Here is a 57,671-nt window from a genome sequence, read left to right on the forward strand (position 1 = left end):
AATAGAAGAAGTAGGCTTTTCATTTAGATAAGCCAATATTTTCCTGAAAGATTCAACCTCTATTTCAGCAAACCTTAACTTATAGTTAAAATGCTCAATCAATTCTTCTCTGCTTAATTTGCTGTTAACATGAGAAATAGCATCTTCAATATCATTCATATTTACAATGTTTATACAAATGTTGTAAATATTTATTTAAAATAAAAGCAATATTTAAAAATGTTGATAAATAATAAAGGCATCTAAATCAGATGCCTTTATTATTTTTTTTTTAAAAAATTAATTCCGCCAACAGGTTAATGTAGTTTATACAAGATAAAGATTTTAGTTGTAAGTAAGTTGGTAGTCTACTTTACTATTTGGCCAGAACAAGTTATGTTATTACTATGCTTATTTTTCCTTGCAGATTTTTAAGTACTTGGTGTATTCGTTTATAAATCGGTCGCGTTGTTTTTTATAGTCAATTACACTTTCAAAATTTCTATATTCCGGTTTCATATTGTTAAAGTAGAAATAAACCGTTACACCGTTTCCTGGAAACATAATAAATGTACCTAAGGTGCTGCCTGTTTCTATTGTTGCTCTGCTGAGTCCGTAAACCTTATAGCCATTAAACTCAAGTTCGATCAAATCTTTAGTTTCCATACCCGTTGTATGTGAGTTTAAAAATTTCAGATTATCAATCAGATTCTTTTTGTCCTGGTTATATGCTTTTTGTTCGGAAAGTTCAACTTTCAAGTTTACGAATGGAGCTTTCTTATTGTTATTGTACAAAATTCTATAACCATCTGTTCTGGTTACTTGAACTTGTCCAACAGCTGTTGGTATAATCTTTATCTTTTCTGAACCTTCTGGCAATCTGTTTGCACTGGCAGCAGTAAAGTTCGTTGCCGTTTTAAACGAAATATAACATTGTGTAATTTCATTTGTACTGGTAAAGCTAATTAAAAATGTTCCTAATAGAATGGCGGAAAGCAAAGTCAATTTTGATTTCATGTTTTTAAGATCTCGTATAATTTAGTGACAACAAGATAAATAATTTTTAAACTTTAGCTCAACTAAATCAAGAAGTGATGGCGCTATTGGCGTCAGTCTTGTGTAAAGGACATGTGAATCGGGGACTTATGCTTCCCGAAATTTAGCTAGATTCATTTAAGAGCTTCTTTTAAAACACAAGTCGGGCCTTTGCTTGGGCCGTGGCGCTAAGACTTGCGCTCAATGTCATTAAGTTAATGGATAAATCGCAAAAAGATGTCACCCTGAGCGTAGTCGAAGGACATTTATTTGCGACTTATCAATCTCAAGAAGTCTTCGACTACGCTCAGACTGACGACCGTGGTGCTTAACTTAATGACATTGGACTTGCGCTAGCATGCGTTGAGCGTTTGGAGTTTGGAGACCGATTCGTCATTGAGAACGGAAGCCTGTCAGCTTATATTTCCTTCTATGCCTTATATGGTCAAATGTCACTTTTAAGGTGTTTGGTTTGTTATACCCCTTAACAAAATCAACCGGGAACTTTCGTTATTCCCAGTTGATTAAGCGATTTCTAGCCTTTAGGTTTCGAAATATGAGCATTATTGCGATATGGGCAATTAATCTTTTACCAACCTTACTGCGGCACCTGTGGTTTTACTATAATCGGTTACACGCGGTTCGCTGTATTTGTTAAAATCAAGGTAGTAGGCAAAGCTGTCGCCGCTTGATTTGGTAGTGCTCGACCACCAATAACTTAACCATACGCCATAAAGGAAAGATTTTCCCCCGCCGTATTCATCGCCACCTGCACTACCATTGTGAAGTAAATTAAGGCCCGAAGAATTATCGCCATTGCCATGCGCAAATTTGTAAGGATCTTTTATGTCCCAGCCAGTGGTTGCCCTCATTTTTTTACCGGCCACTTTTTCGCCGCCTAAAGCCGCGATAAGGGTTACGAATTCATTGCTGCTGGGCACATGCCAACCAGCAGGCGCTAATCCACGACGATCGGTAACCGCATAAAAGTTGTACAGCTTTCCGTATTTCTTTTCATTACTGCTATCGAAATTAAGGTAACAAAAAGCAGGAATTTTTTCTCTGCTTACCTTTTCCCATTCTTTTTGGTTGGCCACGTAATAAATCTGCTCGCCGTTTCTATATGTACTCACGTTTAAATTGGTGCTTGTCCATACCTGGTTGCCAATTTTTACCGGACCTGTTATTTCTGGCGAGGCATTGTATATTTCTTTTAACTGTGCCGCTTGTGCTGCATTACAGCTCCAAACAAAGTTAGTAGGTTGTATGCCACCGCTTCTTTTTAAACATTCTTTCGTAGCTATTGCATCGGCCTCTTCTTTGGTTTTTGCTATGCCCCAGCCAAATGCAGTACCCACATTACCGTTTATGGTGCGGTAGGCTGCACAACCTGTACCCGAATAGGTGAGTACAATGCTACAAGATCCGCCACGTTTGTTGCATTCGTCAACCGCTCTTTTTTCGGCTTCTGCCCGATTTGGCTGATCGAACGAAAAACCATAATAAAAACCATTAGATCGGTCTATAGCCAATGCACCATATTTGGTTTTAACCGGAACAGCCGTTTTGGTCGCCGATTTTTTTACCTGCGCAATTAAATTGGATGTGGTAACCAATTGCACAAGCATTGCCATTAGTAGTAGTTTGTTTATTTTCATGCCTTTATTGTTTGTTTGTTATTGGCAAATCTCCCGATTGTATATGCGGCAATCAATACCGCTTAATGGGTATATTTTTACGATGAAAGTCCGAAGTCAGGGGTCGGGGGTCAGAAGTCGGGCTTTCTTAAAGAGATGAGGATTAGAGAGGTTTTTGGAGCGCAAAGACAGTAATCCTTAGGCTGGCTTCGGTCCTGCTGTCCGTTCCCCCCGAACAAACCTGTGAAACACGCAAGCACACAATAAAAAAGTAAAAACTAGTGCTTAAATCGGGATCCACTCCCATCAGGGCTATTTAACAATAGGCTGCAGCCCGAAAACACAATGAATGTATGAAGTAATCTATTTTGTTGGATTAGTCTGGGGTCGGAGGGGCGAAGTTTGAGTTTATAAAAGCGAAATTGTACGTCATTGTGAGCGGAAGGCCAGGGCTTGTGAGCTAGCGTGAAGCCTGTCTGCTGCAGGCAGGCAATCTATTTGATGATTTCAGCCGCATTACATCCACATCATGGATTAATCGCGGTTTTTATTTAACCTGTCCCAAAAGCTATTGTGATCTGATTTACTAACGAGGCCTTCGCTGAGATATATTTCAAGAAATTTTAGAATAGAAGTGGCCTGTACTGCCATTTCCTGAGTGCCATGATCGTCGTTTATAACTTCGTATTGACCTCCTTCCTGGAGTTGGATTAACCATTGGTCGCTGTAGATCATATATTCGGCAAAATGGAAAATATTGTTTGCTAATTCACTTTTATAATCAATTGCCTCATGTACTGGAATTACCCTGAATAACCAATCATCGGTGTTAAATCCATTACAAAATGTATAGAATTCAATAAGGTCTGGTGGAAGTGGGTGGTTAAGCTTTTGTTCAAGGTCTGCAAGATCTTCTGGGCTACAGGGAGCGTTAAAGGTAATGCTCAGTTGCTTTACTGCAAGTTGATGATCTTTGAAAAGTTGTTTGACCTTGTTCATGCGTTTAGTAATTCAAGATTTCACACGCGGCACGCGTGAACTAGCGATGAGATTATATCACTAAAGGCCAAAGCGATAATCTATTGTTTTTACATCATCGGATTTAATTGAAATTATCTTTGTGGCTATCTTACCGTTTATTTCTGCGACCGTCAAACTTGTCCTGCCCTTTGAGGTTATTATAACTTCGTAAAGTCCGGGTGATAACTTAACCGAATAGCTGCCATTTCCGTCAGCAGTAACAATCTTAGCAGTTTCATCCCTCTCAATTGAGTACATATCTTTAATTACAGCAGAGCTCAACTCATCAAAGCCTGCTTTGGTGTCGCCATTCATCTCTTTTAATTGACTGCTGTACTTTTCAACGTCAACTTTATTATCAACTAAATATTTTAATACTGCTGCTCGTTCATATTTGGCTGTTGGACTTTGTTTACGGCCGGTTGTATCAGTCTTTCTAACATAAATTTTTGCTCCAACGTCGGGCTTATCCCCATAGTTTTTATTGAAATAGTATGTTACTACTCCTTTTAATTCTCCATTTGATAGATTTTTGTTAGACGCAATTGTCTTTAGATCTTCTTTAACAAAGTCAATAGATTTTAACTCTGATTGCTTAATGTTGATGGGATTTCCTTTAAATGAAATTTTCAATATTCCATTTATTAAGGAGGTGACATTACCTTCGATTATTTCGCCACTCTTAAGAGTTATAACTGTTTGACCAAAAGCGGTGGTGACGAAAGATAATATCATCACGATTACGATTAATTTTAGTTTCATAGTCTACTTGGATATCTGTAACCAGATTTTATTGTTTCAATTTAATATTTTTATTAGAAATTAATGTATACTTTAATGAAAGCGTATATAGTATACGATGATTTCACACCTTCAGCGATGAGGCCTTTTAACGTATTGCATCTTTTATTATATCAATCAATTCTTTTTTATCTTGAGGATCTACATTTTTTAAGCTCACTACAAGCTGGTGTAAAAGAGTGGGACTTGCCTTTTGGTAAGCTTTAGCTCGTTGCTCCACCGTAATTAATCTGAATAATTCACAAAAAGTTATTGTTTCGCTTCCTTTTGATGTTTTTGCAACGAATACACATTCATTGATAATATCTATATGATCTGAGTAGTTGTCATAATGAGCGTGAATTATTTTGAAATTTTTTCCATTCTTAGGATAATTTACAATTGCTCTATTCAAAACTGGCTTAGTACTTTTCTTCGTATTGCAGGCAGGGCAGCTTAGTGCTAAATTCAGAGTTTTAAATGTAAAAACTTCATATTCCGACTTTGGAATAATATGTTCTATATCTACTTCCTTGATATCAAAACCAAGTTGATATTTACAATAGCAACACTCATTAAATTGCTGTATTCTTAAATGAGAAATGATATTCATTTTTATTGAATCAAATACAGCTTTTGTCCAGTCAGTATGGGTGCTAAAATGTTGCGTAATTATTAACGCTTCTTCTGCTGTAGGAGTATACGGAATTAAGATTCTATTACTCATTAGAATTCGCTTCAAATATTGCTTTAATAACAGATTTCATAGGATCTTTATCCAAGATTGAAGGGTAAAATTCTCTTAGTTTGTTTTGAATTTTAATTAGTTCTTGATTTGATCTTTCATTATTTGATAACAAAACTAGTGCTTTGGAAACATTTTCATAGAGATTAAAGTTGCGAGTAGATTGCATTTCAAACACATTTAATAAAATATCTTCAGCAGACCACCCATAGGTTGATTCATCAATTTTTTTTGCATATATTATACCTTTCGTGTTTTTTAAAGATATTACTGAAGAGTTATTTGGTTTTAAATCAGATGCTAAAAAAGGTGAATGAGAGGCTATTATTATATGACAACCTGAGACGTTCTCCAAAATTTTATTAATTAGATCTATATATTTTACTTGCCATTGGGGATGTAAGCTTATCTCTGGTTCATCAATTAAAATTAAGCTATCATTTTTTAGCAATGGAATAAGTGATAACAATGTTGATAATATATTAGCTTCTCCTGAACTAGCTTCTCGAAAATTAAAAGGTATTCCTCCTTTTTTAAATACCTGAATTTCGAATGTTCTGATAAAACCAATTTTTCTTAAAATACTTATTATTTCGTATTCGTAAACATTTTCGCTATAAAGTAAATTGTCTTTACGTATTCTACCGATATTCTTTTCTGAAAAGTTGATCGTCAATTCATTTTCACTGGTGCCGTATTGTAATTTATCTATAATAAAATCACATATTTCGGATGCTCTTGCTTTTATAATATTTGAAAAAGTCTCACTTCTATAGGAAAAGCGATTGGCATTGTATTTCTCTAAATAATCTATTAATGATTTTGGAGTAATATCTTGTACCGTATCAAAGAATGAATTCATAAACTTGTAACTCAATTTAATTATTGGCTCATAGTCTAAATAATCAAAAATGTGTCTATAATTTCTTGAAACATCAAGTTCTGAATAGCTTTCAAATACTATTTCAAGAGCTCTGTTCATTAAAGCTCTATTAGAAAAACTATTTACACTATTTCTAGTTCCTAAGTAGTTGTATTTAAAATCTTTATGATATATTTCGCGTATTAAATGTGACGAGGGTCTAAAGCTTTGGTCAACTGGAAATTTATCAGATATACTGTTTGTAATTGCAATTATTTTTGACGGAATTTTATTGAATTCAAAATGAGAATCTTTAAAGAGATACTGTTGATTTTCGTTACGGTTCAAGCTATTGAAAAATCTCGCAATTTCACTTAAAATTCTACTCTTTCCAGTTCCATTATTGCCTATGACAAGAGAAAAATAGTTTTCATTGATAGATTCAGAGTTATCAATTAGTGTAATTTTATCCGTACTAATTAATTTGTTGTCTATTTCTAAACTATAGAGTCTAAATCCATTCATGTTTTATTAACTAAGGTAGTAGTTTTAAATTTTGTATCTCGTTTTGTCAATTGGTAGAAGCTTGGGACTTTAGAATAGTCTTTAAGTGAAGAACTTCTGGACACCTAATCAAAACACTTATTATACCGTTTTATTCAGCTAGAATTTTAGCTAAAATGATTTCTAAGTCTGTAGAGCCATCAACTGGATATGCACTAGCTAGCCATTCTTCTTTGGTCATTTCGTCAAAAATGCTCATATTGTTTTTAGCTTTAAAGTTGATATTGAATGCTTGAATTATATGAGTTTTAATATCTTCTTTAATATCAGAATATTCTGTAATTTGAAATTCATGAGACAATATATTTGCATTTGTAATTAAGCGTTGAATAGCATTTCTTGAATAGTAGTTCTCGATTTCACGCTTTCTTAAAATATCAAAGCCGCCACCTAACTCTTGAACTTTATCTATGAGCAACTGTTTATTCGCTAATTTTGTATCATAGTCGGTAGCGCCTCTATCTGAATCAAGAATAAAAATAAATTTGCGATTTATTTTTCTGCACAGCTCAGCATTCACAAAAAACTCCACTTGATCACCGCCACAAGGAATTAATAAAATATCATCAGGTAAACCACCGATAATTTTTTGAAATGCTCTTTCCCAGAATTTAACATCTCCGCTACCCTCCACAAATACAGCTTTTCGATAATTTTCGTTTAGCAAATTATAGTTCGGCCTAATTCCTAGTTCTTTTATAACGACATCCAAAATGTCAGCTTCATTCTCATAATTGAAATAGTTTGATATTTCATTTTCTTTTTTTACAACTACAATATTTGAATTTTTTGTTGCGCCTGCAAATACTGGCGAATGCGTTGTTACGAAAAATTGGCTGTTTTCAGATAAAGTAATGATAGAATCTAATAAATCATTCTGCAATTCGGGGTGAAGAAATGTTTCAGGCTCTTCAATTCCAAATATTTGATATTTTTTTGTTGCCTTTTGTGCTAAATATTCAAAATATGCAACCATTAAGAGTCTTTTAAATCCTGTCCCTTTATTTGATATTGGGATTTCAAAAGTATCAGTTGAAAATTTAAGCGATAGATCAAACTTTACTAGATTGCCCCAATTACAGGCGACCGAGGGTTTTATCTTTTCTAAGTTAGGAACATTTCTTTTCATTAATTCAGTTATAATGCTGAATTCTGTTTCTAAATCGGTCTGAACATTCGTTTCTATTTGAGTTGTCAATGCAGAATTATTTTGCAAAGATTGAGTTGCAATTGGCTTAAATTGTGTTTGAAAAGCAGTTGAACCAATATTCAAATCTTGTTCTGCATCAAAAAGTGAGTAATCTGGCATTTCAAAGAATTCATATTGTTTTTTCAAATTCTTTAAATATTCATCGCCTGGATATTCCTTTTCAACTCTGCCTAAGTCTTGTGTGTTTGCGTCTATGAGTTCGATCTTTGAAATATTTGTTACACCTCGTCCTGAACGTGAATGTTCAACACTTAATGCACTTAAATATCCGTTTATATCAACTTCTTTTACGCCCCAACAATTAGAATATTGTTCATTACTTATGTCATAGCAAGAGTAAAATAGTTCTTTTACTAATTTACCTGCGCTTGAGAATGTAAAGACTTTCTTTAGTTTAATTTTGCCATCAACATCTAATGCTAATGAATTAATAGTTTCGTTCGTCTCAAAACGAATTGTAATTTCAGTTCGTTCGTTGTCAACAATGCCTTTAAAAACATCATTTGATGTGAATTTGTCATTAAAGAAAGCGTCGAGAGCTTTAAGTATATTAGATTTTCCTGAGTCATTTTTTCCTACGAAAGAATTAATTTCACCGACTTTAAGATTCTGTAGAGATTTAATTCCTCTAAAATTATTAATTGAGATGTCGTAAATTTTCATTATCTGTTTTTAGGATTGTAAAAGACGTATTAGCTGTTAAATACACACAATTATTATGTAGTGAGATGTTTGTCTCGAATAGACGAAAAAAACCATTAATCCGGTTGATTAGTATATTTCCTATTCGTATTTGAACCTATATAAATTTTTAAGTTTGGCGAGTTGAGAAAGAGCATTACGAGATATTTAATGTTTACTAATGTATAAAGAAAAAACGACAGCAAATACTGGAAACCGTAAATACTGATAAATAGGTATACGCTTATGTTCTGCGAATTGAGAAAATGTGTGAGAACGGGTAATTGCTTAATAATGAGGTTCGATCTATGTTTTAACACAAGCGACTAATTATTGTTGTTTTTCTCCTATATTTAATCCACCAGACTTCTTAGCTCAGTTGGTAGAGCAACAGACTCTTAATCTGTGGGTCCAGGGTTCGAACCCCTGAGGGGTCACAAAATCACTTATTGTATTTGAACGAAACATAAAATCAATCGTTATGAACGATATTTTGACAAAAGATCCTTCGGCTGATCTGCCGGGAGATACTGCTACTCGTTACGAGCAGTTTTTCGGCCCATTATTTTTTGAACCCTACGCTATAGAAGTTGCAAAACGAATTCATTCCATTCCAGTTTCTGTAGTGCTCGAAATTGCGGCAGGGACAGGTCGTGTTACCCGCCATATTCGGGAGCATATTCCATACTCAGCAAAGCTAATCGCTTCAGATATTAGCGAGGAGATGTTGGCCGTAGCCAAAAAGACACTGGGCCACCTTGATATCGACTGGCGAAATATTGATGCCCAGCAACTTCCTTTTAGCGATAATAGTATAGATTTGGTTATTTGTTGCTTCGGGTATATGTTTGTTCCTGATAAACCGAAAGCATTTGCAGAGGCCTATCGGGTTTTAAAACCGGGTGGTCTGTTTTTATTTACAACCTGGGATAAGCTGGAGAATAATGCGGCATCTTATTCTGCCAGGTCTATTGCAACGGAATATTTAGAAGAGCCCTTGCCCGAATCGCATAATCTTGCAACTTCGATGAATAATGAAGCGCTTATAACACCATTACTAAAGGATGCCGGCTTTGCAAAAATATCAATTGAAAAAATAAAACTTTTTTCCGTAAGTCCAACCGCAAAAGAAGCTGCATGCGGTCTGGTAGAGTGGGGGCCTGTTTATGAGGAGATCAAAAAACATAATCCTGCCAGTATAGACGAGATAAAAGTTAAGGTGGAAAAAGAACTTGCTGAAAAATTCGGGGCTGCTCCCATGATCGCTCCAATAAGTGCTGTATTCAGTCAGGCTTGGAAATAATAAGAACACAGCACAATTTATGTTCCTCAAATCCTTCCTCTCCGTAGTGTTCAGCGCAGCGTCACTACGGAGTAATACATAAGATAAGTTATGAACACGCAATTACGCTTCTAAAGTCCAAAGAACAGATCGGTATCTGGTTTTGCGTAGCCATTTGCTATGCATGCATTATAAAACTGTTATCTTTGCAGCTTTTATCAATTATTAGCATTCATTAACATATTCATGGGCAAAAACAGCATCGGCTCTACCATTTCGTATTTCTTTTTAGGTGAATACTTTTCTGATGCCCTGCGCACCACTATAACTGTGGTATTGCCCATTATTTTATTCTTTTACCTGGGCAACCCCGAGGCAGCAAAAGGAATAGGGGTCGGGGCGTTGCTGATCAGTCTGACTGACTTACCCGATAACCGCCTGAACAAACTGAAAACAGCGCTGTGGAGCATTATTGTTTTTTTTGCTACTACACTGGTGGTTTCGTCGGTTTTAGATCATGTTTATTTAACTGCGGTTGTAGTAGTTATTGCTGCTTTCAGCTTTTCGATGTTTGCCGTATATGGGCAGAAACTATCGCTGATTGGTACCATGGCGCTGATTGTGTGTACCTTTGTGATGGGGCTTCATCCAGAAAGACCGCTGTATTTTAGTAGCTATATTTTGATTGGTGGCGTTTGGTATTACGTGATCAGTTTAATCCAGATTTTAATTCGGCCTTATCGCTCGCTTCACCATGCCATTTTCGAGTGTTTGATGAGCAGTGCGGTGTTTTTAAATGCCAAGGCCAAAAATTACGATGTGGATGTTCCGCTCGATCTGCAACAAAAAGAAGCTATAAAACTGCACATTAAGGTTAACCAGAAACATGAGCTGATCCGCAATCTGTTGCTTACTGATAAATACGCCATGAACCCCGATAACCCCAAAGGTCAACTGTTGTTGGAGCGGGCGAGGCTATTGATCGATTTATATGAACAGTTGAATGCCGTGCATTACGATTATGCTTTGGTGCGCAAAACTTTGGCAACGGGCCCGAGTTTAAAACTGATTGCCACCTTGATTGAATTACTGGCCAAAGAGCTTGAACAACTGGGTAGGCACGTCCGGTCCGCCAAGGCTTATAAAGGTGAGGTGGCCACCAATATCGAATATTACCAGAAACGCGTGATGTTGTTGCAGGAGATGGAGCGTTTAAACGAGACCCAGCGTAAAATTGTGCTCAAAGTAGTTTCGAACATGAACGATATTGTGCGCATTATCGAAATGATCAGGGGCAATGAACGCACACCAGAGAAACACTTACAGGAACCGAGCGGATCGATTTCATATCCTTTGTTTATTACCGGCGATCGATTTTCGATTAAGGAGCACCTGACCTTAAAATCGCCCATTTTCAGGTTTTCGCTGCGGCTGGCCATCTGTTTCCTGTTTGGTTTTTTGCTGATCTGGCAATTAGAACCGAGTAAATACAGTTACTGGCTTTTTCTCACCCTGGTAATTGTGGCGCGGCCGAAGTTCTCGATTACCTGGAAGCGGAACTTACAGCGGTTAAAAGGAAGCCTCGGTGGGGTTGTAATCGGACTGATTTTGATCTATTTTGTGAAGAGTCCGGCAGTGCTGCTATCTTTTTCAGTTCTTTTTCTGCTGGGTTTTTATGCCTTTAACCGTTTAAATTATACCGTAAGCGTATTGTTTATTACCCCTGCGGTAATTTTAACATTGGGCAGTTATCAGGGCCATTTCGATCATATTGTACACGACCGGATTATCTTCACCGTGCTGGGCTGTGTAGTTGCCATTTTTGCCACCTATCTTTTCCCCATATGGGACAGTCGCCAGTTGAAAGAGAAAATAAGCAAAGCAACAAAAGATAGCTTACATTATTTGCAGGTAGCGATAGAAAGGAAGGAAAACCTGGGGGAGAATATTTCGCGGATGGCCAGGAAAAATGCCAACCTGAGTTTATCAGCATTAAGCGAAGCGATTGAGTCGGCAAGCCAGGAGCCGATGCGTAAACACATCGATTTTAATGGTTTGTATGGCGTACAATCGACCATTTACCAGATCAATGCGATTATTACTTCTATATACCTTTCACTTAACCATAAACCTGAACAGGCCGACCCGTTATTGGTTAGCCAGATTGTAAGTAACCTCAGTAATGAAGTGGTATTAAAAAGTAATGCTGTGCCTCATGTTGACGCAATAGATGTTGATCATGATGACCATTCTACCAAACAGAAACTGGCACATATTGCGGTGTTATCGTTCGATTTCAGGAGATTTAGTACTGGTTTTAGGGGCTAAATTTCGGTTGTTTGTCCGTCTGAGCGGAGTCGAAGACCCTGCCAATCGTCAACTTTTGCAGTGTATCTATCATAAAAGATCCTTCGACTCCGCTATCAATGACAGACTTCAATAGAATGGTCGTCATTCCCGCGCATGCGGGAATCTTAATGCAACCTACAAACCCTACCAAGGCATTACGATTCCCAATCGAGTTGGGAATGACGATCTCTCGCAGCCTACGATTAGCAAAAAAAATGTCATTTATATTGACTTTTATACAATAAATTATCTCTCGGGATGACGAACGCACTGGAATTCGCGGTATCAGCGGGAAACCCTTATTTGTTCCCGCTGATTTAAGATAATTTGCGCAGAAAATCAGGGTTATCAATTTTCTAGCGATACATTAACTGTTTGAGCTTATATGAAACTTATATTTCTTAAATGGTTCAGAAAGGATGCTGTGTTATCGCTACTCGTCTTCGACAGGCACAGACTGACAAAGCATGGTTTTATTATCATATTCATATAAGGAACATAAAGACATTTACGTTCGCAGGATCCCAGGATTTATTTAATTCAAAAACTTGTCCGTCTGAGCGGAGTCGATGACCCTGCCAATCATCAACTTTTGATTGTAAGCTATCGTAAAAGATCCTTCGTTGCACTATCATTGACAGACTCCAATAGTGCGGTCGTCATTCCCGCGCATGCGGGAATCTTAATGCAACCTACAAACCCTACCAAGGCATTACGATTATTCATATGTTTTCCTTTTTTCAGAGGCATTCATGAGCACTCCGTGGTTCCCAATCGAGTTGGGAATGACGATCTCTCGCAGCCTACGATTAGCAAAAAAAAAGTCATTTATATTGATTTTTATGCAATAAATTATCCCTCAGGATAACAGAGTGATGGGCGGAGTCGTGTGCGCTGCACCCTTATCTGTGTTACTTTGATTGGTTTGTTTCTGCAAAAAAAAAAGATAGGTATAGTATTGTACTAATCATTGCAGATTGTTCGTTAATAGTCTTCAAGAGGCTCAGCGTGATGAAACCCGATTTATAGTTTTTATCATTTTCGCTAAGTAACCTTCTTTAAAATTATATGTTGATTATTAATGTCTTACTACTTTTTTAGTTAAAAATTGTTAATTATTTAGAATAGTTCTAAATAAAGACCTATATTTGTTCATCATTATATTTGGTTAGTTGATGATAGCAAGACCTGTTTGCCTGCATTATTCAATGCAGGCGAATCAGGCACTACTCCCCAGAAAAAATTCAATCTATTCTTTTACATACGCACACAGTAATAAATTTGATTGAATTGATTGTAGAAAATAGGATATTGGTATATTGTGAGCCTTTAAACATCCTTATGCGCATGAAAAAATCATTTTTAAGCTTCCTTTTGATATCTTTTTTAACTGTAAGTGCATTTGCCCAAAACAAACCTAATTTTTGGGATGATGTGCAAACCATTAAAAAGTACGATCAGTTGTATAAACCACCCGTTCACCCGGTTTTGTTTGTAGGAAGTTCATCCATCAGGAAATGGGACGATTGTACACAGATTTTTGCCAAATATAACGCGTTAAACCGCGGAATTGGTGGTGCTGTAATTAACGATATTACCTATTATTTAAATGATGTTGTTTTTCCTTACCAACCTAAACAAATTGTATTGTATGTTGGCGAAAATGATCTGGTAAACGATGCGGTAACACCTGATACCGTTTTGAATAGAACAATCCTTTTATATCAGGCCATCAGAGCAAAGTTGCCAACGGTGCCAATTGTTTACATCTCGATTAAACCGAGCCCAAGCAGGGATAAATTTAAAGAAAAGGCAATAGCATCTAATGCATTGATTGAGAAATTTTTAGCCGGAGAAGCCAACACGAAATTTGTTAATGTATATCCGTTGATGTTAACCAAGGACGGGCAGCTTAGACCAGAACTTTTTGTGGGCGATATGTTGCACATGAATGCTGCAGGTTATGCCATCTGGCGAAAAGCAATTGAGCGGCATTTATTAAAGTAATTTTGCTCTCAATTCGTCATTCCTGCGCAGGCAGGAATCTTAATGCAATGGTATCACCTAAGCATTGGTTTTATACTTTTAATTTATTGCACCGGCCTCCAATAAACTAGCCCCGATCCGATAGCTATCGGATGAACGGTAAGCCCGGAACGAGGTACGAGTGAGGACTTGGAGTGAAAGCGGGACCGGAACACACCGAAGCACCAAAGGTAAGCCGCTCCAAAAAATAAGCATCCTTTATTTTTCTTACCACCTTCGCACCTAAGCATTTGGTTTTATACTTTTAATTTTATTGCACGGTCTCCAATAAACTAGCCCCGATCCGATAGCTATCGGATGAATGGAAAGCCCACAGCGCAGCGAGGACTTGGAGTGAAAGCGGGACCGAACCCAACCCAAGAACCACAGGTATTGCGCTCCAAAAAAATAAGCATCATTATTTTCTTACCACCTGATCACCTCAGAAAATAATAGCAGCCTGGTTTAATATTGGCGGATAGTTGTACGCAAGGTTAATCGGAATTAAAATTATATATTTATTATTGCGTTCAAATCACCCTCCCTTAACCAGATGAATAAACTTCTAGTTGTTATCATATTTTTTTTCGGTTACCATGTACATGCTCAGGACCTTTTGGGTATTCCACAGATTGTAAATTACAATAACGAGCAGTATAATGCGGGAATGCAGAACTGGGATGTGAAGCAGGATAAAAACGGAATTCTTTATTTTGGGAACAATGAGGGGCTACTTACCTTTAACGGGCGCTATTGGAACCTGTTTCGGTTACCTAATTATACTTCTGTACGCTCGATCGGGATCGATTCTAAAAACCGGATTTATGTAGGCGGTCAGGATGAATTTGGTTTTTATTACCCCAATGAAAAAGGGATTTTAAAATACACTTCGCTTTTAGGTCTGCTGCCCGAAAACCTTCGCAAACTGGCTGATATATGGGACATTTCGATTATTCACGATGAAGTTTTTTTTAGATCGAACAACGCCATTCTACATTATAAGGATGGTGTGATCAAAAACTATAAGCCCAGTACCGCCTGGCTTTTTATGGGTATAGCCAATAATAAAGTGTTTGCGCAATCGGAAGAATCGGTATTAATGGTTTATGAGCAGGAAATGTGGAAGCCTTTTTGTGCTGATCCAATTTTTAAAAAATCGTCTATTACGGCTGTTTTACCTTATAATGGCGATACTTTAATGGTTTCTACCTTAAAAGGCGGTTTTTTTCTGCTGATTAACCATCAGCTTAAACCGCTAAAAACCAATCTCGACCATGTGTTTTTTAACGACCGGATTTATTTTGCCGATCAGATCAATCAAAATCTATATGCAGTGGGTACTACTTCTGGTGGGGTATACATTATGAATAAAGGTGGAGAACTGATTCAGAAATACAATTACAGGGAAGGTTTGCAGAACAACAACGTAAGGGGAATTCTGCAGGATAGGGATAAGAATATGTGGCTGGCTTTAGATGATGGGATTGCTTATGTGGCCATAAATAGTGCCATTAAAAGCATCTTCCCCGACCGCAATAAACAGATTACCAGTTATGCCTTCAGAAAATTTGACCAATCGGTTTATATTGGTACATCGAACGGCTTATATAAAACAAAAGTTAATCCCGCTGCCAAAGATTTAAGTTATGCCACCGCGAATTTTGAAGAGGTGAAAAATACCAAAGGACAGGTTTGGGGGCTTGATGAAATTAATAACCAACTGTTGTTGGCACACGAGGAGGGAACACTTTTGGTGCAGCATAATGTAGCTAAGTCGCTTTACAATTTGCCCGGTACCTGGTTGTACCAAACTTTAGACCGGGTTTATCCAAGCAGCGAGGTTATTGCCGGTACCTACTGGGGTTTACAGCGCTTGATTTATAAGGATGGGCTTTTTAGCAATGGCGGAAGAATTGACGGGATAAATGAGCCGCTGCGGTTTATTGTAGCAGACAATAATAATCCCGACCACATTTGGGCATCGCACCCTTACCATGGGGTGTATAAAATAGAATTACAGCCCGATCATAAACGTGTGTTGCGTACCACCATGTACACCGACCGTGATGGATTACCTTCTAAACTGTACAATTATGTGTACCATATTAAAAATAGGGTGGTAATTGCAACTATAAACGGCGTTTATGAATACGATAATACAAAGAAAAAATTTGTCCGCCTAAAACTATTGGCCAATGCCATAAAAGGGATTTCGGTGCAGTATATGAAGGAGGATAACGACGGGAACATCTGGTTTGTAAGCAATAAAAAGGTAGGTGTAATTGATTTTAACCGACCATCGGGCTCGAACCCTTTTAGTATTTTTTATCTGCCCGAATTAGATGGGAAAATAGTGGGTGGCTTCGAATCTATTTACCCTTTAGATAGTAAGAATATATTTATTGGGGCCAATAAAGGAGCCTATCATATTAACTATGAAAAATACATCGAAAACATAACCAAGCCAATTGTAGCATTGGGGCAGATTAAACTGCTTGGTAAAAAAGATAGTTTGGTTTTTGGTGGCTATTTTGTAACCAAGGGCATAATTTCTGCCAAACAGGATCAGCAAGAAATACCAGAATATACCAATAACTTAAATTCAATGCATTTCGAATATTCGTCTACACTGTTCGAGCATGATAAAAATATTAAATTCAGCTATCAATTGGTTGGTTTCGATAAGGATTGGTCGGCATGGACTACTAAAAGCGAAAAGGATTATACCAATTTACCTGCAGGGAAACATACTTTCAATATTAAAGCTAGAACGGGCGTAGGTAACGAATCGGAAGTGGTGGGTTATACTTTTGTCGTGCTGCCTGCCTGGTACAATACCATATGGATGAGGGTTTTTTACCTGATCTTGATTGTGTTGTTAATCAGGTTGATTATTAGGTGGCAAAAGCGAAAACATTTAAAAGAGCAGGAGCGGATGAGTTACCTGCATCAGCTGGAGCTAGACCGGAATGAAAAGGAAATTGTTAGGCTGCAGAACGAAAAGCTTGAGGCCGATGTAAATTATAAGAACAAAGAGCTTTCTACCATGACTATGCATTTAGTGCAGCGGGGTAAAGTATTGGCCAAGATTAAAGAAGTAATATCGACCGTAATTAAAAACCACGATATTAATGAGAGCTCACCAAGTTTCAGGCACCTCATCAGGCTGATCAGGGATGTGGAAAAGAAGGATCAGGAACTGGATCATTTGAGCGTGCACTTTAATCATGTAAACACCGAATTTTTTAATAAACTCAAAGACCTTTATCCCGATTTAAGCCAGAACGATTTAAAATTCTGCGCCTATTTATCGATGAATCTTTCGTCAAAAGAAATGGCACAGTTGATGAATGTAACCATTAAAGCCGTCGAAGTGGGCCGATATCGCTTAAGAAAGAAGCTTCAGCTCAAGCCGGAGACCAATTTATATGAGTTCCTGATCGGCATTGCCCGTCAAAAAACACCTTAAACCGATGTTTTTGTTACAATTATAAACATTTTAAGTTAAAACAACTTAAGTAGTTGATATACAGTTTACTTGTGTTTTACTTGTAGGGCTTATGTAGGCCTAAAAATCTCTTTTTTTGATTAATTGAGGGCTTCTGTATGGTTTGTGTAGTAGCGCCAAATTGTTCTATTGCATTGCATGGCTATAGATTTGATTTATGAAACGGGCCACCAAGAGTCCCGGTCATTAACTAACCAAATATTAACTTAAAACTAATTTCTATGAGAGGAAGATTTACATTCGTATTCTTCATTTACTGTATCATGGCATTTCCGCTGGCCTTATTGGCACAAGACATTCCGGTTACAGGAAAAGTAACAGAACAAAATGGTAGCCCTTTACCTGGGGTAACAGTTAAGCTTGATGGAACTACCAGAGCCGCATCTACTGATGCCAATGGTGTTTTTAGCATTCAGGCACCCGTTGGAGGCAAATTAACCATCAGTTTAATTGGTATGGCAGCACAAACCGTAACTGTTCCGGCAGACGGCCGTATTAATGTATCGCTTACTGCCGATTCGAAAGATTTAACAGAAGTTGTGGTTGTGGGTTACGGTACACAGAAAAAAGCGCTTGTAACGGGATCAATCTCCAGCGTAAAGGCAAAAGACCTGGAATCGATGCCTATTAACAGAGTAGAGCAGGCCTTACAGGGAAGAACATCTGGTTTAACTATTGCCAGTGGTAATGGTCAGCCAGGATCTGCATCAACAGTGAGAGTAAGGGGCTTTACCTCTTTTGCATCTTCAGGGAATAATGATCCGCTTTGGGTTGTTGATGGTGTAATTGTAGATAATGGTGGTATTGGTTATTTAAATCAATCAGACATCGAATCTATTGAGGTTTTAAAAGATGCAGCTTCGCAAGCAATTTATGGTGCCAGAGCTGCAAATGGAGTAATTATTATCTCAACTAAGAAGGGTAAAGAGGGAAGGTTATCTATAAATTACAATGGATTTTACGGTACGCAAGCACCGGCTAAAAAGCTAAAACTGTTAAACGCAAGTGAATATGCGATGATTAGGAATGAAGCATATTCAAATAGCTTTAATGCAGCAACCGATGGAACTTTTACACTTCCGTATTCAAATCCGTCATCTTATGGAGAAGGTACTGATTGGCAATCGGTTGTTTTTAATGACGATGCCCGCAGACAGACCCATGAGTTTAGTGTTTCAGGCGGAACTAATAAATCTACCTTTTATACTTCTTTTGGTTATCTAGATCAAGAAGGGATTGTAGCCACACCAATTTCTAATTTTAATCGCGCTAACATTCGTATCAATTCTACCTTTAAACCTGCCAAGTGGATAAGCTTTGGTGAGAATTTAGGCTATAGCCATTCGGTTAACAGTTCTTTAGGTAATACAAATAGCGAGTTCGGTGGCCCTTTAAGTTCAGCAATCCATTTAGATCCAATAACCCCAGTTATTCAGACCGACCCAACGGCTATAGGCAAATCTCCTTATACCATTGCAAATATTATAAAAGATCCTGCAACAGGATTTCCTTATGGTATTTCAGGCCCTGTTGGTCAGGAAATGAGTAACCCGCTGGCTTATATTCAAACCAGATTGGGTAACTATGGTTGGGATCACAATATTGTTGGTAATGCTTTCTTAGAAATTGAGCCAATTGAAAATTTAAAATTCAGATCATCACTAGGAACAAAACTTGCTTTTTATGGTTCGGAGTCTTATACCCCGTTATTCTGGTTAAGTCCTTCAAACACAAATACTAAGGCGAATTTCTATCGCGAGATGAATATGACAATTAATTATAATTGGGAAAACACCATTAGCTATTCAAAAAGTTATGGTAAACATCATGCATACGCTATTCTTGGTCAAGGTTATTATATGGACAACAATAACCGAGGCTTAAACGTAAGGTTTAACAATATAATTGCACAGGACTTTTATCAGAGTAATTTAAATTATAAACCGGCCACTGCCGATATTCAGGGTGATGGTAGTGATGCTACGTTGCATGTTGTTAACTCTTTATTTACCCGCGTAACTTATGATTATGATGAAAAATATCTATTTACGGGGATTATTCGTCGTGATGGTTCTTCACGCTTTGGTACCAACAACCGATTTGGTTACTTCCCATCAGCCTCAATAGGCTGGGTGCCCACAAAAGAAGGTTTCTGGAAAGAAAACAACATCGTTAATTTCTTAAAATTACGCGGTAGCTACGGAATTACAGGAAACGATGCAATTGGCGATTTCAGTTACGTGTCATTGGTGAATAGCGGACGTAATTATACTTTTGGTACTACAGATGCAAGTATTATTGGATGGAGTCCGGCTGCCTTATCAAATCCTGATTTGAAATGGGAAGAAACCCGACAAACAGATATTGGTTTAGATGCTACGCTGTTTAATGATTTTACACTTAGTGCTTCTTACTTTAAAAAGAAAACTATTGGCGTATTGCAAACACCCTCTATTCCACTTTATTTAGGTGCAGCTGGTGGTGCCGCAGAAAATGTTGGGGATATGCAGAACACCGGTATCGAATTCGAAATAGGCTACAGAAAAAAAATCGGAGAACTTAATTTAGGTATTAACGCTAATCTTTCTACCTTAAAAAATAAGGTAACCAAGCTATTGCCAGGAAGAGAGTTTATTGAAGATAACGCACAGAGTTTTCAAGGCATGGGTAACTTTACCCGTACCGGAATTGGACGTTCTTTCAACGAGTTTTATGGCTACGAAGTGGCTGGTATTTTCCAAACACAAGCAGAAGTTAATGCTTACAGAGGGCCGGGTGGTACAGTGCTGCAACCTACTGCAAAACCAGGAGATATTAAGTTTGCCAACCTAGATGGAAATGAATCTATTAATGGTAGCGACCGTACTTATTTAGGTAGTCCGCTTCCAAAATATACATACGGTATTACCATTAATCTGGCTTATAAAAACTTTGATTTTGTTGCCTTCGGAAACGGTGTAGGCGGAAATATGATCTTCCAGGGATTAAGACGTTTAGATGTAACCTACGGAAACTGGCAAAATTCAGTTCTTGACAGGTGGACACCTACAAACCCATCCACTACTGTTCCCCGTGTTGCCGATAAGGATCTTAACGGAAACTATACCAAGTTCTCTAAAAATTATCTAGAAAAAGGAGATTACTTCCGTTTAAAAACCCTTCAGGTAGGTTATAATTTTCCAGCTAATGTTACTAAAAAAATTGGAGCACAAAAAGTCCGGGTATATCTTATGAGTGAAAACCTTTGGACCATTACAAAATATACAGGTTACGATCCTGAAATCGGAGGAACTGTATTGGGTGTAGATCGGGGGATTTATCCGCAAGCCCGTTCGTTTATGGTAGGTTTAAATGTTGGATTCTAAAAAAAAATTAAAATGAAAAAGAATATTTTAGCTATTGCAGCCCTTTTAACCGCTTCTCAACTAATAGTCTCTTGTCAAAAACAGCTAGACGTAAACCCACGTGAACGTATTCTGGAGACAAGTTATTACCAAAACCAGCAGGAGGCTTTTACGGGTTTGGTAGCTGTTTATGACCAATTGGGTAATCAGTCTAGTGGGTACCTCACAAAACTTAATTTATTTAGCTCAGCATCAGATGATCATTTCGCCGGTGCCGATTCTCCATCAGATTTAGGAGATATGCAAGTGATGAATAATTATACGGTAAACTCATTATCAGGTGGCCCAAGTTATTTATGGAGTAAGGGTTTTACAGGCGTTTACCGTGCAAATATTTTATTGAAAAAAATAGAAGGTATTACAATGGATGCTTCAACCAAGGCAAGATATATTGCCGAAGCTAAAGCATTGCGTGCTATATTTTATTTTGATTTAGTGCGCATCTTTAAAAATATACCATTAATCTTAGCGCCTGTTGAGCCTTCTGGTATGTTCGATGTTACGCAGGTTGCCCCTGCAGATGTTTATAAACAAATAGAAACAGATTTAACAGAATCGTTATCTGCTCTTCCTGTAACTATTCCTACTGCTGATGCAGGGCGTTTAAGTCAAGGTGCAGTTCATGCAGTTTTAGGTAAGGTTTACTTGTGGGAAGAAAAATGGGGACCAGCAGCTGCAGCGTTTGCACTGGTTAACGGTACTGCACCAGGCGCGAGTACTTATGGGTATAAATTATTACCAAAATTTGCCGATCTGTGGAACTGGAAAAATAAATTCAATTCAGAATCTATTTTAGAACTCAGCTACAATACTACCTCTAACATGGGCTGGAGTAACGTTGGAAGCCGTGAAGGTAATGTTATGGGCATTTTGGTAGGACCACGTAATTATGTGCCTGTAATTGCTGCACAAGCACCCGACTACGTTTCGGGTTGGAGTGTTATGCCAATAACCAAAGAATTATTTGACCTAATTCACTACGACCCGCGTAATAAACCTACGGTTGCCAATTTAGATAGTTTGGAAAAGGCAGGTATTGTAACCTACAAACATGCCAATGATAATACCGGGTATTTTGTTGAGAAATATGCTGGAAGGGTTTCTACCAAAGCAGCTGTGGGCCAGTTAGAATTAAACTTTGGTCAGAATATGTACGAAATACGTTTAGCTGATACCTACTTAATGGAAGCCGAAGCATTATTGAAAAGTGGTGCTGCAGTTGGTTCGGGTACCAGAGCTTATATTTTCTTAAATGCAGTTAGGGCCCGTGTAGGTTTAAATCCTGTTGCAGTAACCATGGATAATATAATGAAAGAAAGACGTCTGGAAATGGTAGCTGAAGGACAAAGGTGGTTTGATTTAGTTAGATGGGGACTTGCCCCAACTAAACTGGCTTTTAAAGGATTTCAGGCAAATAAAAATGAGACCTTGCCGATCCCACAGGCTGAGTTAAATAATACTAAGATTCTTCAAAGCAAAGAATGGGGCGGAACAAAATAATTGCTCATCTATGCACGCTTAATGTTTAATTGTTAACAGGGAGAAAGCGAAATCTTTCTTCCTGTTTTTTTAATCTGATCATCATTTATCTATGCTTTCTACCAAAGCCTTTCGCCTTTTTATTACGGGTGTTTTTACCTTTTCTTCGTTTGCTGTTCTTGCTCAAAACCAGGCAGAAGTTTGGCTTACCAAAGCAGATCGATCTGTTTTATTTGCAAGGCAGGCAACCAACTTAAGTTTTACGGCTACTAAAAACAATTCGCCAATCATTACCGTAAACGATAAAGAAACTTATCAAAGTATAGATGGTTTTGGTTATGCATTAACAGGTGGAAGTGCACAGCATATTATTAAAATGTCGGCACCAGCCAGAGCTGCCTTACTAAAAGAATTATTTGCCACCGATGGAAACAACATAGGAGTAAGTTACATCAGACTAAGCATCGGTGCTTCTGATTTGAATGAAAAAGTATTTTCCTACAACGATCTTCCCGGAGGCCAAACCGATTTAATGCAGGCGAAATTTGATCTCGGCCCGGATAAAGTGGATGTGATTCCGGTAATGAAGGAAATCCTTGCAATAAACCCAAAGTTAAAAATTATGGGTTCGCCATGGTCTCCTCCCTTATGGATGAAAACCACTTACGATGCCCGTGGAGGGATGTTAAAGCCCGAATATTACGATGCTTACACCAAATACTTTGTACGTTATGTACAGGAAATGCAAAAAGAAGGAATTCCTATCGATGCGATTACCGTTCAAAATGAACCTTTGCACCCAGGCAATAACCCTAGCTTGCTCATGGTAGCACCAGATCAGGCACTTTTTGTAAAGAAATTTCTCGGTCCTGCTTTTGCTAAAGCCAATATTAAGACCAAAATTATTGTTTACGATCATAATGCCGATCGACCAGACTACCCGATTACCATTTTAGATGATCCTGAAGCCAAAAAATATATCGATGGATCTGCCTTTCACCTGTATGGAGGAAATATTGAAGCTTTAAGCGATGTGCACAATGCCCATCCTGATAAGAATATTTACTTCTCTGAGCAAATGGTAGTAGAGCAGCCAGATGCTAAGGATATTAAAATTGTTAACCCGGTTAGGCGTCTAATCATTGGTGCTACACGTAACTGGAGCAAAAATGTGCTCGAATGGAATCTAGCTGCCGACCCCGAAAATAAACCTTATACCGACAGAGGAGGTTGTTCGATGTGCCAGGGTGCGGTAACGATTGATAAAGATGCCTACAGCAGAAACCTGGCTTATTATTCCATTGCGCATGCTTCTAAGTTTGTACGGCCAGGTGCTGTTCGCATTGCGACGAACGATTTAACCGATCTGCCAAATGTTGCCTTTAAAACCCCTGATGGGAAACATGTTTTAATTGTAGCCAATAGCGGGAAGAACGCCAATACATTTAACATTGTTTTTAACGGCAAAACACTTGTAGCCACACTCGATAAAGGATCTGTAGCCACATACATCTGGTAATTATCTCATACCTAATCTTATTTTTATGTCTTTTACAAAATCGATATTATATATTTTTCTGCTCAGCACCATTTCGTTTACAGGGTTTAGTCAAGGGTTTTTAAAAGCCGAGGGTAAAAAAATAGTAAACCAAAAAGGGGAGAATGTTTTACTCCGTGGTTTTGGCTTAGGAGGCTGGATGTTGCAAGAAGGCTATATGCTCAAAATCAATAAAGAAGCACAACAGTATCGCATCCGTGAGCGCATAGAAGAATTGATGGGACCAAAACAAACCCAGGAGTTTTATGATGCCTGGCTGGCTAACCACATGCGTAAAATCGACGTGGACTCGATGAAACGCTGGGGCTTCAATTCCATTCGCCTGCCTATGCATTACAACTTGTATGCGTTGCCGGTTGATAAAGAGCCTGTTGTGGGAAAAAATACCTGGCTGGAAAAGGGTTTTGCCCTAACCGATAGCCTGCTATCGTGGTGTAAGGCCAATAAAATGTACCTTATTTTAGATTTACACGCTGCACCTGGCGGACAAGGAAACGATTTAAACATTGCCGACCGCGATCCGTCAAAACCGTATTTATGGGATAGTGAGGCCAATCAGGAAAAAACCATAGCGCTTTGGAAAAAACTGGCCGAGCGCTACAAGGATGAACCTTATATTGGCGCATACGATATTTTGAACGAACCTAACTATGGTTTCACAAACCCTGAAGAAGATAAAAACGGAACGAAAGAAAAAGTGAATGCGCCTTTGAGAAAGTTAATGGTCGAGATTACCAAAGCCATCCGCGAAGTTGATCAAAAGCACATCATTATTATCGAAGGCAATGGCTGGGGCAATAATTACAATGGCATTTTTCCGCTGTGGGATAAAAACATGGTGTTGAGTTATCATAAATACTGGAATTATAACGATCAGGCCTCAATAGCGCATATTATTAAAGCCAGAAATGAACAGAACGTTCCGGTTTGGCTTGGCGAAACCGGCGAAAATTCCAATGTTTGGTTTACTGATGCCATCCATCTTTTAGAGCGGAATAATATCGGTTGGGCTTGGTGGCCTTTAAAAAAGATAGGGGCAAATAATCCGATGGAAATTAAATCGAACCCTAATTATGATGCACTGGTAAATTACCTGAATAACGGTGGAAACAAACCTAAAGATAGCAATGTGTACAGCGGTTTAATGGAGCTGGCTATTTATTCGAGATTAGAAAATACCATCATTCATAGTGATGTAATCGATGCCATGATCCGTCAGCCCTTTAGTCATGAAACAAAACCGTTTAAGGCCAATTTAATTAAAAATAAAAGTATGGTATATGCTGTAGATTACGATTTAGGTAAAAATGGTAAAGCTTATTTCGATACCGATACTGCCGATTACCATACCTCAACAGGAAAACGAAGTGCAGGTAACCGCGGCCGGATTTACAGAAACGATGGTGTGGATATTGTTAAAGATTCTACACTGTACGAAAAGTATTATGTAAACCATATCGAAAAAGGAGAGTGGTTGCAGTACACTATAAATGTTTCGCAAAAGGGAACTTACACTTTAAAAATAAATGCTGCGGCAGATAATGCCAAAGGTAGAATTATGATTTCGATCGATGATAAAGTGGTAGCAAAGGACATTGCGGTTCCAAATACGGGAGATAACAAGAAGTTTTCAACCTTTGAAGTAAAGAATGTCGTGTTAAAAGCAGGTAAACAAAAAATTAAGATTTTCACAGCTGTTGGAGGTTATAATTTTGGTTATATTCAATTCGTAAAATAAAAACAAAACATCCTCTTGAAAGGCGCAAAACGTATCCTGTTTATTTTAGGGGCAATGGCCGTTGCAATCATCATTTTGTCGAGATGTATGAATACGGCCGATAAATTACCAACCGATATCAGGGGCGAGGCCTATGCAGGGGCGGTTACCTGTGTTAAATGCCATAAAGATTTATCACAGTCTTATGCCCATAGTCCTCATGGTTTAACCTCTAAACCTGTGGTAGATGCAGCCTTGTTAAAGGTGTTTGCGCCCGATTCGAACAGGTTTTTGTTTAATGCGCATCAAAACGTGGTGATCGAAAAAAGGGATAGTGGAATTTTTCAAGTGGCTTATCAAGATGGCAAAGCAGTTCGTGCCCAAAAATTCGATTTCCAATTTGGTTCGGGTGAAAAGGCTTTTACTTATGCTTATTGGAAGGGAAAGAAACTGTATGAATTGCCTTTGTCGTATTTTTCCACCATTCAGAATTGGGCCATTAGCCCTGGTTTTCCGAAAGAAAGTTTTTATTATGACCGGGCGATAACCAGTCGCTGCCTGGAGTGCCATGCCTCTTATGTAGACATTAAACTCACGCAACAATCTACTTTTTCAAAGGATGAAGAAATGGAAAAAGGCTCTGTTATTTATGGGATAGATTGCGAACGCTGCCACGGGCCAGGTAAACAACATGTTGTTTTTCATATGGAAAACCCGGAAGAAAAGACTGCGAAATTTATAACACTTTATAAAACACTTACGCGTAAACAGAAAATGGACGTCTGCGCCGTTTGTCATTCGGGCAATACTTTGGTGGCGCAACGATCGGTATTCGGTTTTCAGCCGGGCGACGATCTGGATGCTTATTACTCGCAGGATTTTGTAGGTTTTGGCGGTGGTAACATTGATGTGCATGGTAACCAAAGTGCTATGCTAATGGGCAGCAACTGTTATCGGAAAAGCGAAACCATGACCTGCCAATCGTGCCACAATACGCACGAAAATATTAAAGGTAACTTAAGTCTTTACTCGCAGCGCTGCATCAATTGCCACAAAAGCACCAATCACAGCAAAGCCACATTAGCAAAAGGATCGCTCAGTAGCAATTGTATCGACTGCCATATGCCTAAAGAATCTTCAAAACTGATCACTTTTCAGCAGGCAGGTAAAGATCATTTAAGCCCTTATATGTTGCGCTCACACCATATTGCCATTTATCCCGTTATTAAGTAAATAAACCAGGTTGTAAGAAGAAATTCGCTGTTGTCCGTTAAAAGGGCTTGGATTTCGTACATTTGGTTTCCACCTTAAAAATTAGATAGTAGCCGATATGCTCATAAGACACTACTTAGCGTTATTCTCCCTCCTTTTTCTTTCAACCTCTATTTTTGCTCAAAAGAAATTTACCCTTAGCGGCACTATTCGTGATGCAGGTACAGGCGAAACTTTAATTGGTGCAACAGTAAGGATTTCTGGTGCTTCTACCGCTGCAACCTTAACCAATAATTATGGTTATTTTGCTTTAACACAAGCCGAAGGAACCTACACTGTGGCGGTAAGTTATACGGGCTATGCCTCCGTTGTTAAAACCATTAATTTAACAAAAGATACCAAGTTAAATGAGGAATTAAAAAGTGCAAACGATTTGGACGAAGTAACGGTAAGTGCCAATAACCGTAAAAACGACAACGTTAAAAGCGCGCAGATGGGTTTGGAAAGGATCGATATGAAATCGCTTAATTCTATCCCGGTACTGCTTGGCGAAAAGGATATCTTAAAAACTATCCAGCTTTTGCCAGGCGTAAAATCTGGAGGTGAAGGGAATACAGGCTTTTATGTTCGCGGTGGTGCTGCCGATCAGAATTTAATTATTCTGGATGAGGCAGTAGTGTACAACTCATCACACTTACTTGGCTTTTTCTCTACTTTTAATGCCGATGCAATTAAAGATGTAAGTTTATACAAAGGTGGCATGCCTGCACAGTATGGAGGCCGTTTATCGTCGGTTTTAGATGTTAAAATGGATGATGGGAACAATAAAGAGTTTAAGTTTCAGGGAGGTATTGGTTTAATCGCTTCGCGTTTAAAAGCAGAAGGACCAATTGTAAAAGACAGAGGCTCGTTTATGGTGAGTTTCCGTAGAACCTATATTGATCTGTTTTTAAGGGCTTCGCCAGATTCGTCTGTTAACGGCAGTACCTTAAATTTTTATGATATTAATGCAAAGGCGAATTATAAAATCAATGATAAAAATACCATTTACATTTCTGGCTATTTCGGTAAGGATAATATCGGTGTTAAAGACTTGTTTGAGAACAACTGGGGTAATGTAACCACCACCATTCGCTTAAACCATATTTTTAACGACCGCTTGTTTTCCAATACCTCGTTAATTTACAATAACTATAATTATACTGTTCGCCTATTAAATGATGCCACGAATTTTAAGGCAACCTCATTGGTACGGGATTTTAATTTTAAAGAAGATTTTCAGTATTTCAGCAATAAACATACACTCCGTTTTGGGGTAAATGCTACACAGCACCGCATCTCACCGATCGATATCGATAGCGATGAAGCATCGCAGGTTAATTCGCTTACACAAGAAAGACGTTACGGCATTGAATCGGCAGCTTATGTTTCTGATGAATGGGCGGTGAACGAACATTTAAACTTTTTATATGGTGTGCGTTTGGCGGCTTTTTCTTTAATGGGCCCAGGTAATTTTAGTACCTACGATGCTGATGGGAATATCTTATCTACTGAAAATGTAGCCAAGGGGAAATTTCATAAAAACTATTTTAACTTAGAGCCACGTTTTTCGGTGAGTTATCTGTTTAATGAAGAGAATTCGATCAAGGCCTCTTACAACCGGAATACACAAAACGTACATATTTTAACCAATGCTACCTCTAGTTCGCCTACCGATCAGTACGTGTTGAGTAGCAATAACATTAAACCCGAAATTGCCGACCAGGTGGCCTTGGGCTATTTTAAAAACCTGGATGAGAACAATTACGAACTCTCGGGGGAGATATACTATAAGTGGCTTCAAAATCAGATCGATTATAAAAATGCAGCCGAATTATTGGCCAACTCCAATGTCGAATCAGAACTTTTATACGGAGTGGGCAGGGCTTATGGAATGGAGCTGTTTTTTAAGAAAAAATTTGGTAAGCTGAACGGTTGGGTGGGTTATACCTTATCGCGTACCGAGCGTAAATTTACAGAATTGAATAACGGTAAATATTTTCCGGCGAGGCAGGATCGTACACATGATATTTCGGTAGTTGGTATTTACAACATGACTAAGCGGTGGACCTTCTCCTCAAGCTTTATTTACAGCACGGGTAATGCAGTAACCTATCCGGCAGGAAAATATAGCGTTGGTGGGCAAATGGCCTACTATTATACGGAAAGAAATGCTGGCCGCATGCCTTACAGTATGCGCTTGGATGTGAGTGCAACTTTAGAAGGGAAGGTGAGGAAGAAATATCAATCGAGCTGGAATTTTGGTATCTATAATCTATTGGCCCGAAAAAATCCTTATGCAATTGAGTTTATTACCGATCCCGATAATCCAGGTAAAACTGCTGCGCAGCAAACTTCGTTATTCGGTCTTATTCCATCCATTACCTGGAACTTTAAATTTTAAAAAAATGAAAAAACTGGTTATATACTTTTCGCTGTTCGCTTTCTGTTTAACAGGTTGCAAGAAAATTATTGAAATTGACACTGAAAATGCCGATCCTCAGCTAGTAATTGAAGGTAGAATTAACGATTCGCTCATCGATCAGCAGATTAAGATCAGCAAAACCATCGGTTACACCGAAACCAATGTTTTTCCGAAAGTTTCGGGTGCTTCAGTTACAGTTACCGATAGTAAGGGAAATACCTTCGTATTTAAAGAAGGTAGCACCTCAGGTACTTATATCAACAAGATGAAAGGCGTTCCTGGTGTTACCTATAATTTAAATGTTACTGCCGAAGGACAAACTTACACAGCAAGTTCGAAAATGCCCAATGTGGTTAAAATGGATTCGATAGGCGTGATTAACAACTTTTTCTTTGGAAGAGAACGTAAAACCGCTGCCGTATTCTTTAAAGATCCGGCCAACGAAACCAATTTTTATCATTTTAACCTGTATGTTAATGATGTTTTATCGGAGCGTTTTTATGTAAATAACGATCGTTTAACAAATGGAAATGACTTAAGAATCCAGTTATTCTTTAACCCCCCTACTAACGACCACGACAGCGATGAGCTGAACGCTAACGATAAGATTAAAATAGAAATGGAGTGCATCGATTCGAATATTTTCGATTATTGGTATGCTTTAAGTCAGCAATCGAACCGGGGCCCCAACCAGGGTACAACTCCGGCCAATCCAACTTCTAATATTTCTAATCAGGCACTGGGTTATTTCAGCGCCAATACTTATCAGGTCCTTTCCGCAACTGTTAAATAGTAACCTTAGGTCAATTTGTATTACCCAAAACACCTTAAAATTTTTACTGTTAATAAAGTATGAAAGTATTTATAAGTGGCAACATTGCTTCAGTTGGAATAAAAGAACTGGAAGAAAACAATATATCCATCACGCAGTGGAAAGAAAACCGACAGATTACAGCTGCAGAACTGATTGAGGCCTGCCAAGGTCAGGATGGTTTGATTAGTGTTGGTCCGAATAAGATTAATGCCGAATTTTTAAAGTCCTCTAGCCATTTAAAGGTTATTGCGCTACATTCTGTTGGTTACGATCAGGTAGATTTAGCTGCCGCCAAAAAATTAAACATCCCAATTGGTAATACGCCTGGCGTTTTGAGCGATGCAACTGCCGATACTGCATTTTTATTGATGCTTGCTGTATCGCGAAAGGCCTTTTTCTCACATAAAAAAATTATTAAAGCTGAGTGGAAAAATTATGAGCCAACACCCGAACTGGGGATTGAGGTGAAGGGTAAAACACTTGGTATTTTTGGACTGGGGAAAATTGGATTAGAGATGGCTAAAAAGTGTATAGGTGCCTATCAAATGCCAGTAATTTATCACAACAGATCGCGTAACGAAGAAGCTGAAAAAGAAATCGGTGCAAAATATGTATCCTTCGAAACGCTTTTGGCGCAAAGTGATGTACTTTCTATCCATACGGCATTAACGCCCGAAACAAAGGATAAATTTACGCTTGATGTTTTTAAGCAGATGAAACCCAATTCGATTTTCATTAATACTGCCAGGGGTGGTATCCACAACGAAAAGGATTTGATCAAAGCTTTAGAAGAAAAAATGATATGGGGAGCAGGTTTGGATGTAACCAATCCGGAGCCAATGGATAAAAATAATCCATTGCTCTCCATGGAAAATGTTGCTGTTTTACCGCACATTGGCTCAGCTACCGAAGAAACCAGGGCGGCCATGGCGCAGATTATTGTTAAGAATATTGTGGCAGGGTTAAAAGGAGAGAAGTTGCCGTTTGAGGTGATGTAAAACGGATGAGGCAGATGTCTCATTGACTTAAACATAATTGTTGTCAGTCTGGGGGATAGTCTATTTCATAAAAATCAATATAAATTACGTTAAAGGATTTTGCATAACCGCTTGCCGCGGGGGCATCTTTCTTTTGATAGCAAAAGAAACAAAACTACCGGCTCGCAATTTTTTTATTAAAGCCAGTGAGTAGGCTTAAACTGTGCCTGCCAAAAAATTGACCATGCCGGTTTAAAAGCAAAACGAAGAAACAGTGCTTCGGCCTTGCAGGATGGTTATACAGAAAGGAAATAGCATTGTGCTTAAATATATTGTTTAGGCTTTTCGCTAACAGACGCTAATATCTTACTGTACTCCGCTATTACGGACTGGCCTTGTAGGATTTCGAAGGAGAGCATATTAGAATTTTTGCAGCGTCTTTCATATCCCGAATAACCAAAGGGAATATGCAGCGAGCATAAGGCTTTGAGCAGAGGGAAAGCCTCATATTACCGCTGTAGAAATTCTGATGCTGCTATTCAAGAAAGCATGCAAAGCCTTGATTTTTGTTTCTTTTTATCAAGAAAAAGAAAGAAGCCTGTCTGGCCAAGACAAACCTTCTTATATCTATCATAAGATTGACTAGATATTAAAAAAATAAATACTGAATTAAGAACCTTCAAAAAATACGTCAATGGTAGCTTGTCGAAGACCTTTATTTTCTCTTTAAGTTAATGATATTGGAGTCAATCGAAAACTAAGATTCCATCAACTACCTATTTAACAAGATACTTAAACACCGATCTTCCTAAATTTCCGTTAGCATCTACACCTTCGATAATTACTTTGTATTGGCCTTTACCATCTGCGTTGTAATATTCGAAAGAAGAATTACCGGTTGCATCAGTAACAACTTTTGGATTCCAATAAATGGTAGTCCTTAAATCGTTGCGGTTCATGCTGGCAGGAACATCATATTTTGGCGAATAGAACTGTTTTTCTTTGTTGTAACCTTGTGGTGAGAAAGTAAGCTCATAGTATTTTGGAAGCATATCCATCAGCTGCGCTTTAGATATTTTAGTGCCTTTAGGTGCTTTCTTCTGGTTGAATACAATAACCCCATTTACATTGTTTGCACGGTTTACCAAGCCCAGTTCATCTCTTAAGAACACCTCAACCGATTCGATCTGGTTGGCATCTAAAGTATTAATCTGGTTTACGTCTACATTCATTCCGTTAATAAAAATTCCCATTGGTATTTTTTTGCCCTGGTTATAATCTCTGCTTACATAGAAATTATTATCAACGAAGGTAACACCCGCAAGCATACCCTGTAAACAGTTAATCAGTAAACCACAACCTTTTAATCTATCGCCGCTCACTTCATGGTCGGCCATTTGGCTAAGTCCGGTTAAGGCTGGGTAATCTTTATGGCTTACTTTAGGAATAACTGCCGCTTTAATGGTTACATCTTTTAAAGTATGTAAATAAGCGTATTGCCTTTTACTATTATCTAAATAACTGGTTAAAGCGCTATCGATATTTAAAACCTCTTCTGCTGCACTAAAGTTTTTGGTTAGCGTAGGTATAGGTGCACCATTTAAGCTTAAGGTCATGTTTTTATAGTTTACATTGTACTTAGCGGTAATGGTCACTTTAGATGAATCGTTAAACATCAGGTTTTGGAATTTAAAATTCCCTACAGGATCTGTGGTTGCTTCTAAATTAAAACGTTTGTCAGGAATGGTTAATAACAATGCCCCTTTTCTAACCGGGATGCCGTTATTCTGTCGTAAAATACCCGAAATTTCGATGCCTTGTTCTGGTAAGAAATCAATTTTAGGTAATTTATTGGCAATAATATCAGTGTATTTGAAACTGCGATAGCCCTGGGTAAGTAACAATACATCTAAATCTGCATTTTTCTTCGCGTCGGGTGCATTAAAGTAATAATTTGCTTTTTCGATATAGCCTTTAACATCGCTGCTTAATAATAGTCCTGTTAATATCGTACTGGTTGCATCTTCGCTTGATGGAACCTTTGATTCATCTACAACGGCTACTGAGAAGCTACCTTCTACAGGGGCGCCATCTTTTTTGGCTGCCACATTTATTTTAACCTTTTTCTTAATTCCGTAAGTGGTTGCAGCACTGGTTAAAGTTACCGCCATGGTATTTTTTTGCTGAACAAAAACCAATCGCTCGCTTAGTGGTTTACCAAATTCATTAAATAGGGTAAACTGTGCAATTCCATTTGGGAATTTAGATTTAAGTACGGTTGTATTGTACTCTTTGTTTGATAATGCGGTTTGTGCACCATAGCAGATAACGCCTTTACTCTGCGCAATTAAATAAAGCTTTTTACCTTGGTTTTGTTCAAAGAAAGCATCATTTGCTGCAATTTTTATGGCCACATTATCTGCGCTGCTGTTATCTATATTTATGGCAACCCCATTTGCAGCAACTGCCGGCAAATTATAATTTTGAGTGCTGCCGTCGGCATAGGTTACTATTGCCTTGTAGGTTTTTCCAGCCTCAGCCAATAAGTTGAAACTGCCCATTCCTAAATGCTGTGCAGTAAAAGTAGCAACAGTTTTACCGTCGTTATCGGTTATGGTACCTTTTGAGCTAATGCCCAAACCATCACTTTTAATGGCTTTAAAGGCTACTTTGTTGGTTAAGCCAGCAATTAAACTTCCGCCTTCTGGGAAAAATTGAAAATCTTTGCTTACGATAGCGTTTTTAAGTTGAAAGCTACTGCTTGCCACATCTTTGTCAGTTGTATTAATACTAGTGATCAGTTCGCCTTTTTGCAATTGATATTCTGCCTTTTGTGCATTGCTCATGGCTATTGTTAAAAAACCATTTGCATCCGTTGTGCCCCTTCCTTTGGCAATAACCGTATAACTGGTAAGCACTTGCCAGCTTACATTTTTATTGGCATAAGGTTTATTGTTGGCATCTTTAAATTGTACGCGTGCATCAATTTTTTCTAACTTATCGGTAGAGGTATTTTTATAGGTGATATGGGTTTTTACCTCCTTGTCAATCGCTTCTCCTACATAAAAAGTCTTGTTAAAATAAGCAGGATCTTCACTGTTAAGCATCCATAAAGTATAAGCCCTGATGTGGTAATTACCTTGTTTATAGTTAATCTGATCTAAGGGGAAACTGCCATAAGCAAAACCACCTGTAATGGGTAATTTTAAGGTTTGGATAAGCGAATCCTTCTGGTTAATCACATCTACATAAATAATTTTACTAATTGTAGATAAGAAATTCTGGTTTTCGGTAATGTAAGCTTTAAACCAAACCGTATCAGCTACTGCATAATAAGGTTTGTCGAAATGGAGGTAAATCTTTTCAGCAGGGTAATCGCTTAATACCTTATTTGTTTTGGCAATGATGCTGTTTATGCTAATGGTATCGGTTTGGGCCGAAGAAGAAAAACTTAGTGCTGATAAAAGTGACAGTATTATTAACGATAATCTAAAAATCTTCATGGATTGGATATTAAATGCTAAGCCCGTAAATATATCCAATTATAAATAGAGCACATAAAATGTGATGATGTTTAACATTTTTTTACAAAAGATTTAAGTTCACTGGTTAATTGTTGGCAAACTCCAAGTCGTCATTATAAGGAAGCTTTTTCGGACGACGAAGCAATCTTTCTGATAGCGTTAAGCTTATATGTAAAAGATTGCTTCACTTCTAGCCCACAAGCAACGCTTCAGTTCGCAATGACGAATTAGAATAAACAAAACAGGCCACTAAAATAGCAGCCTGTTCTAAATATAATGGCGTTTGCCTGTTATTTAAATTCGATTAAGAATTCTTCTTTAGGTGAACGTACCTTTTTAAGGTTTACCAACCAATCGCCGGCTTCATCTCTGTTTCCTAATGGCAATAGCGTAACACTTTTTAAACCTTTTTTATCTAACCCTAAAAGTTCATCTAAAGCAGGGCCATTAAAGCCTTCCATTGGGGTGGCATCTACTTTTAACAAAGCGGCTTCTGCAATAGCAATACCGAAAGCAATATAAGCCTGACGCGCAGCATGATTAAAGTTTTCTTCTGCTGTTCTAGATAAGACCATACCTTTTAATTGTGCTTTGTAGGCATCAGTTCCACTATCTGGTAAGCCACGCTCAGCATTCATTCTGCTAAAAACGGCATCAATACCCTCTTCTGTGTAGTTTTCGTTCGCTGCAAAAATCAATAAGTGAGAAGAATCGATCACCTGCGATTGGTTAAAAGCAATTGGCGCAATTTTCTCTTTTAATTCCTGGTTGGTTACCACAATAACTTTAAATGGCTGTAAGCCAGATGATGTTGGTGCCAAATGTGCTGCAGCAATAATTTTATCAACCTTTTCTTGTTCAACGGGTTGACCGTTCATTTTCTTAACGGCATAACGCCAGTTTAGTGCATCTATTAAGCTCATATTTTTGGAGATTTTTTTAAATTTTATACAGCAAATATGAGCATAAGCCATAAAGCTATTGTTGATGTATGGTAAGAAAAAATAATAGTGAGTAATTCGGTCGTGATTACCATGGTTTGTGTCTCCACGGAGCATAAGAATATTCTATCGGTCGATGTCTCACCAACCGAAATAGAAACATATTTACTATTTATTGAATGGAAATGAATGGCTTGTGGTTTTTGGAGGTTGTCAGTCCCGCTTTCGCTTATAGTCCTCGCTGCGCTCCGAGCTATTCCGCTCTATCGGGTTTAGGAACAAGGGTTTGTACACCCTGCAGCCCCACAAATGAAATACTGCTATAGCCATCTAGCCTTGGTTGAAGCGTTACCCTGCAGCAACGAGGCACGAGGAAGCGAAGCGGAAAACGGGAAGAAATTTATTGTTTTGCAGCGGCCTTGCGCTCCGAATAAAAAATCGTTAACCTGCAATCGAAAGCATGATTTTTTCCATCGCCATGGTTCATGTCCTCACGCATAAGATCTTAATTAAATCTTATCCTCTTGGTTAGTGTCTCATCGACCGAAATAGAAATAAATTCAGAATGAGGAATTATGCAAAGATCTATTAAAATTAGGAAATGAAAGGTTTGTGGTTCTTGGCAGGTTCAGTCCCGCTTTCCATTACTTCCGATGAAGAATCGGAATCATTGCATCCGATAGCTATCGGATCGGGTTTAGGAACAGGGGGTTGTGCAACCCTACAAATGAAATACTGCTGTAGCCACCTAGCCCCGGTTAAAGCGTTACCCTGCAGCAACGAGGCACGAGGAAGCGAAGCGTAAAAGCGGAAAACGGGATGAGTCTTATTGTCTTGTAGCGGCCATGCGCTCCAGATGAAAGATTATTAATCTACAAACAAGAGCATTATTTTGTTATCGCCATGGTTCGTGTCCCCACGCACCATAAGATCTTAAGGAACAAACCTCAAATCGCTGCGTACCGGAAAGTGATCTGATAATTTGGCTTGGGTAATTTTGTAATTTAACACCTCTAGTTCTTTAGAAGTGGCAATATAATCGATCTGGAAATTAGGGAATTTGCCATTATAAGTTTTACCAAAACCATTCCCTTTTTTAATAAAACTATTGTTTAATCCCGCGGTAATTTGAGTAACCACGTAAGATGCTGGCGTATCGTTAAAATCGCCCGCAATGAGATAAGGTGTTTTACAGGTTGCCATTTCCTTTTTCATAATATCTACCTGGTCGCTACGTTTCAAAAAAGCACTTTTCAGCATTCTTAAAATCCGTTTAGATGGCTGGAGTTCGGTATTCATTTCCTTAACCTTATCTAAGTATTCGTAGTCTTGCTTTTCGAAAGAAATAGATTGAAAATGTACATTATAAACCCTTAGCGTTTTTCCTTTAATGTTTAAATCGGTGTAAATACTCATATTACCAGCAAAGCCTTCAAGAAAAGGTATTTTACCAGACGCTTTAATCGGGAATTTAGAGAAAATGGCTAAGCCAGTTGCTTCGTAATCATTTTTACTGGTTGGTACGAAGTAGTAATATTTTGTATTCAATAATGCTTTTAAACTGTCAACCGTATCAAATGCTCCCTTGTAACGGGTAAAAAATTCCTGGAAACAGATAATATCGGGATTTTGGTCTTTTACCACCTGAAGCATTTTTTCTTTTACTGATTCGGTATTGTCTTCGCCGTACAATTTAAAGCTATGCACGTTGTAAGTCATCATTCTGACGCTATTTTCTGCCTTTTCGGTGCCACCTTCATCACCACCAACGGCAAAGGTCGCCTTTAACGTTTTAGCACCAAGTGCGATAAGAAGAATGGTAGCAATTGCGAAAACCCATTTTTTGCTTAAAAACCACCAAACCAGAAAGATAATATTTGCGAATAAAACGAAAGGGTAGGCCAGTCCGAAAAAAGCAATGATGCTGTGCGCTCTTGGATCCATATTGCCAGCGAGAACCCCTAAAAGCATTGCGATTGCCAATGCAACAGCAATGGGCAAAAGGAGTTTATCTAAAAAACTATATTTCTTCTTTGTTGTGGCCATTAATCTTTACTTGCCTTAAATAGTTTTTCTTTTTCTACCGCTGTTAATTTATCGTATCCTGAGGTTGATATTTTATCTAAAATGGCATCTATTTCCTGCTGAGAAACGCCGCCTTTAAAATCGGGTTTTTTAACCGGTTTTTCATTCCGAACTACCTTTAGTTTCGGTTTGCGTTCGAACAACTTGCTCCAATCCCTTCCGCTTTGCAAACTTTTAATGAAGGCGAAGCCCAATAACGCACCACCAATGTGTGCTAAACTTCCGCCAGCATTTACTGAGCCGATGGCAATAAAATCGAGTACAAAATATACAATGGCAATCCATTTAATTTTAACCTCACCAAAGAAAAGCAGCATGATGGTGTAATTGGGTACCAGTGTTGCGGCAGCAAAAATAATGGCCATTACGGAGGCTGATGCTCCAATAATGGTTACACCGGCTAATCCATCAGCATAAACAGGGAATATATTTAATGCTGCAATAGCAAATAAACCACCAAACAAGCCACCTGCCAGGTATACAAAATGAAATTGCCTGCTTTTTAAGAAATTCATAAATATGTTGCCGAACCAAAATAATCCCAGCATATTAAACAGGATGTGAAGAATCCCATCATGAAAAAACATATAAATAAATAGGGTATAAAAACGCTCCGGTAATTTCGAAATGTTAGCGGGTAAGCCTACATATTCTCTGATCCATAAATTAGCATCGATAGGGATACGGCCAAAAAACACAATTAGACCAATAATGGCTGTAACTAAAAAAAGTATTACATTAATCCCAATGTAAAAGAACAATGGGTTGCCCGATTGAAAAACCTTGTATTTTAAATCTTTGAAAGTATTATTCATAGAGTGTATAAAATGTATCGTTTTTGTCTTTCCATATTTTAACAAGTATAAAGCCAATTAAGGCACCCCCAAGGTGGGCATAATGGGCAATAGAATCGCCTTGTATTGATGCAATGCCTAAAGATAACTCTACTAAAATATAAATTGGTATAATGTATTTAGCTTTTACAGGAACTGGAATAAACATAATCAATAATTCGGCATTTGGATAAAGCATGCCAAAAGCGACCAACAAGCCGAAAATGGCACCAGAGGCGCCAACCATACCACCATAATAAATCCCGCCTAAAGTATCCATTTGAGCCTGACTGGTAATGTGTTTCTGCCAACCATCAAATAGGGTAATGTGACCAATAATCTGCTGAACTTCAAAAGCTTGTACTGCCCACTGTAAAAATAATGCGCCTAAACCTGTTATGAAATAGAATGCTAGAAATTTTTTAGCTCCCCACCTCGATTCGAGCAAGCTCCCAAAGGAATACAATGCAAACATGTTGAAGAAAATATGTGCAATACCCCCATGCATAAACATATAGGTAATGGGCTGCCAGAGTCTAAAATTTGGTGAATCGAAATAAAATACAGCGAGTAAATTATCGAGCTTGAGGCTTGGAAGCAGGTTTGCCGCTGCAAAAAATAAGATGTTAATAATCAGTAGATTTTTTACTACCGGTGGAATATATATGTTATTCATTTAATTTTTTGTTGTTTTAAGCGGCAAAGTTTAATCTTTATTTGTTACCCTAAACCCTAAACCTATTTCTCAAACTTCCTATCCAACTCCGCTAAAGTAATCGTTTGGATAATCGGTTTGCCACTCACGCTAAAGTTAGGTGTTTTACAGGCAAAAAGTTCATCAATCAAGGTATTCATTTCTTCCTGGCCAAGGCTTGTTCCCGCTTTTATGGCGCTGTTTTTCGCTAAACTCCTGGCAAGGCTGTCGCGTTTGCTTAGTTTTAGTTCTTGTTGTGAATTTTTAAAGCCTTCAATCAATTGTTCAAATAACTGCGTTTCGTTAATGTTGCTACTACCCAGGTCAACTGGCACACCTTCTACTACCAACGTATTTTTCCCAAATTCCCGTACATCGAAGCCTAAACTTTTTATATCATCCAGTAAACTTTTGGCCAGTTCAAAATCATTGGCATTAAGGGTAATGGTTTGTGGAAATAAACTCTGCTGCGATGCACCTTTGCGGTCATCCAGATGTACGAGAAAACGCTCGTAAAGGATCCGCTCATGTGCCATTTGTTGATCGATCACCATTAATCCCGACTTAATCTGCGAAACAATATAACGGTTATGCAATTGCATGTACTGCTTTTGCTTGGTTTCTAAAACAGTTTCATCAGCATAAATAGAGGTTTGCTCTACAATTGGCTGTTCTGTTATTTCGTAAAGCGAACCCCAGTTTTTAGCACTTGGCTTGGCTTCATAGTTTCTTGGTGAAGTAGCATAACCCGATGTAGAACTGCTATCACTGGCAAAAGGATTAAAATCAGGATTGAAATTGATGCTCGGCGGTACAATATCTTCAACCGCTTTTTGCGTAATCATGTTACTGAAACCCGTTTCCTGATCAAAATCTAAAGTTGGCGAAATGTTATACCGCCCAATGGAACGTTTTACGGCCGATTTCATGATTGCATAAATAGATTTTTCATCCAGATATTTAATCTCTGTTTTGGTAGGATGCACGTTTACGTCAATTTTCGACGGATCGATCTCGATAAACAGCACATACAGCGGGTAACTGTCATCCGGTAATAAATCTTCGAAAGCAGAACTTACCGCATGGTTTAAATAGGGGTCCTTAATAAAACGGTTATTCACAAAAAAGAACTGTTCCCCCCTGGTTTTCTTTGCAAAAGCAGGTTTTCCGATGTATCCTTTTAGGTTAATAATGGTCGTTTCCTCTTCAACAGGAACCAAACGTTCATTATAGTTGTTGCCAAACAGGTGGACTATACGCTGTTTTAAATTGCCTTTTGGTAAGTTGAAAATCTCGGTGCCGTCATGGTGCAAACTAAAAAATACAGCAGGGTGCGCCAATGCTATCCGTTGAAATTCATCCAGAATATGGCGCATTTCTACCGGATTGCTTTTAAGGAAATTCCTTCTGGCAGGTGTATTGAAAAATAAGTTTTTAATCGAAATTTGCGTTCCTGGAGAAGTGGCAACGGGCTCCTGATTGGTTACCTGCGCACCTTCGATAGAGATACAGGTACCGATTTCATCTTCATGCCTGCGGGTTTTCATTTCTACCTGCGAAATTGCCGCAATAGAAGCCATGGCCTCACCTCTGAAACCCATGGTACGGATGGCGAATAAATCTTCCGCTTTTTTCACCTTCGAAGTGGCATGGCGCTCGAAACACATTCTGGCATCTGTAACACTCATTCCACAGCCATTATCTATAATCTGAATCAATGCCTTACCAGCATCTTTTACTACCAGTTGGATTTTGTCTGCGCCGGCATCTATCGAATTTTCGAGCAATTCCTTTACCGCAGAGGCAGGTCGTTGAACAACTTCTCCAGCAGCAATTTGATTGGCTACAGCATCAGGCAATAAGTGAATAATATCAGTCATGTATTAAGGCAAAGTGAATTTGCTAAATTATGCAAAATAAGCTTAAAGAACCCGATTTGTTTAAAACTCAACATGTAAATGACTGTAGGTAAATAGATTTAATTGCCTGGTAGGTTTGTTTTGCATTGGTTGTTATTCTGAATACAGTGAAGGATCTGTAAGGGGAATAATTAATTTCGTACGTTTCCAATTTTTGAGAATTATTTTTTTGAAAAGCAGGGTTCTGTGTTTATCGGTTCCAATAGTCCTGCCGTACACTGTAGTCCCGATTGAAAAAATCGGGAGCTGCCGTTCCCGTCAGGTTTATTTCACGAAAGTTTGTCATTCTGAACGCAGTGAAGAATCTTTTATCTCTAAAAGCGGTGGCAAATCATACATGTCAGATGAGATTGGCATCAAAATGACGCAAATAAGTCGCAGTTGAATGTAGATGCAATCCATTACATTTGTTCAACGCAATTGTTTAAAAATCATGAAATTATCTGATAAGGTAAAAGAACTTAGAATCCAGCATGGCTTTAGTCAGGAAGAACTGGCCAGGCAAACGCAATTGAGTTTGCGGACCATTCAGCGGATCGAACAAAATGAAACCGAAGCAAGAGGAGATACTTTAAAAAGGTTGGCCCAGGTTTTTAATTTAAAGCCAGTGGAGCTAATCGGCCAGGTTGAACAAGAGCAGACTTATTTGATCCCCCTCTTAAATCTCTCGGCGCTAAGTTTTATCATTTATCCAATATTGGGTTTTATTGTGCCTTTAATTTTGTGGTATTTTAAACGCAACGGAGATAAAAGTCTGGATGAAGCAGGTAAAAAACTAATTAACTTTCAGGCTACTTGGACACTAGCAATAACTTTGGTATATGGCTTTTCTATATTTGCTAAAGTAATGCATTTTAGAGGTATGTTCAGTTTTTATACCTATCTGGCAATCCCTTATGGCTTTTATGCATTAAATTTTATACTAATTGTGATTAATACTATCCGGAGCAAGAATTTGAAAGAAGTAATTTATAAGCCTGCAATTCCATTTTTTTAAGCTTCTTCAAATCAGCTTTTTGGAGGTTTGTTATCTCAAATTAATTCGGGGTTGTAATGCCTTGCTAGATTTTGTAGGTGCATTTAAAGGGTGGTGCCAGAAATAAATAATCTAAGTATTCTGCAAGACACCGACTGCGGCTAGTTCCGTGTTTCGGTGGCAAAAAAACTAAGAAAATAAAAATCTGTGTTTATCAGTGCGCATCTGTGGTAAAAAAACTAATTGTCGCAGTTCAACACGATAACTATCCTTTCTGTAAAACCGAATTTACAAATCCAAATGCTTTCAATTTTCTATCTTTATCGATATGAAATCCATTTTATACAGCCTTTTTCTAGCCATACTGTTCACTTCTTGTACCAAGAAAGAAGAAGTTGATGTAATTGTGTACAACGCAAAGGTTTATACTGTTAATAGTAAATTTGATACAGTTGAAGCTTTTGCGGTAAAAAACGGTAAAATTTTGGACCTCGGTAAAACGGACGATATCCAGGCAAAATATGCAGGAAAGGAAGAAATTAATGCCGATGGAAAAGCCGTTTATCCAGGTTTTATAGATGCCCATGCCCATTTTTACGGCTATGGCCAAAGTTTGCAAACAGCTGATTTAAGAGAAACGAAATCGTGGGATGAAGTGCTCGTACGCTTAACCGGCTTTGCCAAAACGCATCCTGATGGTTGGTTAATTGGCAATGGCTGGGACCAAAACGATTGGGAAAATAAAGCTTTTCCAACAAATGAAAAGTTAACAGTACTTTTTCCAGGTCGCCCGGTATTTTTAAACCGTATCGATGGTCATGCAGCCATTGCCAACCAAAAAGCTTTGGATGATGCTGGCATTAAAGGCGAGCAGAAATTGGTGGGTGGCGATATGCTTACCGAAAATGGAAAGCTCACCGGTGTGCTAATTGATAATGCTGTAGCTTTAGTAGAACGTAAAATTCCATCACCAGATGCTAAATTGGCCGAAAAGATATTTATCGACGCACAGAAAAACTGTTTCGCAGCAGGCTTAACCACCATTGATGATTGCGGCTTAAGTTATCTGGCTGTCGAATTTATCGAAAAACTGCAGAAAGAGAACAAACTGAAAATGAGGCTGTATGTGATGCTTTCGGATGAACCCGATAATTATAAATACCTGTTTAGTCGCGGACCGATTAAAACTGATCGGTTAAATGTTCGGGCATTTAAAGTGTATGCCGATGGTGCTTTAGGCTCGCGTGGGGCCTGCCTGCTGCAGCCTTATAGCGATATGCCCAATAAAACGGGTTTTCTATTGAGCGATCAAAAACATTTTGAAGAAGTAGCCACAAAAATTGCTGCTAATCATTTCCAGATGTGTACCCATGCCATTGGCGATTCGGCTAATCGGGTAATCCTCAAGATCTACAATAAAGTGCTGAAGGGCAAAAACGATAAGCGTTGGCGCATTGAGCATGCTCAGGTAGTGAATGCCAACGATTTTGGTTTATTTGGAAGCGCCAGTATTGTTCCATCCGTTCAGCCAACGCACGCCACTTCTGATATGTACTGGGCCGGACAGCGTTTGGGTGACGAAAGATTAAAAAGTGCTTATGCTTACAAACAATTGTTAAAACAAAACGGTTGGATTCCTTTGGGTACCGATTTTCCGGTCGAAAACATTAATCCATTATTAACGTTTTATGCAGCAACAGTGAGAGAAGATGCAAAAGGTTTTCCAAAAGGGGGCTTCCAGGTAGAAAATGCCCTAACACCTGAAGAAGCTTTACGTGGAATGACCATTTGGGCAGCAAAAGCCAATTTTGAAGAACACGAAAAGGGCAGTTTGGAGAAAGGCAAATTAGCCGATTTTGTTATACTCGATCACGATATTTTGAAATCATCACCACAAAACATATTGAAAACAAAAGTTTTAAAAACCTACCTGAACGGAGAAAAAGTATATGAAGCGAAATAGATTGTGTATCCTGGCTGTAGCATTTTGCTGCAATGTTTTATGTTTAATGGCTTGCGCACAGGAGCATACTGCGAATGAGAAAAAACTGGCCATTGCCAATGCGATAGCTAATACAACGGTGTTGTTAAACAATCAGGATGGTGTTATTCCTTTAAAATCACTAGAGAAAAAGAACATTGCTTCGGTTAGCCTTAGTTTTGCTTATAGTGCCGTTTTCGATAGTCTGGCCAATAAATATGATAAAATCACTTCATTTTCTGCCGATTCTTATAGAGATAGCTTGAATTTGAACGATTTAGAAGATGATCTTAAATATTTTAATACCATCTTAATTTCAATTGATGATCAAAATGTAAACAAAGCCAAATACATTAATTTCATCAACAGTATAAGTAAAAATAAACAGGTAATTATTTCTTTTTTTGGTAACGGACCTGGTTTAAAATCATTCGATCTGTTAAAATCGCCAATTGTATGGACAGGTCAAAACAATATTGATGCTGCTGCTATTGTGCCACAATATATTTTTGGTGGCATTGCCGCTTCTAATAAGTTAACCACGGCATATTCTGCCCGTCATACCATGGGCTCGGGTTTTACTACAACGGCCACACGTTTAAAGTACACCGTACCCGAAGATGCAGGTTTAAACTCCAATAATTTAAAAGAGATTGATGCCATTGCTGCTGAAGCGATTGCACAGAAAGCAACGCCGGGATTGGTGGTTTTAGTAGCCAAAGATGGCAAAGTGATTTTTAATAAGGCTTATGGCACACATACCTATGATACCAATGTGCCTGATAAAGTAACCGATATTTTCGATCTGGCTTCGGTAACCAAGGTAACAGCAACCACGCCTGCTGTAATGCGTTTGTTTGAAGAAGGAAAGTTAAAACTAGATACCAACATTGGTGCTTATATCCCAAAGGCGCGTACCACGCCGATGAACAACATTCAGGTGCGCGAAGTGATGTTGCACCAGGCAGGTTTCATTCCCTATATCCCTTTCCACGATTATGTTAAAACAGGCGATTATAGCAGGGATTCATCAGCAGCCTATCCAACCAAGGTTGCCGATAACTATTATATCAAAAAAGGCTTTTTTAAAGATTTTATGTGGCCTAAAATGCTCAATTCGCCGATTAAAACACGTGGTAAATATGTGTACAGTGATATCAGTATGTATGTGATGAAAGATATTGTAGAACACATCAGCGAAGAACCTTTAAACCAATATACTTACGAAAACTTTTACAAACCATTAGGTATGCAAACGGCAGGTTTCTTACCTCGTAACCGTTTTAAACCGGAGCAGATTATTCCGACAGAAGATGATAAGTATTTCAGAAAAACCCTGCTAGTAGGTTATGTACACGACCAGGGAGCGGCTTTGGCGGGTGGTGTTTCTGGCCATGCAGGTTTATTTGCCAGTGCCAACGACCTGGCCATTATTTATCAGATGCTTTTAAACCGAGGTACTTATGGTGGTGTAGAATATTTCAAAAACTCAACGGTTGATATGTTTACGTCGAAACAATCAAATGTAAGCCGTAGAGGCCTAGGCTTCGACCGTTGGGATCCGGATAGTACCAAACATTACCCGTCGGAACTGGCTTCTCCACAAACCTATGGCCATACAGGTTATACCGGAACTTGTGTTTGGGTAGATCCATCCCGTGGTTTGGTGTATGTATTTTTATCTAACCGTGTTAACCCTACCGTTACGGATAAACTATCAAACCTAAAAATTAGAGGTAGGATAGAAGATGTGGTAAACAAAGCTATTGATGAATCGAAGAAATAAACCTGGTTTGGATAAATAAATTGAGAGTTGTCAACTTTAGTAGCTGTTTGCCTAAAAGTTGACAACCCTTTAAATCAATGACTTATCACTAACTTATAAATTACCGTTTTAAGTTCTTCGTTATCACGATCCTCACACAATAGAAAGCTTGTGTTATGCTTACTTTGGCTTAATAAAGTAATGCCTTCGAATTTATGATTATCAGAAATTTTATTGCTGAAGGTTAATTTTAAAGTCTGTAGGTTAATACTGCCGATAAAACTGCCGAGAATTTCGCCATCCGTATAAGTCGATTTGGTGTCTTCTGCAGTAGCGATGAAAAATATTTCATTTTTAACCAATGCGGCATCAGTAAAAGAGGATTCAACATGATTAATATTTGGGAGCTTAAAGCTGTTGAATTTAATTCGATCGGCTTTAGTCAAATCTGCCCCTTCGATTTTAAATCTGCCATTCTTTGCATCGATCCCGTTGCCACGGTTAAAAAGTAGCCACTCTTTACCCGTAAAAATTGCCCCTTCAAGGTTAAAGTTATGTTCATCTATTTTTGCAATAGATTTAAGCCGGGTATAGGTTTCTGTCAAATCTTTCTGAACCACTTTTTTTGTTTCCAGGTTAAATTCGATCATGAGGTTTCTCTTTGATGTAGAGCCAGAGCCTAAAATGTAGAGCTTATTACCGTGCTGACAAAGGATTTCAAAATCGGGTTTTAAGGATTTGGGGATATTTTCTAACTGATCAGGTGCTTTATCAAATAAGATCTGAATTTTACGTAGCGCTTTAGTTTTGATGTTGTACTCATTCAAATGGCCACTGTTATCGCCAATGATATGCAGTAAATCTGCATGAAGGAATAGGCCAGAAGCAGAACCAATGCCATCAATCTCGGCGAAAACTTCTAAAGTTGTTGAATGCATGCTTTGAAAATAACAAAAAAGCACCGGTTTTGGCCGATGCTTAATATTTTTTTCCAATAAGATTGCCACGTCTCGATGAAGGATTGAGCCTCGCAATGACGATGTTTTTTACTTCTTCAATCCAATCTCTCTTAATCTTTCATCCAGATATTCTCCGGCAGTCATATCGCTATAAGCTTTAGGGTGTTCTGCATCAATGGTTGATGGTAAACTGGTTAAGTCCATATCGCTGCGTGGATGCAAGAAAAACGGAACCGAAAAGCGCGAAGTCTTCATTAACTCACGAGGTGGGTTTACCACTCGGTGTGTAGTCGATTTTAACTTGTTGTTGGTTAAACGCTGTAACATATCACCTACATTCACCACAATGTCGGTATGGTGCGCTTTAATTGGTAACCATTCGTTGCTGCGGGTTAATACTTCTAATCCATCAGCACTGGCACCAATTAACAAAGTAATCAGGTTAATGTCTTCATGTGCGCCTGCACGTACCGCATCGTCAGGAATGGTTTCAGGGTTTTCGATTGGGAAGTAGTGGATTCCCCTTAAAATAGAGTTTCCGTTATGAACGTGTTTATCGAAATAATTGATCGGCAATTCTAAATAAGTAGCAATGGCGCGTAATAAATGTGCGCCATTTTCTTCCAGTTTTTTATAAATATCGCCCGTTACTTTGTTAAATTCTGGTAATTCTTCTAAAACTTCATTATCAGGATATTCATTTTTAACAGGATCACCATCAGTTACTTCCTGGCCAATCTGCCAAAATTCTTTTAAATCTGGTGTTTTAGCGCCTTTAGCTGTTTCTTTACCTGCACTAGTGTAACCGCGCTGGCCTGCTAATTCTGGTTTTTCGTATTTCCTTTTGGTTTCAACGGGTAGCGAAAAGGCAGCTTTAATATTTTCGTAAAGTTTATCAATTAATTCCTGACTTAAGCCATGATTGGTAATGGTAACAAAACCCGAATCGTTAAATGCCCGGCCCAGTTCATCCGAAAATTTTTTACGGTCTTCTGCTGAACCATTAATGTAAGAGCCTAAATCTAAACAGGGAATATACAGTGTAGACATAATTTTATATTTAATGTTATACGAATTTAAAAAGAATTGTTAATAACTGCGTTTAGCTTGTGTGTTAAGTGTTTAATAAATTAATATACAGTTTTTTAAGTTATTAACAAAATTGCAAAATCAATACAATGTTCGATTGTCACACCAAATCCATTATAATTTAAAGGCAAACTACAGTTTGTTTAATTTCGTATAATTAACTAGAAATAACATTAGTGGCCTGTAAGGTAAATTGGTTATTTGCGACTAATAAAATATATAAACACAAAATGAGACCATCATGATTAACCAATTAACAATCAGATAAAAATCATGATAGCCTCATTACGACTAAAAACAAATAAACACACAATGAGAAAAATAATATTAATTCTATTGTCGGTATTGGCTTTAAATCAGGCGAATGCACAAGGGAAAAAGACGGAGAAAGCTACTTTTGGCATGGGTTGCTTTTGGTGTACTGAAGCCATTTTTCAACGTTTAAAAGGCGTGGTGTCGGTTAAGTCTGGTTATGAAGGCGGTACTTTAACCAATCCAACTTACGAGGAGGTATGTACCGGTGCCACAGGGCATGCAGAGGTTTTGGAAATTACTTATAACCCGATGGTGATTTCTTACGATGATTTATTGGAAGTTTTTTGGAAAAGCCACGATCCAACTACATTAAACCGCCAGGGTGCAGATAGCGGTACGCAATATCGCTCGATAGTTTTTTACCATTCAGCAGCGCAAAAAGCTTTGGCAGAAAAGTACAAGGCAGAACTGAATAAAACTAATGCCTATGGCAAGAAAGTGGTAACTGCTATAGAAGCGGCCAAACCTTTTTATGTTGCCGAAAGTTATCACCAGAATTATTTCAATAAAAATGGAAGCGAGCCGTATTGTAGATTGGTAATCCAGCCAAAAATAGAAAAACTCGAAAAGATATTTAAAGCGAAGCTTAAAAACTGAGAGAGGGGATGAGGTTGTATCATAAAGTCGATTTTAATTAGGGCCTGTCACGTTGAGCCTCCCGATGAAAATCGGGACAAGTAATCGAAACGCTTACAGAAGATCCTTCGACAAGCTACCATTGACAGGTTCCTAGAGAAAGGTCGTCATTGCGAGGAGGAACGACGAAGCAATCTTTATAGCAGGATCACTAGCATGAAAGATTGCTTCGTCGGCTGAAAAAGCCTTCTCAGCAATTACGATACCCTCAGGTTATTCATTCCCTTAAAACCATGTTATAAATTAACCCTCAGGATGACAACCATATATTAATAACCCTCTTTTGAGTTTCAACACTTAAATATCTAGTATGGTAAAAAGAATAGTACTTAATATTGATACTCAAAAAATTGAAGAAGCTGCTCGTTTCTACAAAAATGTTTTGGGGCTTGATTTAATGATGGATCATGGTTGGATTGCAACCTACGGTGCTGCTGATCAAAAAATGGATGTACAGATCAGTTTTGCTTCCGAAGGTGGATCGGGTACCCCAACACCAGATCTATCCATCGAAGTTGAAAATGTTGATGAAATATTAGAGAAGGTGAAGGCAGCTGGATTCCCGATCGAATATGGCCCAACTGACGAACCATGGGGTGTTAGGCGGTTTTACACCAGAGATCCTTTTGATAAACTGATTAATATTTTAAGTCATTATTGAGGCTAAATTTATTGCATAAAGATCAATATGAATGACAGGGAATTTTAAGTAAATGATACTCTCGAGATATCGTCATTCCCAACTAGATTGGGAATCGTAATGCAATACGCTTTAAGATTCCCGTATGCGCGCCTATCGTGTGGACACATCATTTTTAATCTAGATTTGTTTTTAATTCCTTTGTCTAAGGCGATCGTCATGCTGAATTTATTTTACAAGTAGAAATGGTTTTTTCAATTGCCTTGTAGCTACTGCGTGGTCAGCATCTTTCCTGCTATTAACTGGCCTTGATTCCTTAAGAAGCACAAATGTCATTTTTTTTCGCTCTTTGCCGCGGGGCATGGTAGTTTTTCGCAAATCATGTTGTTTTTATTTGTACTCAAGAATGCTGGCGCATTTTGGAGCGCCAAAGTACCCAAAGCGCTTTGTCAATCCAGCAAAGCGGCTCAGCACAATCCAAGCACATCAAAAAACAGCGGCACTTTGTTTTGTGTTCAATTTTCGTAACATTTTGAAGCAGCGTTTATGAACACAAAACCACTGCGTTTAAGGTTTGGTAGTGCTATTTTTTCTTTTGTGAAACTGTTTTTTGATTTCTCCGCCGCTTGGGATTGACGGCGTTCTTCGGTAAAACCTTTGCTTTATTAAAGTTGGTTAGCAAAACGCATAAAAACCCAAGCCAAAAGATGTGTCCACGATAGGCATGCGCGGGAAAGACGGACGCATTATTGGAATCTGCAAATAGTAGCGCAGCTGAGAAATCTTTTCGAAAGAAAGTTAAAAAGATCTCTCCATTCCAGTACGCTTCATCCGATAGCTATCGGATCGAGATGACGAATCGTCTTTTAGTTCAAAAACCCTTTAGCTTTTTCGAGCAGTTCACTGCCCTTTTTGCCAATTTCTTTTTTTTCTTTTTCTATGGTTGAGGGCTGTGTATACTCGCTCACAGAATTGGAAAGCGCTTTAAACTTGCCAATGCCGGCAAATACTTCTTCAGCATGAGGAACACCATGTTGTTTCATTAGTTTTTCCCAATCTACTTTCGATAACATGGCTATCGTATATTTGATGGCAATTTTGCCCATAAATGCTTTGTCGTACACACCAGTTAATGCTTTGTCTGCTTTACGGTCTTTTACATAAACAATGGTTTGTTGCAGGGCCTCGCGTTCGCTGTTAGAAAATAATGGACTTTTGCTTAGCTTTTCCAGCGCTGGAAGCGACTGCTCTGGTCTTTCTTTTTTTAAATTCAGGTAAGCGGTTATTCCCCAAACCAGTTCATTTTGAATGCCGAGTTTATTCATGTCGTTTAAAAAAGCCTCAAAATCTTCAAGCGATCTTTCCTCATCAATTTTTCGCTCCATTCTCATCCGGTCAAAACCTCTAAAAAGGTAGTTCATGCCATGGAAAGCTAAATGTGTTTGTTCGTCATTTAAGCGGCTCCAGCCAAAAAAGGCTTTGGTGTAAGGGAGTAGAATTTTCTCATTTTTATCAAGCCATTTAATATTCCGCGAAAGGCCATCTTCTGATAGGTAGAAAAGATTGTTGCCAAAAAACAGAAAGCCGCGTACAAATTCGAGCAAGGTTTTAATTTCGCAATCATCCAGCAACTCAGGCTGAGTTTTAGAACATTCGTATAGTGCAAAAGGTTGCCCTAAATCTCTGGTGGTCAAAACCGCCATACTTAAAATCGCATGTTCGATGTTTTGATAATAAACTTTCTTTAAATCTTTAAAAAAAGGATGTGGTGTTTTAACGCCAGTTTGCATCGCAATAAACCCAGCTGTTAGGAGTGGGAAAACATCTTCATCGGTTTCTTTCACAAATTGTTTAACCGATCGATATTCTTTATATACCCTTAAGGCGTCTATTACAGAAATATTTTCGTTGCCGTGTCCGTCCACAGTATTTAAGGTTCGCACAACGCTTTGTGCCTGTTTACTGAATTTCTGATATTCGGGCTGACTAGTATCTTGAACCGCGGTTGAACGGACAGCTATTTTAGCGAACTTATAAAAAATGATTTTATCGTAATTAATGTTTTCTGTCAATTTCTTTTTGTCGAGTTCGAGGAGAACCTGATCTGTTTTTTCGCGAGAGCAGGCAGCTAAAAATAGTACAGTGCAAAATAAAACTAAATTCTTCATGAGGTAGGTTTTAAGCAAATAGATGTATAAAACTAACATTTTAGGAGAAAAAAAACGATAAATGTAGAATCTTATGCATTTTTCCTGTAAAACGTCAGGGCTTGTTATTGAAATTTAAATTTTTTTGGCCATTTAAAAATAAAATGACAAATATTTTAAAGGAATGGGTGGTGCGATTAGCAAATTAATAATGAGCTTTTAATAGTGGGTGAATGTCTGTTTTGATTTGTTCTTGATAAAACTGTTTTTTGGATTAAAATTTGATTAGAAATTGTCAAAAAACAGAAAGTATTTCTAATTTTTTAGCAATTTTTTCAGATTTAATGCCTTAAAATTCGTGGTATGTTTAAAATCATCCTAAATTTGTAACTCCTTTAAGCTAAGATGACAAAAAAGAAAAAGACAGTTGGTAAAACTGACGCTGATGTAATTTTAATAGGGGCTGGCATCATGAGTGCAACCCTGGGTGTTTTGTTAAAACAATTAGAACCCAATTTAAGCATAGAAATTTACGAACGTTTAGATATTGCGGCGGCAGAAAGTTCTGACGCCTGGAATAATGCCGGAACGGGACACTCTGCTTTTTGCGAATTAAACTATACGCCTGAAAAGAAGGATGGTACAGTTGAAATTAAAAAGGCGGTTCAGATTGCAGAACATTTTGAAGTTTCTAAGCAGTTTTGGTCATATTTAGTAAACAAGGGATTGGTTTCTGATCCTTGTAATTTTATCCGAAATATTCCTCACATGAGTTTTGTTTGGGGAAAAAAAAATGTAGAATATCTTAAAAAACGCTACGATGCATTAACACAATGCGATCTGTTTAGCGATATGCAATATACCGAAGATACCGAGTTGGTAAAAAACTGGGCGCCCTTGATTATGGATGGCCGTAAGAAAAGCGAAAAAGTTGCGGCAACAAAAATGGATCTGGGAACCGATGTTAATTTCGGAACTTTAACCCGCGATATGTTTAACAACTTAAAGGAACAAAGTAATGTTAATCTATATTTCAATCACGAAATACGCGACCTTAAAAAGGATAAAGACGGTAACTGGATCGTGAAAGTTAAAGATTTAGAAAGCGGAGACAAACGCAAACGTGTAGCTAAGTTTGTATTTATTGGTGCAGGTGGCGGTTCCTTGCCGCTGCTTGAAAAATCGGATATTCCTGAAGGAAAAGGTTTTGGCGGTTTTCCGGTAAGCGGGCAATGGTTAAAGTGTACCAATGAAGAAATTATTAAAAAACACCATGCTAAGGTATATGGAAAAGCTGCGGTTGGTGCGCCACCAATGTCGGTTCCACACTTAGATACCAGAATGATTAATGGTAAACAGGCACTGTTGTTTGGACCTTACGCTGGTTTTTCTACCAAATTCCTTAAAAACGGTTCTTTCCTGGATTTACCAAAATCGATAAAATTTAATAATATCCGTCCGATGCTCTCTGCAGGATTGCATAACCTCGATTTAACAAAATATTTGATTGAGCAGGTTAGGCAGTCGCCAGAAGATAGATTGGAAGCCTTGAAAGAATATTTACCAACTGCCGAACTTAAAGATTGGGAACTGGAATATGCCGGTCAACGTGTTCAGGTAATTAAAAAGGATGAAAAGCAAGGTGGTATTTTAGAATTTGGTACCGAGGTAGTGAGTGCTGCCGATGGCTCTATTGCGGCTTTATTAGGTGCTTCGCCTGGAGCTTCAACAGCAGTTTCAATTATGCTCGACCTATTAAACCGCTGTTTTGCTGATGATCTGGCCACTGAAGAATGGCAGGCCAAAATCAAAGAGATGATCCCTACTTATGGAAAAGATTTGGCACAAGATGCAGATCTTTGCAAAGAAACCAGAAACAGGACCTCAAAAGTGTTAAAAATTGAGAATGCTGTAGAAGCTTAATTGAAACAACGATATGATTTTATACAAAGTCCCGGTGTAAATTGGGACTTTTTTTGTTTTATGTGGAGGCTCTTTCTTTGCATCCTCGGTCTGTGTCCCCACAGATCGAAACCGGATAAATAATTAATCGTTTGTGCCATCAATCGTTCCGAAGGAAAATGTCATTAAGTTACGCCCTGCGCTTGTCAGTCTGAGCGTAGTCGAAGACTTCGAGAGTTTGACCAATTAAAAAGATGCCCTTCGGCTACACTGCCATTGAAAGACTCCAATAGAAAAATCGTCATTGCGAGGAGGAACGACGAAGCAATCTTTCATGCTAGTAATCCTGCTATAAAGATTGCTTCGTCGGCTGAAAAAGCCTTCTCGCAATGACGTATCCCGAGATTATTCAGCATTCTGTCAGTCATGAAAAGGTGATATGATTTGGAAAGCAATTGCAGTAGTGCTTTGGTTAATGAATTCCCGCCCCCGTTTCTGCTCCGATAAAAAACGGGAGCATCAACTATGGTCGGGTTTAGATTGCCTTTGCTCCTGCAGCTATGAGGAGTTTTCAGTGCCACCGCCCTAACCAACTTAGCCCTGATTGGAGCAGAGATCCTTTTTTGTCACCCTGAGCGAAGTCGAAGGGCAAAAAAGATCGGAGCGCAAAGCAGGACGAGCATTAATTCTTGTAATGCAACTGCGCTCCAAATAAATCGAAAAGCGTTTACAAATCGTAGCATGCCGTCAGCGATGAAAAGGTGGTAAAACGAACATTGCTTTTCCGAAAATAAAAATTATTTTTAACCTTGAGTCTTTGAAATAAAAAAACGCCTAAAAATTATTTTAGACGCTTTAGATCCTGAAATAAATCCGATAACTATCGGATCAGGATGACGATTCTCTTGTTGTATTTAATTAAGCAGCAATCACCTCTGCAACTTCATCAGCAGAAATATCGCTATGTGATGCTTCTAATACGCAATCGCCATCTTTAATCAATAAAATCTGTGGCGATTGATGTGCTACCTGAAAAACTTCGGCAATCTGGTTGGAAATATCACGGTAGCTAATCAGATCTAAAAAATAAAGTTTGGTATCTGCCGGAATGATCTCCCAGTCAAATTCAAAATTCTTTTTAGCCATCAAACTAATAGAGCAACGTGTACTGTGCTTGAAAATAAGACTAAAACCAGTTGCATTCTTGATCTCGTCAAGCTGTTCTATTGAAGTTAAGTTAACCCAAGTCATGATTTATACGTATTGTTTTACAGGATAACAATTACAGTTAAATAAAGTTCTGTAAATGACCTGAATATGAGATTACAAATGAGGTAGATTAATTCCTTCTGCGTTTTCCTTCTGGATAAGATCCATAAGCAGGACAAAGTTTAGAAGAACAAGACTCTAAAATGGTTATGGTGCAGAACACCGCCAATAGTAAGATGGCTACTTTTTTCATCCGTATATATTTGTTATTTCAATGGTAATGAAGCGATCATGATTAGTCATAATAGTTTCATCGGATCTGATAATTTTTAAACTTCTAAGTTACAAATATTTATTAAAACGCAAGTTTAAATTTGAGCCGAAAAATCAGCCATTTTAATGGCAGTAATTGCAGCTTCATCACCTTTATTGCCATGTTTCCCACCAGCACGGTCTTGTGCTTGCTCCAGGTTATTAGTTGTTAAAACCCCGAAGATAACCGGTTTACTATACTTAATGCCAACGTTGGTTACCCCTTGGGCTACTGCGTCGCAAATAAAATCGAAATGTTTCGTGTCGCCCTGGATTACGCAACCTAAACATATTATCGCATCTATATCATTTCTTTTGCTTAATAAAATTTCTGCACCACCTGTTAATTCAAAACTTCCTGGTACGGGTAAAGAAATTATATTTTCTTCCTTAACGCCATTAGCTAAAAGCGTTTTTAATGCACCATTGTATAAAGCGCCGGTAATTTCGGCATTCCACTCCGCTACAATAATTCCGAATTTATAGTTTGCTCCATTAGGAACTGTGGTATGAGAGAAATCAGATAGATTTTTTAATTGTGTTGACATGGAGCAAAGATAATGTTATGCTTTGAATGTTAAAAACGTTAATGTTTGCGGCTTGTAACATTTAATGTATTAATAATTAGATTCGTATAATAATCAGATAAAATATTAACCTCTTATGGAATTTTAGTATTTGTCCCATCTCTATTAAAACTCAAAGCTATTTTATGAACTTATCTTTACGCTTTTCCACTTTATTACTTTTCATCCTTTGGTTTTCGTTCGATGCGGCTGCGCAGCATAAATATACCCTGGCAGATTTTTATCGGATTGATTCTATTGCGAACCAGGGCAAACCTAAGGATGCTTTGGCTTTGATCGAAAAAATAAATAAACAGGCACACCAAGATCGTAATGCCCAATTACTGATCAAATCGGTTATTTATAGAATGATGTTTCAAGGTTATTTGGAAGAGAATGCCTTTGATAAAATCTTGATTAATCTGCGTGAAGATATTACCAATGCCAAACAGCCCGAAAAAAGCATTCTACAATCACTTTTAGCCGAAACTTATTGGAATTATTTGCAACAAAATAGGTGGCAGATTAGTCAGCGCACACAAGTGCAAGGCGATATGGGTAATGATATTAAAACATGGAGCATTAAAAAACTGAGCGATGAAACGGTAAAATACTATCTGTTATCATTAAACGAAGTTCAACTTTTGCAACAAACCAAAGTTGATGTTTTGGATGCTGTTTTAGCAGGTGATAAAAATAACCGGAGTTACAGACCAACGCTGTATGACCTACTTGCACACAGGGCCATCGATGTTTTTAGCAATACACAAATTAACCTTACACAATATGACGATGATTTAGTTGATATGAGTGATGCTGCTTGGTTTGGCAACAGACAAGGTTTTTTAGCCATGGAACTACCGAAAGATAGCACATTGTTTAAACCGCAAGCTTTGCAATTGTTTAGAAACCTGATCAAATTTCATCAAAACAGGAATAATTTATCTGCACTGGCCGATGTTGATTTAAAACGGCTAAAGTTTGTGCAACAAAATTTTAATGGCGATAACCAAGACTTGTATTATAACGCATTAAACCGGTTAGCCGAGCAAAGCATGCAAACGGAAGTTTATACTGATATTTTATACGAACAGGCTAACATGCATAAAAATGCAACTTTACCAATTGATACCAATAAACAGAACCTGATTAAAGCTATAGCCTTAGCCGAAAAAGCCGTTGATGCTTATCCAAAAAGTATTGGTGCACAAAATGCCAGGAATTTAATTGAGCAGATAGAAAGCAGTGAATTATCAATTAAAACCAAGGGGTATGTTCTGCCGGATAAACCTATACAGCTGCACTTATCGTACAAAAATGCTGATACCATACAACTTAGGTTATTTAAATCCCCTGATTTTCAGGTTGAGTACCAGCAATTTAAAAGCAAGGCAGATTTTTTGACTTTTTTCACTAAAAATAAAATAATAAAGCAGTGGACTGTAATTATACCAAAAACAGGCGACTACCAAACCCATACTTTAATTGATAAAATAGATGGTTTAGCACTTGGTGCTTATACCTTGATTGCCCAAACCATTAACCACAAACAAAAAGATAGCGTTTACAGCAACGTCGACTTTAAGGTTACAGCGATGGCGGTAATTAACAGGCGCAATATCGAAAAACATGAATATTTTGTGAATCAACTTAGTGATGGAGCACCTTTAAAAAATGTCAAAATTCAACAACGGCGATATGATTACAATACCCGAAAATTTATTGATGGCGCTTTAATTACCACTAACGATAAAGGTTATGCCAGCACAAATGAAACTGATAGGAACATGTCATACGCGGTGGTTAGCCTCGGGAAAGATGAATTGAAATTAAACGTCAATAATTATAATAACTATCAGGATGAGGAGGATAAAGA

38 protein-coding genes and 1 tRNA gene (1 of these 39 running past the window's edge) are annotated in these 57,671 nt (G+C 38.1%); 20 read left to right on the top strand and 19 right to left on the bottom strand.

What is annotated here, in order from left to right:
- Nucleotides 1-390 precede the first annotated feature (390 nt).
- The 7 genes from EZ456_RS17890 to EZ456_RS17920 all read right to left on the bottom strand — a co-directional run bounded on the left by EZ456_RS17890 (nt 391) and on the right by EZ456_RS17920 (nt 8,495).
- A complete protein-coding gene (locus EZ456_RS17890) occupies nt 391-996 on the bottom strand; it encodes a hypothetical protein (protein ID WP_131532506.1) in 606 nt (201 codons plus the stop codon).
- A 599-nt stretch (nt 997-1,595) separates the two neighbouring features.
- Nucleotides 1,596-2,672, bottom strand: a complete 1,077-nt coding sequence (locus EZ456_RS17895; RefSeq protein WP_131532508.1) for an FISUMP domain-containing protein — start codon at nt 2,670-2,672, stop codon at nt 1,596-1,598.
- Nucleotides 2,673-3,185: 513 nt separating this feature from the next.
- A complete protein-coding gene (locus EZ456_RS17900; RefSeq protein ID WP_131532510.1) occupies nt 3,186-3,650 on the bottom strand; it encodes an SMI1/KNR4 family protein in 465 nt (154 codons plus the stop codon).
- Nucleotides 3,651-3,710: 60 nt separating this feature from the next.
- Nucleotides 3,711-4,433, bottom strand: a complete 723-nt coding sequence (locus tag EZ456_RS17905; protein ID WP_131532512.1) for a hypothetical protein — start codon at nt 4,431-4,433, stop codon at nt 3,711-3,713.
- Between the two features lie 127 nt (nt 4,434-4,560).
- Entirely contained in the window at nt 4,561-5,178 is a 618-nt protein-coding gene (locus EZ456_RS17910; RefSeq protein WP_131532514.1) for an HNH endonuclease, read from the bottom strand.
- Nucleotides 5,171-6,583, bottom strand: coding sequence for an ATP-binding protein (locus EZ456_RS17915; protein WP_131532516.1), 1,413 nt, complete (start codon nt 6,581-6,583; stop codon nt 5,171-5,173). The genes EZ456_RS17910 and EZ456_RS17915 overlap by 8 nt, the downstream gene beginning before the upstream one ends.
- 130 nt (nt 6,584-6,713) lie before the next feature.
- Complete coding sequence (locus EZ456_RS17920) at nt 6,714-8,495, bottom strand: ATP-dependent nuclease (RefSeq protein WP_131532517.1); 1,782 nt, start codon at nt 8,493-8,495, stop codon at nt 6,714-6,716.
- Nucleotides 8,496-8,877: 382 nt separating this feature from the next.
- Between EZ456_RS17920 and EZ456_RS17925 the strand changes: the two genes are divergently transcribed.
- From EZ456_RS17925 to EZ456_RS17985, 13 genes are all read left to right on the top strand, one after another.
- A tRNA-Lys gene (locus tag EZ456_RS17925) sits at nt 8,878-8,950 on the top strand.
- A gap of 44 nt (nt 8,951-8,994) precedes the next feature.
- Complete coding sequence (locus EZ456_RS17930; protein WP_131532519.1) at nt 8,995-9,816, top strand: class I SAM-dependent methyltransferase; 822 nt, start codon at nt 8,995-8,997, stop codon at nt 9,814-9,816.
- A 225-nt stretch (nt 9,817-10,041) separates the two neighbouring features.
- Nucleotides 10,042-12,123, top strand: coding sequence for an FUSC family protein (locus EZ456_RS17935; protein WP_131532521.1), 2,082 nt, complete (start codon nt 10,042-10,044; stop codon nt 12,121-12,123).
- Nucleotides 12,124-13,491: 1,368 nt separating this feature from the next.
- Entirely contained in the window at nt 13,492-14,151 is a 660-nt protein-coding gene (locus EZ456_RS17940; RefSeq protein WP_131532523.1) for a GDSL-type esterase/lipase family protein, read from the top strand.
- Between the two features lie 571 nt (nt 14,152-14,722).
- Nucleotides 14,723-17,638 (top strand): ligand-binding sensor domain-containing protein, encoded by a 2,916-nt coding sequence (locus EZ456_RS17945; RefSeq protein WP_131532525.1) that lies wholly within the window; start codon nt 14,723-14,725, stop codon nt 17,636-17,638.
- A gap of 260 nt (nt 17,639-17,898) precedes the next feature.
- Entirely contained in the window at nt 17,899-21,042 is a 3,144-nt protein-coding gene (locus EZ456_RS17950; protein ID WP_131532527.1) for a SusC/RagA family TonB-linked outer membrane protein, read from the top strand.
- Nucleotides 21,043-21,054: 12 nt separating this feature from the next.
- Nucleotides 21,055-22,581: a RagB/SusD family nutrient uptake outer membrane protein gene (locus EZ456_RS17955; RefSeq protein ID WP_131532529.1), complete on the top strand. Its 1,527-nt coding sequence runs from the start codon at nt 21,055-21,057 to the stop codon at nt 22,579-22,581.
- Between the two features lie 91 nt (nt 22,582-22,672).
- On the top strand, nt 22,673-24,079 hold the full coding sequence (locus EZ456_RS17960) for a glycoside hydrolase family 30 protein (protein WP_131532531.1): 1,407 nt from the start codon (nt 22,673-22,675) through the stop codon (nt 24,077-24,079).
- A gap of 25 nt (nt 24,080-24,104) precedes the next feature.
- A complete protein-coding gene (locus EZ456_RS17965) occupies nt 24,105-25,856 on the top strand; it encodes a cellulase family glycosylhydrolase (protein WP_131532532.1) in 1,752 nt (583 codons plus the stop codon).
- A gap of 15 nt (nt 25,857-25,871) precedes the next feature.
- Nucleotides 25,872-27,068, top strand: coding sequence for a multiheme c-type cytochrome (locus tag EZ456_RS17970; protein ID WP_131532534.1), 1,197 nt, complete (start codon nt 25,872-25,874; stop codon nt 27,066-27,068).
- A gap of 97 nt (nt 27,069-27,165) precedes the next feature.
- On the top strand, nt 27,166-29,490 hold the full coding sequence (locus EZ456_RS17975; protein ID WP_131532536.1) for a TonB-dependent receptor: 2,325 nt from the start codon (nt 27,166-27,168) through the stop codon (nt 29,488-29,490).
- Nucleotides 29,491-29,494: 4 nt separating this feature from the next.
- Nucleotides 29,495-30,304 carry a DUF4249 domain-containing protein gene (locus EZ456_RS17980; protein WP_165501371.1) on the top strand — a complete coding sequence of 270 codons (810 nt, stop codon included), beginning with the start codon at nt 29,495-29,497 and terminating at the stop codon, nt 30,302-30,304.
- Nucleotides 30,305-30,363: 59 nt separating this feature from the next.
- The gene (locus EZ456_RS17985; RefSeq protein ID WP_131532540.1) at nt 30,364-31,323 is read left to right on the top strand and encodes a 2-hydroxyacid dehydrogenase; all 960 of its coding nucleotides are present in this window, start codon (nt 30,364-30,366) and stop codon (nt 31,321-31,323) included.
- Between the two features lie 755 nt (nt 31,324-32,078).
- On the opposite strand, the gene EZ456_RS17990 is transcribed toward EZ456_RS17985, so the two are convergent.
- The 6 genes from EZ456_RS17990 to mutL form a co-directional block, all read right to left on the bottom strand.
- Nucleotides 32,079-34,805 (bottom strand): alpha-2-macroglobulin family protein, encoded by a 2,727-nt coding sequence (locus EZ456_RS17990; protein ID WP_225876566.1) that lies wholly within the window; start codon nt 34,803-34,805, stop codon nt 32,079-32,081.
- 311 nt (nt 34,806-35,116) lie between these two features.
- On the bottom strand, nt 35,117-35,749 hold the full coding sequence (locus tag EZ456_RS17995; RefSeq protein ID WP_131532542.1) for a nitroreductase family protein: 633 nt from the start codon (nt 35,747-35,749) through the stop codon (nt 35,117-35,119).
- Nucleotides 35,750-36,700: 951 nt separating this feature from the next.
- Complete coding sequence (locus tag EZ456_RS18000; protein ID WP_131532544.1) at nt 36,701-37,813, bottom strand: endonuclease/exonuclease/phosphatase family protein; 1,113 nt, start codon at nt 37,811-37,813, stop codon at nt 36,701-36,703.
- The gene (locus EZ456_RS18005) at nt 37,813-38,667 is read right to left on the bottom strand and encodes a rhomboid family intramembrane serine protease (RefSeq protein ID WP_131532546.1); all 855 of its coding nucleotides are present in this window, start codon (nt 38,665-38,667) and stop codon (nt 37,813-37,815) included. The genes EZ456_RS18000 and EZ456_RS18005 overlap by 1 nt, the downstream gene beginning before the upstream one ends.
- Entirely contained in the window at nt 38,660-39,361 is a 702-nt protein-coding gene (locus EZ456_RS18010; protein ID WP_131532548.1) for a rhomboid family intramembrane serine protease, read from the bottom strand. The genes EZ456_RS18005 and EZ456_RS18010 overlap by 8 nt, the downstream gene beginning before the upstream one ends.
- A 62-nt stretch (nt 39,362-39,423) precedes the next feature.
- Complete coding sequence (gene mutL, locus EZ456_RS18015; RefSeq protein WP_131532550.1) at nt 39,424-41,259, bottom strand: DNA mismatch repair endonuclease MutL; 1,836 nt, start codon at nt 41,257-41,259, stop codon at nt 39,424-39,426.
- Between the two features lie 472 nt (nt 41,260-41,731).
- Between mutL and EZ456_RS18020 the strand changes: the two genes are divergently transcribed.
- The 3 genes from EZ456_RS18020 (at nt 41,732) to EZ456_RS18030 (ending at nt 46,041) form a co-directional block, all read left to right on the top strand.
- Nucleotides 41,732-42,295 carry a helix-turn-helix domain-containing protein gene (locus tag EZ456_RS18020; RefSeq protein WP_165501372.1) on the top strand — a complete coding sequence of 188 codons (564 nt, stop codon included), beginning with the start codon at nt 41,732-41,734 and terminating at the stop codon, nt 42,293-42,295.
- Nucleotides 42,296-42,602: 307 nt separating this feature from the next.
- Complete coding sequence (locus EZ456_RS18025) at nt 42,603-44,237, top strand: amidohydrolase (RefSeq protein WP_131532554.1); 1,635 nt, start codon at nt 42,603-42,605, stop codon at nt 44,235-44,237.
- A complete protein-coding gene (locus EZ456_RS18030) occupies nt 44,224-46,041 on the top strand; it encodes a serine hydrolase domain-containing protein (RefSeq protein ID WP_131532556.1) in 1,818 nt (605 codons plus the stop codon). The genes EZ456_RS18025 and EZ456_RS18030 overlap by 14 nt, the downstream gene beginning before the upstream one ends.
- Before the next feature lie 74 nt (nt 46,042-46,115).
- Here EZ456_RS18030 and EZ456_RS18035 read toward each other — a convergent pair whose 3' ends face one another.
- Together EZ456_RS18035 and EZ456_RS18040 are read right to left on the bottom strand one after the other, a co-directional pair.
- Complete coding sequence (locus EZ456_RS18035) at nt 46,116-46,958, bottom strand: DUF6929 family protein (protein WP_131532558.1); 843 nt, start codon at nt 46,956-46,958, stop codon at nt 46,116-46,118.
- 108 nt (nt 46,959-47,066) lie between these two features.
- Nucleotides 47,067-48,029 (bottom strand): isopenicillin N synthase family dioxygenase, encoded by a 963-nt coding sequence (locus EZ456_RS18040; RefSeq protein WP_131532560.1) that lies wholly within the window; start codon nt 48,027-48,029, stop codon nt 47,067-47,069.
- Nucleotides 48,030-48,380: 351 nt separating this feature from the next.
- On the opposite strand from EZ456_RS18040, the gene msrA reads away from it, so the two are divergent.
- Both msrA and EZ456_RS18050 read left to right on the top strand, forming a co-directional pair.
- Nucleotides 48,381-48,980, top strand: coding sequence for a peptide-methionine (S)-S-oxide reductase MsrA (gene msrA, locus EZ456_RS18045; RefSeq protein ID WP_225876567.1), 600 nt, complete (start codon nt 48,381-48,383; stop codon nt 48,978-48,980).
- 349 nt (nt 48,981-49,329) lie between these two features.
- On the top strand, nt 49,330-49,680 hold the full coding sequence (locus EZ456_RS18050) for a VOC family protein (RefSeq protein ID WP_131532564.1): 351 nt from the start codon (nt 49,330-49,332) through the stop codon (nt 49,678-49,680).
- An 845-nt stretch (nt 49,681-50,525) separates the two neighbouring features.
- Here the strand turns inward: EZ456_RS18050 and EZ456_RS18055 are convergent.
- Complete coding sequence (locus EZ456_RS18055; RefSeq protein WP_131532566.1) at nt 50,526-51,827, bottom strand: short-chain dehydrogenase; 1,302 nt, start codon at nt 51,825-51,827, stop codon at nt 50,526-50,528.
- Between the two features lie 384 nt (nt 51,828-52,211).
- Here EZ456_RS18055 and EZ456_RS18060 point away from each other — a divergent pair, with 384 nt between their 5' ends.
- Nucleotides 52,212-53,729: a malate:quinone oxidoreductase gene (locus EZ456_RS18060; RefSeq protein ID WP_131532568.1), complete on the top strand. Its 1,518-nt coding sequence runs from the start codon at nt 52,212-52,214 to the stop codon at nt 53,727-53,729.
- An 897-nt stretch (nt 53,730-54,626) separates the two neighbouring features.
- On the opposite strand, the gene ytxJ is transcribed toward EZ456_RS18060, so the two are convergent.
- The 3 genes from ytxJ to ribH form a co-directional block, all read right to left on the bottom strand.
- Complete coding sequence (gene ytxJ / locus EZ456_RS18065) at nt 54,627-54,959, bottom strand: bacillithiol system redox-active protein YtxJ (RefSeq protein WP_131532570.1); 333 nt, start codon at nt 54,957-54,959, stop codon at nt 54,627-54,629.
- 88 nt (nt 54,960-55,047) lie between these two features.
- A complete protein-coding gene (locus EZ456_RS25675) occupies nt 55,048-55,170 on the bottom strand; it encodes a hypothetical protein (protein ID WP_255420130.1) in 123 nt (40 codons plus the stop codon).
- Nucleotides 55,171-55,285: 115 nt separating this feature from the next.
- Nucleotides 55,286-55,777: a 6,7-dimethyl-8-ribityllumazine synthase gene (gene ribH, locus EZ456_RS18070; protein ID WP_131532572.1), complete on the bottom strand. Its 492-nt coding sequence runs from the start codon at nt 55,775-55,777 to the stop codon at nt 55,286-55,288.
- A gap of 164 nt (nt 55,778-55,941) precedes the next feature.
- On the opposite strand from ribH, the gene EZ456_RS18075 reads away from it, so the two are divergent.
- Nucleotides 55,942-57,671: the start of an alpha-2-macroglobulin family protein gene (locus EZ456_RS18075; protein WP_131532574.1), read on the top strand. 4,633 nt of this gene lie beyond the right edge of the window; only the first 1,730 of its 6,363 coding nucleotides appear in the window; the start codon lies at nt 55,942-55,944; its stop codon lies off the right edge, out of view.

It is taken from the genome of Pedobacter psychrodurus (assembly GCF_004331735.1).
GTDB lineage: Bacteria > Bacteroidota > Bacteroidia > Sphingobacteriales > Sphingobacteriaceae > Pedobacter > Pedobacter psychrodurus.

Coding starts and splice junctions, on each gene's coding strand:
- EZ456_RS18035 (WP_131532558.1), bottom strand. CDS start 46,958: ATGCATTCAACAACTTTAGAAGTTTTCGCCGAGATTGATGGCATTGGT.
- EZ456_RS17945 (WP_131532525.1), top strand. CDS start 14,723: ATGAATAAACTTCTAGTTGTTATCATATTTTTTTTCGGTTACCATGTA.
- EZ456_RS18050 (WP_131532564.1), top strand. CDS start 49,330: ATGGTAAAAAGAATAGTACTTAATATTGATACTCAAAAAATTGAAGAA.
- EZ456_RS17910 (WP_131532514.1), bottom strand. CDS start 5,178: ATGAGTAATAGAATCTTAATTCCGTATACTCCTACAGCAGAAGAAGCG.
- EZ456_RS17985 (WP_131532540.1), top strand. CDS start 30,364: ATGAAAGTATTTATAAGTGGCAACATTGCTTCAGTTGGAATAAAAGAA.
- EZ456_RS17930 (WP_131532519.1), top strand. CDS start 8,995: ATGAACGATATTTTGACAAAAGATCCTTCGGCTGATCTGCCGGGAGAT.
- ribH (WP_131532572.1), bottom strand. CDS start 55,777: ATGTCAACACAATTAAAAAATCTATCTGATTTCTCTCATACCACAGTT.
- EZ456_RS17975 (WP_131532536.1), top strand. CDS start 27,166: ATGCTCATAAGACACTACTTAGCGTTATTCTCCCTCCTTTTTCTTTCA.
- EZ456_RS25675 (WP_255420130.1), bottom strand. CDS start 55,170: ATGAAAAAAGTAGCCATCTTACTATTGGCGGTGTTCTGCACCATAACC.
- ytxJ (WP_131532570.1), bottom strand. CDS start 54,959: ATGACTTGGGTTAACTTAACTTCAATAGAACAGCTTGACGAGATCAAG.
- EZ456_RS17965 (WP_131532532.1), top strand. CDS start 24,105: ATGTCTTTTACAAAATCGATATTATATATTTTTCTGCTCAGCACCATT.
- EZ456_RS17915 (WP_131532516.1), bottom strand. CDS start 6,583: ATGAATGGATTTAGACTCTATAGTTTAGAAATAGACAACAAATTAATT.
- msrA (WP_225876567.1), top strand. CDS start 48,381: ATGAGAAAAATAATATTAATTCTATTGTCGGTATTGGCTTTAAATCAG.
- EZ456_RS17895 (WP_131532508.1), bottom strand. CDS start 2,672: ATGAAAATAAACAAACTACTACTAATGGCAATGCTTGTGCAATTGGTT.
- EZ456_RS17890 (WP_131532506.1), bottom strand. CDS start 996: ATGAAATCAAAATTGACTTTGCTTTCCGCCATTCTATTAGGAACATTT.
- EZ456_RS18000 (WP_131532544.1), bottom strand. CDS start 37,813: ATGGCCACAACAAAGAAGAAATATAGTTTTTTAGATAAACTCCTTTTG.
- EZ456_RS18040 (WP_131532560.1), bottom strand. CDS start 48,029: ATGTCTACACTGTATATTCCCTGTTTAGATTTAGGCTCTTACATTAAT.
- EZ456_RS18030 (WP_131532556.1), top strand. CDS start 44,224: ATGAAGCGAAATAGATTGTGTATCCTGGCTGTAGCATTTTGCTGCAAT.
- EZ456_RS17980 (WP_165501371.1), top strand. CDS start 29,495: ATGAAAAAACTGGTTATATACTTTTCGCTGTTCGCTTTCTGTTTAACA.
- EZ456_RS17935 (WP_131532521.1), top strand. CDS start 10,042: ATGGGCAAAAACAGCATCGGCTCTACCATTTCGTATTTCTTTTTAGGT.
- mutL (WP_131532550.1), bottom strand. CDS start 41,259: ATGACTGATATTATTCACTTATTGCCTGATGCTGTAGCCAATCAAATT.
- EZ456_RS18060 (WP_131532568.1), top strand. CDS start 52,212: ATGACAAAAAAGAAAAAGACAGTTGGTAAAACTGACGCTGATGTAATT.
- EZ456_RS17955 (WP_131532529.1), top strand. CDS start 21,055: ATGAAAAAGAATATTTTAGCTATTGCAGCCCTTTTAACCGCTTCTCAA.
- EZ456_RS18005 (WP_131532546.1), bottom strand. CDS start 38,667: ATGAATAATACTTTCAAAGATTTAAAATACAAGGTTTTTCAATCGGGC.
- EZ456_RS18010 (WP_131532548.1), bottom strand. CDS start 39,361: ATGAATAACATATATATTCCACCGGTAGTAAAAAATCTACTGATTATT.
- EZ456_RS17940 (WP_131532523.1), top strand. CDS start 13,492: ATGAAAAAATCATTTTTAAGCTTCCTTTTGATATCTTTTTTAACTGTA.
- EZ456_RS17900 (WP_131532510.1), bottom strand. CDS start 3,650: ATGAACAAGGTCAAACAACTTTTCAAAGATCATCAACTTGCAGTAAAG.
- EZ456_RS17995 (WP_131532542.1), bottom strand. CDS start 35,749: ATGAGCTTAATAGATGCACTAAACTGGCGTTATGCCGTTAAGAAAATG.
- EZ456_RS18055 (WP_131532566.1), bottom strand. CDS start 51,827: ATGAAGAATTTAGTTTTATTTTGCACTGTACTATTTTTAGCTGCCTGC.
- EZ456_RS18020 (WP_165501372.1), top strand. CDS start 41,732: ATGAAATTATCTGATAAGGTAAAAGAACTTAGAATCCAGCATGGCTTT.
- EZ456_RS17990 (WP_225876566.1), bottom strand. CDS start 34,805: ATGAAGATTTTTAGATTATCGTTAATAATACTGTCACTTTTATCAGCA.
- EZ456_RS17950 (WP_131532527.1), top strand. CDS start 17,899: ATGAGAGGAAGATTTACATTCGTATTCTTCATTTACTGTATCATGGCA.
- EZ456_RS17905 (WP_131532512.1), bottom strand. CDS start 4,433: ATGAAACTAAAATTAATCGTAATCGTGATGATATTATCTTTCGTCACC.
- EZ456_RS18025 (WP_131532554.1), top strand. CDS start 42,603: ATGAAATCCATTTTATACAGCCTTTTTCTAGCCATACTGTTCACTTCT.
- EZ456_RS17960 (WP_131532531.1), top strand. CDS start 22,673: ATGCTTTCTACCAAAGCCTTTCGCCTTTTTATTACGGGTGTTTTTACC.
- EZ456_RS17920 (WP_131532517.1), bottom strand. CDS start 8,495: ATGAAAATTTACGACATCTCAATTAATAATTTTAGAGGAATTAAATCT.